We start from the raw sequence: 47,547 nt of genomic DNA on the forward strand, positions 1-47,547 counted from the left end.
CCTTCTCGGCCGAGCGTGCCGCGGCCATCGTCGCCTATCTGACCTCGATCCAGACTGAGCCCAACGCCCGCCCGCAGCGGCGGTGACGGCTGTACCGTCGCGGCAGCACGCCTTCGGCCTCGCCGGGGGTGACGGGCGGCGCGCGAGTCCGCCGCAACAGCCCAGTACTGGGAGACGCGGCACGTTCCACTGATCACGACTGCCCCAAAAGCAAGAGCCCGGCGCAATGGCCGGGCTCTGCGTCAGTCGAAAGACCGCCGGGGCTCAGAAGAAGGCCTGGATGCCGGTCATGGCGCGGCCGAGGATCAGCGCGTGCACGTCGTGGGCGCCCTCGTAGGTGTTGACCGTCTCGAGGTTCACCATGTGGCGGATGACGTGGTACTCGGCCGAGATGCCGTTGCCGCCGTGCATGTCGCGCGCCATGCGGGCGATGTCGAGCGCCTTGCCGCAATTGTTGCGCTTCATCAGCGAGATGGCCTGCGGCGCGAAGGAATGGTCCTCCATCAGCCGGCCGAGCCGCAGCGCGCCGTGCAGGCCAAGCGTGATCTCGGTCTGCATGTCCGCGAGCTTCTTCTGCACGAGCTGGGTGGCGGCGAGCGGCTTGCCGAACTGCTTGCGGTCGAGCGTGTACTGGCGGGCACGGTGCCAGCAGTCCTCGGCAGCGCCCATGGCGCCCCAGGCGATGCCGTAGCGGGCGCGGTTGAGGCAGCCGAAGGGACCCGACAGGCCCTTGGCGTTCGGCAGCATGTTCTCGGCCGGCACGAACACGTCGTCCAGCACGATTTCGCCGGTGATCGAGGCGCGCAGCGAGATCTTGCCCTCGATCTTCGGGGTGGAGAAACCCTTCATGCCGCGCTCGACGACGAAGCCGCGGATGGCCTCGTCCGTCTTGGCCCAGACCACCGCCAGATCCGAGATCGGCGAATTCGTGATCCACATCTTCGAGCCCTTGAGGATGTAGCCGCCGTCCACCTTCACGGCGCGCGTCTTCATGCCCGCCGGGTCGGAGCCGGCATCGGGCTCGGTCAGGCCGAAGCAGCCGACCCACTCGCCGGAGGCGAGCTTCGGCAGGTACTTCCGGCGTTGCTCCTCCGAGCCGTAGGCATAGATCGGGTACATGACGAGCGAGGACTGCACCGAGCAGGCCGACCGATAGCCCGAATCGACGCGTTCCACCTCGCGGGCGATGAGCCCGTAGGCGACGTAGCCGAGATCGGCACCGCCATATTCGGACGGCAGCGTCGACCCGAGGAGGCCGAGCTCGCCCATTTCCGTCATGATCTCGCGGTCGAACCGCTCGTCGAGGAAGGCGGAGGTGACGCGCGGCAGCAGCTTTTCCTGGCAATAGGTGCGGGCGGTCTCCTGGACCATCCGTTCCTCTTCCGTGAGGAGCCCGTCGAGGTTCAGCGGGTCTTCCCAGTTGAACTCCTCGTTGTCCTTCACGTAGGAGCCGGAGGCGGGGGTGAGCGCGGCGACGGCCATGGACATGATCCTCAAGCGAATGATGGCGGTGTCTTAGGGTATAGGGCAGGCACCGCCAAGCGCCAGATGGTCATAGCCCGCTTGCCGCCGACGCGCGAGCCGGCATGGTCGCAAGGCGGGCGAGCGGCGAGGCGAGCGAGACCAGCGCCGAGAGCGCGAAGGCCCCCGCCACCAGGCCGAGCGCCGCTTCCAGGCCGAAAAACTCCGCGACTCCGCCCCCTGCGAGCGCCCCGAGGGGCCTCACGCCGTAGATCGCCACCTGGATGGTGGCGGTGACGCGCCCCATCAGCGCAGGTGGCGTCACGATCTGGCGGACCGAGGTCTGCATCACCAGCCAGAGCATGGGGCCGAAGCCGATCAGGCCGAAGGCGATGGCGGCCGTGGCGAGGCCGCCGAGGGCCGGCGAAAGCGCCATCAGCACCGCCCCGAGCGCCGAGGAGAGCGGGCCGAACAGCAGCACGGCGCGCGGCTGGACCCGCGCGAAGACGTAGGGCGCGACCGCCGCGCCCGCGACCATCCCGAGCCCGTTGATCCCCTGGGCGAGACCGGCGCCGGCCGCATCGGTGCCGAGTCGGGTCAGCGCGAACGGTACAAAGACGGCGAGCAGCGCGATGAAGGCGAAGTTCCAGAAGATGGCGCAGAGGCCGATGGCGCGCAGCAGCGGATCGGCGGCGACGAAGCGGGCCCCCTCGGCGATGGCGGTAAGAACGGGGGGCCTTGCGGCAGGAGCCGGCCGCGCCTCGAAGCGCAGGGTCGCGGCGCAGAGAAGAGCGGCGAGGGCGAGGCACGCCGCCAGCGGATAGCCGGCGAGCGGCGACAGGCGCGTGGCGAGAAAGCCGACCATGAAGGGCGCGGCGGTGCTCGCCGTCGCCCGCATCAGCTCGATCCGCGCATTGGCCTTCGGCAGCCCCGCCGTGGTGACGATCTCCGGCACCAGCCCGATCTGCACGAGGACGAAGGTCACCGTGCCTGCCGCCGAGAGGAAGGCGGCGGCCCCAAGCAGCGGCACGTGGCCGAGAGCTGCGGCGGCGAGGGCTGCCAGCGCCCCGGCGAGGCTGAGGGCGAGCGCCGCGAGCAGCACGACCCGGCGCGGCAGCCGGTCGACGATCACGCCGGCGGGCAGCGAAACGAGCAGCCAGGCGGCGGTCTGCGCCGCCACCAGCGCGCCGACGAGGCCCGGACCCGCCCCGAGCACGAGGACGGCTGTGACGGGGAGGGCGGCGAGCGCGATCTGGTCGGCGGCCTGAACGAGGCCCGCCGTGGCGAGCAGGCGGGCGAAGGGGGAGGGCGAGGTGGTCTCGGTCATGGGGAGAGTCTCCATGACCTCTCGTGGCAGGGGCGGAGCCTGCCCGACACCCGATCTCTGCACCCGTTTCCTGCGATCACCCGATCAGTTCGAAGCGGTCGACGTCGACCAGGCCACGGTCGCTGATCTTCAGATGCGGGATGACCGGCAGCGGCAAAAAGGCGACCTGCAGGAAGGGTTCGGCCAGGACGACCCCGAGGCCGGTCGCCGCGGCGCGCAGGTCCCTGAGCGGCTGGATCAGCTCCTCGAAGGGGCGGTCGCTCATCAGCCCGGCGATGGGCAAGGCGAGTTCGGCGAGGACCCGGCCGCCCTCCACCACCACGAAGCCGCCGCGGATGGCGACCAGTCGGTTCACCGCTACCGCCATGTCTGCGTCGTCGACGCCGACGACGCAGATGTTGTGGCTGTCGTGGCCGACGGAGGAGGCGATGGCACCGCGCTTCAGGCCGAAGCCGTGGACGAAGCCGCGGCCAATATTGTCGTTGATGCCGTGGCGGGCGACGACCGCCACTTTCACCGCATCCTGGTCAAGATCGGGCTGCAGGGCGCCGCCCACGACTGGCAGGGTCATGGCGAGGTGCTGGGTAATGATCTTGCCGGGAATGACGCCGATGACGGGGGTGCTGCTCCCCCGCGCCGGCACGCGGAAATCCTCGGCGGTGACGCGCCGGGCTTTCATGCTGTCGAGCCCGACCGGGCCGACCGGCTGCCGGCCCGCATAGGCCTCGGGCCCGACCAGCACCCCGCCGGCGACGACGTCGGAGACGGCGCAGGCCTCGAGGTCGTCGAGGAGGACGATGTCGGCGCGCTTGCCGGGCGCGATCATGCCGCGATCCCTGAGGCCGAAGGCGTTGGCGGCGGTCAGCGAGGCGGAGCGGTAGGCGGCGAGCGGCGGCACGCCGAGGCTGATGGCGGTGCGGATCAGGAAGTCGAGATGGCCTTCCTCCGCGATGTCGAGCGGGTTGCGGTCGTCGGTGCAGAAAGCGAGGAAGGGTGAGGTCGCGACCGTCAGAAGGGGGGCGAGGGCATGCAGGTCCTTCGACACCGACCCTTCGCGGATGAGAACGGTCATGCCCTTCTGGATCTTCTCCAGCGCCTCGTCGGTCGTCGTCGTCTCGTGGTCGGTGCGGATACCGGCGGCGATGTAGCCGTTGAGGTCGGCCCCGACCAGCAGCGGCGCGTGGCCGTCGATGTGCCGGTCGGAAAAGGCGGCGATCTTGGCGAGGCATTCGCCGTCGCCGTGGATCACGCCGGGAAAGTTCATGAACTCGGCAAGGCCGATCACCTTCGGATGGTCGCGCCAGGCGACGAGATCCTCGACGCCGAGCCGCGCTCCGGCCGTTTCCAGATGCGTCGCCGGCACGCAGGACGAGAGCTGCACCCGCAGGTCCATCACCGTGTGGCCGGCGCCCTCCAGCATGTAGGCGATGGCGGCGGGTCCCAGCACGTTGGCGATCTCGTGAGGGTCGCAGATGGCGGTGGTGACGCCGTGGCGGGCGACGCAGCGGTCGAACTCCATCGGCGTGACGAGCGAGCTCTCCACATGGAGATGGGTGTCGATGAAGCCGGGCACGGCGATGCGGCCGCGGCCGTCGATCTCGCGCAGCCCCCGATAACCGCCATAGGTGCCGACGATGGTGTCGCCGCAGATGGCGATGTCGGTGACGAAGAGATTGCCGGTGACGAGGTCGAGGAGGCGGACGTTGCGGATGACGAGGTCGGCCTCGCCCGCGCCGCGGCCCTGGGCGATGCGCCGGGCGAGCGTCTCGGGGGTGAGGCGCGGGCCGTTCATGGCCGGCGCGCCCGTTCGAGGACGAGGGGGCGCCCGCCCTCCGCCGGATCCTTGGCGAAGCCGCCGGCCGTCAGCAGGAAGGAGAGGCTGTTGCCGTCGAGGCCGTAGAGCACCAGCTTCGGCGCCTCGATGCGCCAGGAGGCCAGCCTCAGCCGCGTCACCGCCGCCTGGCAGCCCTGGGACGTCACCCGCACCGCATAGCTCTCCTGGCCGCCGGGAGGCGGGCGGTCGGAGAGGTGCACCCGGCAGAGGATCTCGCCGCCTGGCCGGCGCATGACCCAGTCGCCGAAGGCGTCGCGGGCGCTCGGCACGCGGTCGATGCCATCGGGCGCGCGGACAAGGACGAAGCCCGGCTCGGGCTCCATGGCGGAGTAGCTGGCGTCCTCGTTCTCGCGGAATTTGAGCAGTGTCTGCCGCGTCGGCCCGATGAGGCTGATGCCTTCCATCGGGTGCCAGGCGGCCGCATCGGCGATGGCCGGCACGCGCCGGGCGCAGTCCGGCGCCGTGGTCAGGCTGTAGCCGCCGATGGAGGTGTCGGTCCCGAGTGTAATGCGGCAGCCGGGCTCGCCGTTCGCCGGCGCGACGAGCCAGGTTCCGGCAAGCGAACGCAGGATGGACGGGTCGATGCCCTGCGCCTGGACGGGCGCGGCCAGGGCGAGGATGAGGAGCGAGACGGCGGCGCGGATCATGCGGGATGATCCCACGCCGCCGCCCGTTTGTCAGGCCACCCGTGCGAACTGGAAGTTCCGGCCCGGCGCGGCGTCGAACAGCGCCCGCGTATACTCGTGCTGGGGAGCGGCGAAGATGTCGGCGGTCTTGCCGTGTTCGACCACCACGCCGTTCTGCATCACCGCGATGCGGTCGCAGATCTGCGCCGCCACCCTGAGGTCGTGGGTGATGAAGAGCACGGCGAGGTCGAACTTCTTGCGCACGTCGTCGAGAAGGTCGAGGACCTGCGCCTGTACCGACACGTCGAGAGCCGAGACCGCCTCGTCGGCGATCAGGATCTCCGGTTCCATGGCGAGCGCCCGGGCGATGCAGATGCGCTGGCGCTGCCCGCCCGAGAACTGGTGCGGATAGCGGTCGAGGGCATCGGGCGACAGGCCGACGAGCTTCATCAGGTCGCGGGACTTGGCGATGGCGTCGGCCTCGCTCATGCCGAAGTTCATCGGCCCCTCGATGATCGAGGCGCCCACCGAACGCCGCGGGTTGAGCGAGCGGTACGGGTCCTGGAAGACGATCTGGCAGTGCTTGCGATGCGGCCGGAGCTGTCGCTCGGGCAGGTTGGCGATGTCGATGTTGCTGACGACGATGCCTCCCGAAGTCGGCTGGATCAGCCGGGCGATACAGCGGGCGACGGTCGACTTCCCCGAGCCCGATTCCCCGACGATGCCGAGCGTCTCGCCGCGGCGGACGCGGATCTCGACGTCGGAGGCGGCGCGCACCTCGCGCTTCTTCTGGAAGAAGCCGCCGCCGCCATAGACCTTGCAGAGCTTCACCGTCTCCAGCGCCAGTTCGCCGGTCCGCTCCTCCCGCACCGGCGGGGTGAGCGTCGGCACGGCGTTGATCAGCATCTGGGTATAGGGATGCTGCGGCTTGGTCAGCACCTCTGTGGCCGTGCCGGTCTCCACCACCTTGCCGCGCTGCATGACGACGACGCGGTGGGCGATCTCGGCGACGACGCCGAAGTCGTGGGTGATGAAGAGGACACCGGTGCCGCGGCGCTCCTGCATCTCGGCGATGAGCTTGAGGATCTGCGCCTGGGTCGTCACGTCGAGGGCCGTGGTCGGCTCGTCGGCGATCAGCAGGACGGGGTCGAGCACCAGGGCCTGGGCGATCATGATGCGCTGGCGCTGGCCGCCCGAGAGCTGATGCGGATAGGCGTCATACATCTTGGAGGGATCGGGCAGGCGCACCGAATCCATCACCGCCAGCACCTTCTCCTTGCGCTCGCTGGCGCCGAGGCTGGTGTGGATGCGCAGCACCTCGTCGATCTGCTCGCCGCAGGTGACGACCGGGTTCAGCGCCGTCATCGGCTCCTGGAAGATCATCGACATGCGCGTGCCGCGCAGGTCGCGCAGCCGGCTGGCGCTGGCCTCGAGGACGTTCTCGCCCTCGAGGAGGATCTGCCCGCCGGTGGCCTTCAGCTGGCCCTTGGGCAGGAGCCCCATGACGGCGTGGGACGAGACGGACTTGCCCGAGCCGGATTCGCCCACCACGCAGACGATCTCGCCGGGGTAGACGGCGAAGGAAACGTCCTCCACCGCGTTCCGGCGGTCGGCGCCCTTGGGCAGTTCGACCGTGAGGTTCCTGATGTCGAGGATAGGGGCGCTCATCCGCGCTTCTCCATTTTCGGATCGAGCGTGTCACGCAGGCCGTCGCCGAGCATGTTCACGGCGAGGACCGTGAGGGCGAGGAAGATGCCCGGATAGAGGATGTTGTGGGGGAAGATGCGGAAGAGCTGGCGCCCCTCGGCCATGATGTTGCCCCAGGTCGGCACGTCCGGCGGAATACCGATACCGAGGAAGGACAGGATCGCCTCCACCAGGATCGCCGAGGCGCAGATGAACGTGCCCTGCACGATGAGCGGCGCCACCGTGTTGGGCAGGATGTGGCGGATGACGAGCTTGACCGTCGGTGTGCCGGAAACCACCGCCGCCTCGACATAGGGCTCCTCGCGCACAGAGAGGACCACCGACCGGACGAGGCGCACGACGCGTGGCACCTCCGGCACGACGATGGCGATGATGACCGAGACGATGCCGGCCCGTGACAGCGACACCACGGCGATGGCGAGCAGGATGGCGGGAATGGCCATCAGCCCGTCCATGATCCGCATGATCACGCCGTCCAGCCAGCGGATGTAGCCGGCGACCATACCGATGACGAGGCCGATGCTGACCGACAGCAGCGCCACGGCGACGCCGATGAAGATGGAGACGCGGGCGCCGTAAACGACGCGGGAGAACACGTCACGCCCGAGCGTGTCGGTGCCCATGTAGTGCTTCACCGTCGCCCGGGTGCCGTCGTCGAGGCGCATGGTGCTCTCGGCCATGGGGTGGCGGTTGCGTGCGCCGGGGTTGATGGCGGTGGGGTCGGACGTGGCGATCAGCGGCGCGATCAGGCCGATGAACACCATGACGAGCACGATGGAGAGGCCGATAACCACGCTCGGGCTGCGAAAGAGCTTGCGCCAGACCGTGGGTTTTGCGGGAGCCGCGACGGCGGGAGCGTCGCCGCTCGCGAGCGGCTCGGTGGATGCTGGGGCGGTCAATAGCGGATCCTCGGATCGAAGATCGTGTAGGACAGATCGACGAGCAGGTTGATCAGGACGTAGACGAGGGAAAAGGCGAGGATGATCGCCTGGATGACGGGGAAGTCACGGGCGAGCACGGCGTCGACGGTCAGGCGGCCGAGGCCGGGGATCGAATAGACGCTCTCGGTCACCACGACGCCGCCGATGAGCAGGGCGACGCCGATGCCGACCACCGTGACGATGGGCACCGCGGCGTTCTTCAGCGCGTGCTGGAACAGCACCATCATTTCGGTCTGACCCTTGGCGCGGGCGGTGCGGATGTAATCCTCCGACAGCACTTCCAGCACGCTGGTGCGGGTCATGCGCGCGATCAGCGCCACGTAGATCACCGACAGGGTGAAGGCGGGCAGCACGAGGCTGCGGAACCAGGGCCAGATCCCGCCGCCGATGCGCTGGTAGCCCTGGACCGGAAACCAGCCGAGCTTGATCGCGAAGATGTAGATCAGGAGATAGCCGATCACGAAGACCGGCACCGAGAAGCCGATGACCGAAAAGCCCATGACGATGCGGTCGATCCACGTGCCCTGCTTGTAGGCGGCGAGCACTCCCAACGGGATGGCGATGCAGACGGCGAGGACGATGGTCAGGAAGGCGAGCGAGAGGGTGGGCTCGATGCGCTCGGAGATGAGTTCGAACACCGTCTTGCGGAAGAAGAAGCTCTCGCCCAGTTCGCCGCGCAGAAGGCCGCCGAGCCAGATGAAGAACTGCTGCAGGATGGGCTGCTCGAGGCCGAGCTTGGTGCGGATGTCGAGGATCTGCTGCGTGGTGGCGTTGTCGCCGGCGATGATCGCGGCGGGGTCGCCCGGCGTCAGGCGCAGCATCAGGAACACCATCACGGCGACGGTGAACAATACGGGGATGGTCGCCGCAAGGCGTCGGAGAATATAGGACAACATTGGAATGTGAGGCCTGACTGAAGGGAAAGGCGGCGGCCGGGACGCACCCGGCCGCCGGTCATCATTTCCTTACGCGCCGCGGCCCTTCTCGATGTTCCAGAACACCGGAGCCGGGGCCTCGAGCCAGCCGGAAATGGTGTTGCGGTGGGCGCCGGGCGAATACCACTGGCCGAGATGCACGTGGGTCGGGGCTTCCGACACGCGGCGCTGGATCGCCTCGGCGAGCTGCTTCTGCTCGGCCGGGGTGTTGGCACGGGCGAAGCGGGCGCGCAGTGCCTCGATCTCCGGGTCCGTCGGCCAGCCGAAGGCCGCCTTGTCGCCGGAGGCGTTGAAGAAGCCGGCCATGACCGGGTTGAGGATGTCGGCCGCAACCCACGAGGTCAGCATGGCGCTCCAGCCGCCCTGGGTCGGCGGATCGCGCTTCACGCGGCGGGCGACGACCGTCTGCCAGTCCATGGACTGCATGTCGACGACGAAGCCGGCACGCTCGAGGAGCGACTTGGCGACCGGGGCGAGGTTGGTGAGAACCTGCAGGTCGGTGGAGTGCAGCAGCACAACCGGCTCGCGGTTGTAGCCGGCCTCCTGCAGGAGCTGACGCGCCTTGGCGAAGTTCGACTCCAGCTTGTCTTCCATGCCGGCCAGCGTCTCGAGCGGCGAGCCGCAGACGAACATGGCCTTGCAGACCTTGTAGTACTCGGGGTCGCCGATGGTCGCCTTCAGGAAGTCCTCCTGGTTCAGCGCGTAGAGCACAGCCTGACGGATCTTCGGGTTGTTGAACGGCGCCGTCGTGTGGTTGAAGCGCATGGTGTACTGGTTGCCCAGCACGTTCCAGTTGAACAGCTTGATCTTGTCGTCCGACTTCAGGATCGGCAGAAGGTCGTGGCTCGGCGCCTCGATCAGGTCGATCTCGCCGGCCTGCAGGGCGTTGATCGCCTGCTGCTGGTCGGTGATCACGCGCCACTCGACGCGGTCGACCTTGGCGACCTTGCCGCCGGCCAAGCCGTCGGCCGGCTCGGAGCGCGGCTTGTAGCCGGCGAACTTGGCGTAGACAGCCTTGTCGCCCGGCTTCCACTCGTCACGGACGAACATGAACGGGCCGGAGCCGATGAACTCGGTGATCTGCGTGTTCGGATCGGTCTCGGCGACCCGCTTCGGCATCATGAAGGGCACGTTCGAGGACGGCTTGCCGAGGGCGAAGAGGAGAAGGCCGGTCGCCTCCTTCAGCTTGATCTCGAAGGTCTTGGGGTCCTTGGCCTCCATCGACGCGATGAAGCCCATCACGGTCTGGCCGAGCGGATCGCGGGCGGCCCAGCGGCGGATGGAAGGGATGATGTCGGCGGTCGTGACCGGCTGGTTGTCGTGCCACATCAGGCCGTCGCGCAGCGTGAACGTGTAGGTCAGCTTGTCGTCGCTGACCGTGTACTTGTCGACCATCTGCGGCTGCACCTGACCCTTGGAGTCGAGGGCGAACAGCGTGTCGTAGATCATGTAGCCGTAGTTGCGGACGATGTAGGCGGTCGTCCAGATCGGGTCGATGATGCGCAGATCCGAGTGCATCACGACGCGCAGCACATTGGCCGCGCCTTGGGCCGAAGCCCCCTTGGAACTCGCCAGTGCGCCGGCCGCAGCGGCGCCGGCCATCACGGTGCGGCGAGACAGTTTGACGGATTTCATGATGACTCTCCCCTGGAACTCCGCAGCCGGGTTTGACCCCTGATCGACCCCTGGCCGCGAGAAGGTCGGATCAGACGACGCTTGGTCCGAGGGTGTCAATCCCGAAGCGCAGGCAACTGTCGCGCAAAATCCGTGCAGACGACTGAGACTTAGGCGCGGGCGTGCGACATCGGGACGCGCGCGAACGGCCGCTCCGATTCGAAGGCCCGCATGGCCCTCAGCACCGTCGCCTCCTGCCGCTTCCAGCCGACGATCTGCAGGCCGATCGGCAGACCGTCGCCGTCGAGGCCGCAGGGCACCGTCCCCGCCGGCTGCTGCGTGACGTTGAAGGGCGGCGTGTAGGGGCACCAGTCGGTCCACAGCGGCCCCCAGGACTCCTGGCCGGCGAAGCCCGCCGGCGGCAGGTCGGCCCCGAGCGGGATGGCCCCCGTCGGCATGGTCGGGGTGATGAGCAGGTCGTAGCGGGTGAAGAACTCGGCCATCGCGATGACGGTCTTCGTGCGCCGGTAGAGCAGGGCGTCGATGAGCTGGGCCGCCGAGAAGCGCGAGCCGGTCTCGGCGCAGGCGACGAGGCCGGGGTCCATGTCCCGGCGCTGCTCCGCGCTGAAGGAGGAGAGCGCCAGCGCCGCCCCGGCGTTCCAGATGTCCCAGGCGATGGGGGCGGGGTCCCCGATTGGGGGATCCACCTCCTCGACGATGGCTCCCATGGAGGCGAAGGTGGCGGCGGCAGCGGCCACCGCCCGCTCCACCTGCGGGTCGAGCTTCTTCACGAATCCGAGCCGCGGCGAATAGGCGATGCGCAGGCGCCTGACGCCCTCGTCGAGGCCGATGCGATAGTCCGGCGCCGGCGTGTTCCAGGCCATTGGATCGCGGGCATCGGGGCCCGACAGGATGGTCAGGAGAGCGGCCACCTCGCGCACGTCGCGGGCGATGGGGCCGAGATGGGCGAGCTCGCCCATCACCGAGATCGGATAGGCCGGCACCCGGCCATAGGTGGCCTTGATGCCGGCGACGCCGCAATAGGCGGCCGGAATGCGGATGGAGCCGAGCCCGTCCGATCCGAGATGAAAGCGGCCGATGCCGAGGGCCGCGGCCGCCGCGCCGCCCGAGGTCGACCCGCCGGCGGTGCGCTCGGCGTTCCACGGATTGCGGGTATGGCCGGTCAGCGGCGAGGAGGAGAGGCCGATCCAGCCGAATTCCGGCATGGTCGTGGTGCCGAGGATGACGAGGCCGGCCTCTTTGCAGCGCGCCGTGACCGGGGCGTCGAAGGTCACGGGGTCACGTGCGACGACCTTCGAGCCCTTGAGCGAGGGCCAGCCGGCCACCGCCATGTTGTCCTTCACCGTCACGCCGACGCCGTCCACCGGGCTGAGCGGCTCGCCCTTCGCCCAGCGCGCTTCCGATTCGCGGGCCCAGCCGAGGGTCCGCTCCCGGTCGATCAGCGCGAAAGCGTTGACGCTCTCCTGGCTCGCCTCGGCCCGGTCGAGGGCGTCCTTGGCCGCTTCGACGGGCGACAGGGTCCGCCGCCGGAAGGCGTCGGCGAGAGCAAAGGCGTCGAGTTCGGAGATGGCGGTGGAATAGATCGGCATGAGGGCACTCCCATCGCCGAGGCTGCCACGACAGGGCGTCCCGGCGTAAGGGGGTGTCGCGCCACCGTGTCATGCGGATCGCCGGCGCCTCCGCCGCCTCGCCTTGATCTCTGCGATGCGCTCCACGTCCTCGACCTGCAGGTATCGACCCCGCTCGAGGATTTCGAGCGTGTACTCCTCATAGGTCAGGCCCAGCCGGTCTGCCTTTTCCATGCGGAACCGCATTACGTCGGCCGAGACGCTCTTCCAGGCCGCGCGATGCGCCCGTTTCCAGTGGAGGAACAGGTGGGCGTCGCCCTTGCCCCAGGACGGCCCTTCGTAATCGTCGAGCGGCGGGCCGCCGTTGTGCCGCGGCGCAGCGACAGGCGGCGGCGGCGCTTCGACGGTGTGACGGTCGCGGGGAGGAGGAAGCCTGCGAAGCCGCATGCGGATCATCCATTCTCAGGTGGTGGACGATCATTCCATCATGATGGAACATGCGCAAGGCCGCTGTGGCGCCAGGGGGCCCCGGTGTAAGGGGTGGGAGCAAGACCTGCCCGGGGGACCTCATGAACGCTGTGGACAATTGGGGCGACCGCGCCCGCATCGGCCTCTTCGTCGTCGGACGCGAGGTCGTGCCGGAGGCGGAGTGGTGGGCGATGCGCCCGGCCGGCGTCTCGGTCCACGCCGCCCGCGTCACCGCCGCCTCGCCCTGGGCGCCCTGGACCGCCGACCGGAGCGGCGCCACCCTCGCCCCCGATCTCGCGCGCGGATGCCGCGACTTCGCGGCGATCGCGGTTGACGTCGCCGTCCTCGCCCATTCCTCGAGCAGCTTCATCGGCGGCCCCGGCTGGGACGAAGCGGCGGTCGCGGCACTTTCGGCCGAGCTTCCGGGAACCACCACGGCCACCACCAACGGCCTCGACATGCGAATGGCGCTCGCCGCCCTCGGTGCGAAGCGTCCGTTTCTCGTCATGCCGGCGTGGATGAGCGACGGCGTCATCGCCTCCGCCGTCGCCTATCTCGCCGCCGCCGGCCTCGGCGTGCCTGCCGCGTGGCGATATCGGCCGCTGGAGAAGTGGACCGGCATCGCGCCCGACGGTCTCTATCCCGCCGGCATGGCGACGGACCAGGACACCGGCTCGCTCTTCGACCAGGTCGTACGGGAATGCCCCCCGGACGCCGATTCCATCCTCCTGGCCGGCACAGGCCTGCGCTGCGTCGCCGTCATCGAGGTGCTGGAGAAGGCCCTCGGCCGTCCCGTCGTCACCGCCAACCAGGCGAGCCTCTGGCGGGCGCTGAAGGCAGCCGGCCTCGAGGCCTCCATCCAGGGCTACGGCGCGCTTCTCCGTGGCTGATCGGCTGCGGGACTGATCGCAAGGGCCGCCCGTGGCGTAAGTCGCCGCATGCGAACCGGCGGGGGATCTCGGACATGCAGGATCACTGGGCGATCGTCGGGGCGGGGATTGCCGGGATCGCGGCCGCGCGACGGCTCGTCGCTGCGGGGCGGCGGGTGACGCTCGTCGACAAGAGCCGCGGCATTGGCGGACGCATGGCGACGCGACGCTTCGGCGACCTGCAGTTCGACCATGGCGCCCAGTTCGTCACCGCCCGCGGTGAGATCTTCTCGGCGGCGCTCGCCGGGCTGGAAGCGGAGGGCCATGCGGCCCCGTGGGCCGGGCAGGGCCATGTCGGAACGCCCGGCATGAGCGCTCTGCCCAAGGGCCTTGCGGCGGGTCTCACCGTCCTCGGCAATCAGGAGATCCGGTTGCTTGGCCGCGGCCCGGCCGGCTGGACGCTGTCGACGGCCGATGGGCCGGCGGCAGTCGAGGGCAACGGTGGCTTCGCGGGCGTCGTCCTCGCGGTGCCGGCGCCGCAGGCCATGCCTCTCGCTACCAGCGCCGGGGTCGTCTGGCCGGGCCTCGCCGGCGTGCGATACGCTCCCTGTTGGGCGCTGATGCTGGCCTTCGATCAGGGCGCGCTGGACCTGGCGCAGAGCCTGCGCCCCTCCGGTGACGCCGCCATCGGCTGGATCGCCCGCGACGACAGCAAGCCCGGTCGGCAGGCCACCAGGGCGACGGTCGTGGTCCATGCGACGCCCGCGTGGTCGCGGGCCCATCTCGAGGAGACGCAGGAGGCCGTCGCGGCACACCTCCTCAGCGCCTTCCGAGCCGCCACCGGCGCGACCGCCGAGCCGGCCTATGCCGCCGCCCATCGCTGGCGGTACGCCCTCGTCGAGGAGGCGCTTGGAAAGCCCTTCCTGTGGGATCCGGCTCTGGGCATCGGGGCCTGCGGCGACTGGTGCATCGGCGCGCGCGTCGAGGCCGCCTTCGACAGCGGCGACGGCCTCGGCGCGGCCATCACGGGCTAGACGGCTTCCGGCGGCGGCAGGGCGGCCTTGCCACAGGCGCACTGTTCCTCGGCGCGGCGATCGGCATGATGCCCCCTTCGTTCACCGCAGGCTCCGCTCCCATGATCACCCACAATTCTGAAGCCGCGCTCGATCGTCTGATGCGCTTCCTCGCCGTCGAGGGCGTCACCGGCCAGGAAAAGGCCATCGCCGAGGACGTCGCAAAGGCCCTCGTGGAGGCCGGCGTCCCGGCCGAAGCCATCGCCTATGACGACGCCAACACACGCATTCCCGTCCCCACCGAGACCGGCAACCTCATCGTCAAGATCCCGGGCCGCGGCGCCCTCAGCAATGGCGAGCCGCTGCTGTTCTCCACCCATCTCGACACGGTGCCGCTCTGCGCCGGCGCCAAGGCGCGCATCGTCGGCGACAAGATCGTCTCCGGCGGTGACACGGCCCTCGGTGGCGACAATCGCACCGGCTGCGCCGTTCTCGTCTCGCTCGCGGCGGAGCTGGCGAGGCAGAACCTCGACCACCCGCCGCTGGTGCTCGTGTTCTGCGTGCGCGAGGAGAGCGGCCTCTGGGGCGCCCGCTATATCGATCTCGACATGGTGGGCCCCGTGGCGATGGGCTTCAACTACGACGGCTCCCGCCCCGCCGACGTGGTCACCGGCGCGGTGGGCGGCGACGGCTGGTCGGTGGAGATCTTCGGCCGTGCCTCCCATGCCGGTGTGGCGCCGGAGCGCGGCATCTCCGCCAGCATGATCGCCGCCATGGCGCTGGCCGACGCCCAGGCCGGCGGCTGGTTCGGCAAGGTGGTGAAGGGCGACAAGGCCGGCACCAGCAATGTCGGCACCGTGGCGGGTCGCGACGGCCGCGGGGCGGGCGATGCCACCAACGTCGTCACCGACTACTGCTATGTGGAAGGCGAGAGCCGCAGCCACGACATGGCTTTCGTCGACGCCATCACCGACGCCTTCGAGGCCGCCTTCAAGAAGGCCGCCGCAACCCTCGTCAGCAGCGAGGGAAAGACCGGTCGCGTCGAATTCAAGCGCCAGCGCAAGTACCACTCCTTCGCCATCGACCGGAGCGCGCCCGTCGTGCAGCGCGGCATCCAGGCGATCGAGGCCATCGGGCTCACCCCCAATCCGCGCCTCGTCAACGGTGGCCTCGACGCCAACTACCTGACGCTCCACGGCATCCAGACCGTCACCTTCGGCGCCGGCCAGAACGAGGCGCATACGGTCGACGAATGGGTCGACATCCCTGCCTTCCAGAACGCCTGCCGCCTCGCCATCGCCCTGGCGACGGCGCGCTGATCATCGACAGAGATGCCGCCGGTCCGCCGGCGGCATCTGCCGGAACCAGAACAGAGCCGCCGGACGCGCGGCCATCAGGGAGTTTCGTCCATGGCCTATCCGCGCCCCTATCGCGGCGTCTTTCCCGTCGCGCCCACCATCTTCCACGAGGACGGGACCCTCGATCTCGACGGCCAGCGCCGCTGCATCGACTTCATGATCGATGCCGGCTCGCAGGGCCTTTGCATCCTCGCCAATTTCTCCGAGCAGTTCGTGCTGACCGACGAGGAGCGCGAGACGGTGATGCAGGCAGTCCTCGCCCACGTGGCGGGGCGGGTGCCGGTCATCGTCACCACGACCCACTTCGCCAGCCACATCTGCGCCGAGCGCTCGCGCCGCGCGCAGGACCTCGGGGCGGCGATGGTGATGATCATGCCGCCCTATCACGGCGCGACCTTCCGGGTGGGCGAGCCGGCCATCGAGGTCTTCTTCCAGAAGGTGTCGCAGGCGATCTCCATCCCGATCATGATCCAGGACGCGCCGGTCGCCGGCACGCCGCTGTCGCCGGCCTTTCTGGCCAAGCTGGCGCGGGAGATCGAGAACGTCGCCTATTTCAAGATCGAGGTCGCCCAGGCCGCGGCGAAGCTACGGACGCTGCTCGAACTCGGCGGCGACGCCATCGAAGGGCCGTGGGACGGTGAGGAGGCGATCACGTTGATGGCCGATCTCGACGCCGGCGCGACCGGGTCCATGACCGGCGGCGGCTATCCCGACGGCATCCGCACGATCATCGACCCCTATCTCGCGGGGGACCGGGAAGCGGCAAAGACCGCCTACGAGCGCTGGCTGCCCCTCATCAACTACGAAAACCGCCAGTGTGGGCTGGCGGCGGCGAAAATCCTGATGAAGGAGGGGGGAGTGATCGCCTCGGCGGCTGTGCGCCATCCCCTGGCACTTCCGCATCCGGCGGCGCAGGCGGGGCTCGTCGAATTGGCGCGGGAGCGGGGTGCGATGGTGCTCAACTGGGGGCTGTGAGCACCATCGCTGACCGTCAGGCCGGTTAGGCCCTTCCGGTCATGTGCCGCCCGGTGGGGTTGGGGGTACGCGCATAGTCGATCAGTGCGCCGACCAGCGGCGTCACCAGAAGCCAGACGGGAAGCAGAACTCCGAGGTTCTCGAACATGATCGCCGTTCTCCTCATCGGTGGGATAGGCGTCTAACGTCCGTCCCCCTGCCGCGTTCCCAATCCGGCGGCAGTCCGCGTTTTTTTTGCCGCGACCTTCTGTCGCCCGGCCGAACGCACGCCTCGCGCGTTGACCCCCCGCGAGGCGATGGCGACGGAGGGCGAGTGGCGACAGCGCGGACGGAACGGCCGGGAGCGGGCCTGTGACGGGGGCAGCGTCCCCCATCCCCTATTGCGGGGTAGCCGCGGTCCCCGCAGACCTGTGGACACGCTGGAACCTCGATCCGCCCCTGCTCGCGGCCCTGCTGGTTCTCTTCTTCCTCGGGCTCCGGACCGGCCGGGCCGAGCACGGTCGCTTGCTCTTCCTGGCCGCGTGGCTCGGCCTCGTCGTCGCCTTCGTGTCGCCGCTCTGCGCCCTGACCTCGGCCCTCTTTTCCGCGCGCTCAGCCCACCATGTCCTGCTGACGGCACTGGTGGCCCCTCTCCTTGCTCTCGCGCTCCCGGCGCGACCGGGTGCGAAGGCCGGCGTCGCTCTCGTCGCGTCGAGCGCCGTTCTCTGGCTCTGGCATGTGCCCGCGGTCTATGAAGCGGCCCTGGCGAACTCTCTGCTCTTCTGGCTGCTGCAGCTTGCGCTGCTCGCCGCCTTCACCTGGTTCTGGCACGCGGTGTTGCGCGGCGCTGAGCCCGTCGGGGCCCTGCTCGCCATCGGTGCGGGGGCCGGCCAGATGGGCCTGCTCGCCGCGGTCCTGACGCTCGCGCCGGAGCCGCTCTACGAGGCCCATGCCGTCGCACCGGTCGCATGGGGACTCACCCCCCTCGGTGACCAGCAACTCGGCGGCCTCCTCATGTGGGTTCCCGCCTTCTTTCTCTACGGACTGTTCGCCCTGGCGCCCGCGCGCGGAGCCCTGCGCGAGGTGGAGGCATGATCGCCCTCCTGAAGTTCCTTCACATCGCGGCCCTCGCCATCTGGTGCGCCGGCCTGCTCATCCTGCCGCTGCTGCTCACCGGCTCCCACCGCGGAACGCCGGAGCCGAAGGCCGCGCGCATGCGGATTTTCGCCCATAACGCCTACAATCTCTGCGTCAGCCCGGCGGCGGTGGTCGCCACCATCGCCGGCGGCAGCCTGATCTTCGCCCGCGAATTGTTCCAGCCCTGGCTCTTCGCCAAGCTCGGCTTCGTCGGCGTGCTGGTGGTGATCCACACCTATCTCGGCCATTGCGTGGTCGAACTCGGCGAGAGGGGGCGGGTCAGCCCGCTCGTTCACCCCTATCTCGTCCTCGCTGCCGCCCTCGCGGTGATGACGGCCATCCTCGTCGTCGTGCTCGCCAAGCCCGTGATCTCACCCGACCTCGTGCCGGATTGGCTGCGTTCGCCGCTGAACCGTCAGTTGCCCTTCCCGACGGTGCCGAGTTGATAGTCGAAGACGAGTTTGCCGCCATGCCAGCCCGTCAGCCCGGTGAAGCCGAGGCACAGGACCGACAGCAGCAGCCCCCAGGGCAGCACCGCCTGCTCGTAGCCGGAAAGACGCAGGCCGAAATTGGCACCCATCATCGAGAGCAGCGCCACCGCGATGGTGAAATGGGTCCAGCTCGCCGCGCGGGCGCGGATGCCCGGCACCAGCAGCAGCTCCACCGTGCCGGAGACGCCGGCGGCGAGCCCCATCAGGAACCCCATGCCGATGGCCCACAGGCCGGCCCGCGCCCAGAAGACGTCCCCGCTCCACCAGTAGAACAGGTCGGCCCCGAGCGTGCAGACAGTCAGCGCGATGGGAAAGGCAACCAGCATGGCGTGGATCGGGTGACCCGAGATGGCGATGCGGGTCTCCTTGTCGTCGAGGGTCTGCCGCGTGTGCAGCGGATCGAGATCGGCCGCCCTGCTGTTTCCCTTCGATTGGCTGCTCGTCACGCGGTCCTCGCTCTCGTCGTTGCCGGAACGGGCGGCTGTGCCGGGCCTCTCTCCGCACTCGACCCCGCGGGACCCGCCGCGGGCGGCATCCTGCAGATCTTCGTCGTGCTGATGGCCATCGCCGTCCCGTCGTTCCTCGTCATCATCGGGCTCTTCGCCCTCTCCTTCAAAGACGTTCCGGGCCGCAGGGTTCCCGTCCGGCTGTTCCTGATCGGCGGCGGCCTCGTCTTTCCGCTCACCGCGCTGACCGCGGTCACGGTCTATGGGGTTTGGCTCGGCGAGCGGATCACTGCGGCCGGCGTCACCCCCACGCTGCGGGTTGAGGCGCAGGCGCAGCAGTGGCGCTGGCAGTTCACCCGTCCCGCCGCTGCGGGGGCCGTCACCCGCGCCGACGTGCTCGACATTCCCGCCGGACAGCCGGTGGAGGTGACGATCACGAGCACCGACGTGATCCACAGCTTCTGGGTGCCGCGCCTCGGCGGCAAGATGGACGCCATCCCCGGCTCGCGGAACCGGATCATCCTGCGGGCCGACCAGCCGGGCACCTATCGCGGCGTCTGCGCCGAGTTCTGCGGCACCGGCCACACCGCCATGGTCTTCTCGGTCGTCGCCCACGACGCCGCGGCCTGGGCTGCCCTCACCGCGGGACGGACGCCATGAACGCACTGCATCGCCACCAGGCGCTCGACGCCGTCTGGAGAACGCCGCCGGGCCTGCGCGGCATGCTCGTCAACGTCAATCACAGCGATCTCGGCAAGCGGTTCATGATGGCCGCCTTCGCCTATTTCGCCATCGGCGGCGTGCTCGCCATGATGATCCGCGCGCAGCTCTCCTCGCCGCGCTCCGCCTTCGTCGGCGCCGACATCTTCAACCAGCTGTTCACGATGCACGGCAGCCTGATGATGTTCATGTTCGCCATTCCCTTCTTCGAGGGCCTGGCGCTCTACATGCTGCCGAAGATGCTGGGGGCGCGCGATCTCGCCTTTCCACGCCTCTCGGCCTTCGGCTGGTGGTGCTACCTTTTCGGCGGCTTCATCCTGCTCACCGCCATGGCGCTGGGCCTCGCGCCCGACGGCGGCTGGTTCATGTACACGCCGCTCGCCTCGCGCGCCTTCACGCCCGGCATCAATGCCGACGTCTGGCTCCTCGGCATCACCTTCGTCGAGATATCGGCGGTCTGCGCCTCGGTCGAGCTCACCGTCAGCATCCTCAAGATGCGGGCCGACGGCATGCGCCTGTCGCGGATGCCCATCTTCGCCTGGTACATCCTCGTCACCGCGCTGATGATGGTGGTCGGTTTCCCCCCGCTGATCCTCGCCTCGACGCTCCTGGAGCTCGAGCGCGCCTTCGGCCTTCCCTTCTTCGACGTGGCCAAGGGCGGCCATCCGCTCCTCTGGCAGCACCTGTTCTGGCTGTTCGGCCACCCGGAGGTCTACATCATCTTCCTGCCCGGAGCCGGCGTCATCTCCATGGTGCTGCCGGTCATGGCCCGCCATCCGCTGATCGGCTACGGCTGGATCGTCGGCTCCATCCTCGCCCTCGGCTTCTTCAGCTTCGGGCTCTGGGTGCACCACATGTTTGCAACCGGCATCCCGCACCTGGCGCTGGCCTTCTTCTCCGCCGCCTCGACCCTCGTCGCGGTGCCGACGGTGGTGCAGATCTTCGCCTGGCTGGCGACGCTGTGGTCGGGGCGGCCGGTGCTGCGCCTGCCCATGCTCTACATCGCCGGCTTCTTCGCGATCTTCCTGATCGGCGGCCTCACCGGTGTCATGCTCGCCATCGTGCCGTTCAACTGGCAGGTCCACGACACCGCCTTCGTCACCGCGCATCTCCACTACGTGCTGATCGGTGGCTTCGTCTTCCCCATGATGGCCGGCATCTATTTCTGGCTGCCGCGCATCACCGGCCGGGTGACGAACCCGTCCCTCGGCGTGCTCGCCTTCTGCCTCATCTTCGTGGGCTTCAACGTCACCTTCCTCGTCATGCATCTGACAGGGCTGCTCGGCATGCCGCGGCGGGTCTTCACCTACGATGCAGGCCTCGGCTGGGACATTCCCAACTTCGTCTCCTCGCTCGGCAGCTTCGTCATGGCCTTCGGCTTCGCGGCGGTGCTCATCGACATCGTCCTCGCGGTGTGGTTCGGGCGCCGCGCGCCGCGCAATCCCTGGAAGGCGGACACGCTGGAATGGGCCATGCCGAGCCCCGTGCCATCCTACAATTTCGCCAGCCTGCCGACGGTCACCGGCCGCCGGCCGCTCGAGGACGACCCGCGGCTCGCCGCCCGTCTGGCGGCGGGGGAGGGGCATCTGCCAGCCCCGCGCGACGGGCTGCGCGAGAGCCTGGGCGTCCATATGCTGACAGGCCAGGTCACCGAGATCATCGTCCTGCCGGGCAATTCGGCGCTGCCCATCGTCACCGCCCTCGCCACCGGCTGCTTCTTCCTCGCCATGCTGTTCGGTCTTTACTGGCTGGCTCCCCTCCCGATCCTCGCGGTCGTCGCGCTCGTCTGGCTCTGGGCCTCGCAGATCGGGGCGCAGCGGGACATCGGCGCGCTGGACACCGGCGGCGGCGCGGTGGTCCCGACGCATCACGAGGCGGCAGAGGCACCGGGCTGGTGGGGCAGCGTCTTCACGCTCGTCGCCGACGCCAGCTTCTTCATGTCGCTGATCTTCGGCTACGCCTTCCTGGCGACGGTCGCCCCGGGCTGGCCGCCGCCGCGACTCATGACGCCCTCCGTCGTCGCCATCCTCGTCGCGCTCGCCGGCCTGGCCATTGCCTTCGCGGCCGGCCGATGGGCGCTCGCCGCACTCCGGAGCGGACGTACGGCGGCCGCCGCGCGCAGCGCCGCCGTCGCGGCAGCATCGACCGCGGCTGCCCTCGCCGGGATTCTCGCTCTCGGCTGGCGCGGCGGCCTCGCGCCCGGCGCCCACGCCTATGACGCCGTGACGACCGTCCTCCTCGCCTATGCGGTGGTCCACCTCGTCGTCGCCGGCCTCATGCTCGCCTTCGTCGCCACGCGGCTCGCCGGCGGCTGGGGCTCGGCCGCCCGCACGCTGGAACTGAGGGTTGCCGCCCTGTGGAGCGGCTATGCCGCCTTTGCAACCGTCGTGGTGATCATCGCCGTCGCGGGACCGGGAGTGATCTCATGGCGCTGGTGATGCGGGTCCTCGCCGGCCTCCTCCTGTGGGCGGCCGGCTTCACCATCCTTTACGGGCTCCACGGACTCGGCTGCGCGGTCGGCTGGGCGGATGTCCGGCTCGGCCCGGTCAGCCTCCTGTCGGTGGTCCTGGTGGGAACCTGGCTGGCCTTCTTGGCGCTCGCCCTCCTCAGTGCCCTGCTGCTGTGGCGCGGCGACGGGTTCGGCCAATCGGGATTCCTCCGCAGGGTCGGCCTCATATCGGCGCTGGCGGGCCTCGGCGGTCTCATCTTTACCGGAGCGCCGGTCCTGCTCCCCGCCCATTGCCTGTAGCGGGGAGGGCCGGAGGCGTCAGTGCGCCTCCGCCTCCTTGAGCGTCTGGCGCAGGCTGCGAACGGCGGATTCGCTCACCTCGGGCGCCGCATTGCCCCAGCTCGCGCGCACATAGCTCGCCACGGCGGCGATCTGCGCGTCGGTCAGCTTCCAGGCGTAGGAGGGCATGCTGAGCGGTGACGGCCGCGCATCGGTCGGCACCGAGCGGGCACCCTCCAGCAGGATGCGGATGACCGTGGTGGGGTTGGGATCGCGCACCTTGTTGGAGCCCGCCAGCGGGCCGAAGAAGCGCGGCACGCCCGTGCCGTCCGCCTTGTGGCAGGCGCTGCAATTGTCGGCATAGATTTCGCGGCCGGCGGTCATCACCGCCTCGGCCGGCGGGGATTCGGCACTGCGGGCCGGGCTGTCGAGGCTGCGCAGGTAGACGGCCATGGCGCTGAGGTCCGCCTCGGTCATCAACTGGGTCGAATAGGCGATCACCTCGGCCATGGTCGAGACGGCGGCGGTGTGGGGATTGCGACCGGACTTCAGGTATTCGACGATCTCGGCGTCCGACCAGTGGGAGATGCCGCCGTTGCGGCCGGCGCGGATGTCGGGCGCCGCCCAGTTGTCGAGCTCGCCGCCCTGGAGATGGCGGCTCCTGCGGTCCGCACCGACCAGGTTCTTGTCCGTGTGGCAGGCGCCGCAATGGCCGGGCCCCTCGACAAGATAGGCGCCGCGGTTCCATTCCGGCGACCGTGCAGGGTCTGGCTGGTAAACCCCCGGAGTGAAGAACAGCAGATTCCAGCCGGCCATCAGCCGCCGCCACGACAGCGGGAAGGGCAACGAGTTGGGCGGCGATTCCTTTTCCACCCGCGGCAGCGCGGCGAGATAGTCGTAGACCGCGTCTACGTCCGCCCGCGGCATCTTCGTGAAGTGCGGATAGGGGAAGGCGGGATAGAGGCGCTGCCCGTCCCGCCCGATGCCGCGGTGCACCGCCTGCCAGAAGTCGTCTTTGGTCCAGCGGCCGATGCCGCTGCGCTCGGCGAAGGTGATGTTGGGCGCGTGGATCGTGCCGAAGGGGGTGGGCATGGGCCGCCCGCCCGAATAGGGCGCTTCTCCCGGGACGGTGTGGCACCCCTGGCAGTTGCCGGTGGCGGCGATGTAGCGGCCCCGCTCCACCTGCGAATAGGTGGTCGTCTGGGCGAGCCCGGCTGTGGAGAGTGCCGCCAGCGCGGCCGTGGCGAGGAGGAACGCTCTCATGCCTGCACCAGGGGTCCGGGGTTGCGCAGGTACTGGCTGCGGATGGCCGCGGCGGCCCAGTAGGTGAGGGCGGCGACCGTCGCCGTCGGATTGTAGCCGGCGTTCTGCGGGAACACGCCCGCGCCCATGACGAAGAGGTTCGGCACGTCCCAGCTCTGCAGGTAGCGGTTGACCACGCTGTTGGCCGGGGTCGTGCCCATGATCGTGCCGCCCGTGTTGTGGGTCGTCTGGTAAGGCATGGAATCGTAGGGTCCGTCGCGCAGCACGACCTTGACCTCGCGTCCCCCCATCAGCCGGGCGATCTCGTTCGTGCGCTCCGACAGATAGCGGGCCATGGCCCGGTCGTTGGGCGTGAAGTCGTAGGTCATGCGCAGCAGCGGCTGCCCGTAGGCGTCCTTGTAGGTCGGGTCCAGGTCGAGCGCGTTGGTGGCGTAGGCCATGGAGGCGCCGTGAGCCCCGACCGTGGTGGAGGTGAGGAAGTTGTCGGCCACTGCCGCCTTCCACTGCGAGCCCCAGGTGGGCGTGCCCTCGGGCGTCCTGTGGGTCTCGATGGGGCGCGCGTTGGTCGTCCAGTTGGCGATGTAGCCGCCGCCGATGAAGCCGAGGCCGGTATGGTCGAAATTGTCGCCGTTGTAGTCGTCCACCACGGCGCCGAGCGCGCCGGCTCCGACGAAGCCGTTGGTGAACTTGTCGTCGTAGAAGACCTGCGCCGCCGACATCACCTGATAGCAGTAGTTCTTGCCCACCAGGCCCTCGCCGGTGGCGGGATTGTAGGTCTCGCCGATGCCCGAGAGCATCATCAGCCGCGCGTTGCTCAAGGGATAGGCGCACAGGATGACGAGGTCGGCCGGCTGCTCGTAGCGCCTGCCGTCCACGTCGATGTGGGTGACGCCCGTCGCCCGCCGCCCGGTGCTGTCACGGGTGATGGAGAGCACCTCGTTCTGCACCTTGAGGGTGAAGTTGGGTTTACGCATCAGGACGGGGAGGATCGTGGTCTGGGCGCTCGCCTTGGAATAGTTGCCGCAGCCGTACTTTTCGCAGAAGCCGCAATAGCTGCACGGCGCGAGCTGGCAGCCGAGCGGGTTCACATAGGCGCGGGTCAGGTTGGCCGAGGGACCGGGAAAAGGATGCAGGCCGAGTTCGCGCGAGGCACGGATGAACTGGTCCTGTGAGAAGGTCATGTGCATGGGCGGATTGGGATATTCCGCGCTGCGAGGCCCCTCGAAGGGATTGCCGCCCTCCACGATCTGCCCGCGCAGGTTGCCCGCCTTGCCGCCAATGCCGCAGAGCTTGTCGAAGCGGTCGAAATGCGGCTCCAGCTCGTCATAGGTGACGCCGTAGTCCTGCACGGTCATTCCCTCGGGCAGCGCGCCGTACCGGGCCGTGTTGTGGGAGGCCGCCACGAAGTCGCTGGGCAGGAACCGCCAGGTCTGGCCGTTCCAGTGCACGCCGCCACCCCCGACGCCCTCGCCGGGCAGGAATGATCCCCAGCGCCGCATCGGCCGCGCCACCTGGTCGCGGGTGTTGCGGAAGGTCAGGGTCTCCCGCGCATTGCCCTGGAACATCTCCTTGCGCCAGTACCAGCGCAACTCGTCCGGGGCCGTCGTCGGCGGGAAATGGGTCGGCGTGTCGCGCCAGGCGCCGCGCTCGATCGCGAGGACCTGCAGCCCCGCGTCGGTCAGCTCCTGGGCCATGATCGCGCCCGTCCAGCCGAAGCCGACGAGCACCACATCGACCGGTGGCAATTTCCTCATCCGATCCGTCCTTGCAGTCTGTGCGCGTCAGCGCGGGTTCCATGTGGGGCCGCCCTTGAGCCCCACGGGCTCGAGGGTGATGCGCTGGCCGTTGTGGTTGAGGTAGGGGCGATAGTCGTACCGGGCGCCGGGAAAGCCCACGAGGCGCCAGCCCACCATGTCGCGGTTGCCGCCATAGAACGGATCGCAGAAGAAGCCCTCGATGGCGTTCTCGCGCACCAGAGTGAAGAACGCCTTGGCAGGGATCCCGCCGGGAAGGTCGAACCCGCCCTTCTCCATTCCGCCCAGGGCGGAATCCTGCGTGGCGGCGTCGAGTGCGGCGAAGACGCGCCCCCCGTGCCGCTCGCGGCAGGCGGCATCCAGCGCCGCCACGCCGCGCCGGTAGAAGCCGGCCGGCGGCTCCTCGAACTGGTAGCCCTGCTCGGGCGTCGACGGGCCGAACGGGCCCTGCATGTACCAGCGCTCGCCGCGCCCGTAGAAGCCGGCCAGCTGGTTGTCGATGAAGTCGATGACGCCGGCCTCGCGCGCGCCGGGGCCGCGGGCGTCGCTCGGAATGAGCCGCTCGACGATCGCGCCGACGCAGCGCCGCTCGTCGGGGGTCAGGAACCGCGCGCCGTCGAAGGGGGAGGGGGCGTCCACCTGACCGGGCGTCCATGGCATCTCGCCACGGATCGTGCGTGCGAGGGCGGGGGCTGCGGAGGCCATCAGCGTGGCCTGGAGCGACATGGCCAGAACGCGCCGCCTTGACCATGCACCCGTCGTCATACTGCCCACCTCCGCCAGTCCGTGCGAGGGGAACGCCGGGTTGCGAAGGGGGGTTCCGGCCGGCAGGAGGCGCAAAACGCCGCAGGACGGCGGGGCTGGCGGCTACCGTGCGAGGAAGGGAAAGGTCACCGCGATGGCCCAGGCGAAGGCCACTGCATTGGCGCTTCCGGCGACGAAGGGATGCCCCGTCGCCCGGTAGGCCCATGCGCTGAAGAGCCCGTAGACGATGAAGAACACCACGATGACCGGGATGATGATGAGCAGGAAGAACAGGCGTTCGAAGTCGAGGGCGACGGCCATCCCGAGCGACATGAGGAAGGCGAGTTTCGATGCGAGATAGGCGCCGCGGGCGGCTCCGCCGCCGCGCGTCAGCCATTCGTCGCTGAGAAAGAAGCAGAGCGTTCCTGCGAGCATCGCCAGGAACAGGATGAGCCGGCTGGCATTGGGCACGAAGGACGTCACGTAGCTGTCGATGGGCCAGACGATCGCGATGAACCCGAAGGCGATCGATCCGGCTGCGGCGATGGCCAGCGACCGATCCGGCAGGCCCGGCCGGGGGAGGGCGCTCCGCCCCCCGAGGGCCGCCAGGGCGAGTGCTGTGATCATCCCGTAGACGGCGAAATGGACCGCCAGATAGTCTCCCACGATGACCGGCAGGAAGGTGGTCGGCACAAGGCGCAGCAGGAGAGGCGTGGCGATGGCGGGCGCCAGCATGGGCAGCCAGATGCGCCGCCAGCCGAGACCTGCGCCGGTCGGCGGGCTGGCGACGACCGGGAGAAGCCCGGCGAGCGGCCAGGCGAGCAGCACGACCCCGCCGAGGAGCAGAAGGATCAGGGGGCCCCGCCCGTCAAGGTCCGGCGCCGTGGCCGTCGGCCGGCCGAAGGTCAAGTCGAGCCAGATCAGGGCCTCTCGCAGGCTCGCCTCGCTGTAGAGAACGCCGACGTGCTCGGTGTGCGGGCTCACCGCGACTCGCCGCGCAGCGCCTGTCCTGGGCTCGCCATAGGTCACTCCGGCCTCGGGGGGCGCCGGCGCCGAGACGAGCCCGGTGACGCGCAGCGCCTCGGCCTTCAGCGCCCCCTCCCAGGCGCCGACGATGACCAGCAGGTTGCGCGGCGTCGTTGCAGTGACGGCAGGAGAGAACATCGACACGGCGATGGTCGCTGCAATGCTCGGATCATCCCGGGCTTGGCGGACGATAATGTCCGTCGCCATGGAATGGCCGAGCACCGCCAGCCGCCCGTCGCCGAGCGTCCTCGCCAGCGCAGCCACCCGCGCGGTCTCGGCGACGAGGGTGCGCGTCGCGCCGTCCTCGCGCGTGATGCTGCCCGTCAACGGCCTCGGGTTGCGGCCGTGGCCGGCGAAATCGAAGGTGACGGCGGTATAGCCCTGGCGCGCCAGCGTCACGGCGAAGGGCTGCATCAGCTGCTGCGAGCCGGCAAAACCATGGGCGATCAGGACGGCCGGTCCCGGCCCGCCCGACACCGGCCGGAAGATCGTCACCGGGGTCCCGTCGGTGCTGGTCGTTTCGGTCCGGACGCCGGCGCCGGTCGCCTGGAGCTGGAGGAGGGCGAAACCGATTGCGGCCAGGGCCGCGCCGCCGGCCGGCCAGCGCAGCCATCGCAGGCGGCCCAAGGTCAGAGCCCGCCCGGCAGACTGCGTACGGCCACCGCGGCCACCATCATTCCGAGGACGAAGAGCGGCACGCCGAAGCCGCTGTACCAGAGGGCTCTGCCGACCGGGTCCCTGAGAAAGCGGACCATCATCAGGGCCTGGCCAGCGATGAGCGCGGCGATGATGGCCGCGTGGATCGGCCTCTCCCACTGCAGGAGAAGCCATAAGACCGCCACCTGCGGCACGGCCATGACGAGGCAGGCGACCTGCGCCGCGGTCTGCGGGCCGAGGCGGACGGGGAGGGAACCGATGCCGGTCGCCCTGTCGCCGCGGATCGACTTGAAATCGTTGAGCGTCATGATGCCGTGGGCGCCGGCGCTGTAGAGCAGGGCGAGGACCAGCACCGGCCCGGGTGGCAGCGCGCCGCCCAGCATGACCGCCACCCCCGTCACCCAGGCCAGCCCCTCGTAGGAGAAGCCGCAGGCGGCGTTGCCGAGCCAGCCGTTGCGCTTGAGCCTGAAGGGCGGGGCGCTGTAGGCCCAGGCGAGGACGAGGCCGACCGCGGTCGCGATCAGGACCCAGGCGCCGAGCAGGCTCGCCACCGCCAGCGACAAGAGGCTCCAGATGCCGGCGATATAGAGCCCCCAGCGGCCGGGAATGCGGCCGGAGGGAATGGGCCTGTGGGGCTCGTTGATGGCGTCGACCTCGCGGTCGTGCCAATCGTTGATGGCCTGGCTCATGGCGCAGACGAGGGGGCCCGCCAGCAGCACGCCGGTCAGCGCCACAGGCCATTGCGCCGCCACCGGCACGCCCGACGACACGACCCCGCAGGCAAACGCCCACATCGGCGGAAACCAGGTGACCGGCTTGAGCAGTTCCAGGACGGCGGACGGGGCGGGATAGGACGCCGGCGACCCGATCGGCGCCTTCACGTCACGAAGAAGACCGCCAGCATCCGTCATCTCAGGCCGCCTCTTCGAGGCCGATGCCCTCGAGACGGTCCTCCAGCTCGTCGCCCGCCTGCTGCAGCGCCGCCAGCATGGCCGGGTCCGGCTGCCAGTACTGCCGCTGCTGGGCCTCGATCAGCCGGTTGGCGAGCCGTGCCGACGCGGTCGGATTGAGCGCCGCGAGGCGCTCCCGCATGGCGGGGTCGAGGAGATAGGTCTCGGTGAGCTTCTGGTAGACCCAGGGCTCGACCTGGCCCGTCGTCGCCGACCATCCCATGGTGTTGGTGACGTGGGTCTCGATCTGGCGCACGCCCTCGTAGCCGTGCTTGAGCATGCCCTCGTACCATTTGGGATTGAGCATGCGCGTCCGCGTCTCCAGCGAGACCTGTTCGGACAGGGTGCGGATCGTGCCGGCGCCGCGGGTCTGGTCGCCGATGTAGACGGGCGTGGCTTCGCCGCCCTTGGCCCGCCGGACGGCCCGGCTGATGCCGCCGAGCGTGTCGAAATAGTTGTCCACGGTGGTGACGCCGAGCTCGACCGAATCGAGGTTCTGGTAGGCGAGGTCGACCCCCCCGAGGACACTGCGCAGGAGATCCGGCTGCTCCAGCGCCCGGCCGGCGCGGCCATAGGCGAAGCCCTTGCGGCGGCTGTAGGTTTCGGCGAGTTCGTCCTCGTCCTGCCAGCGCCCGCTCTCGACGAGGTTGTTGACGTTGGAGCCGTAGGCGCCCTCGGCATTGCCGAAGACGCGCAGCGCTGCGGTCTCGAGGTCGCCGCCGTGCTCGGCCTGATAGGCCAGCGCGTGCTTGCGCACGAAATTCTGCTCGGGCGGCTCGTCCGCCGAGGCCGCGAGGAAGGCGGCCTCTGCCAGCAGCCTGATCTGCAGGGGAAGCAGGTCGCGGAAGATGCCCGAAAGCGAGACCACCACGTCGATGCGCGGCCGCGTCAGCTGGTCGAGCGGCACGAGCTGAGCCCCGGCCAGGCGTCCATAGCCGTCGAAGCGGGGCGCGGCGCCCATCAGCGCCAGCGCCTGGGCGATCGGCGCCCCCTCGGTCTTCAGGTTGTCGGTGCCCCAGAGCACCATGGCGACCGTCTCCGGCAGCGGGTGGCCGTCGGCGATGTGGCGGTCGAGGAGGCGCTGCGCCTGCTTCGCTCCGTCCTGCACCGCGAACGAACTGGGGATGCGGAAGGGGTCGAAGCCGTGGAGGTTGCGTCCCGTCGGCAGCACGGCCGGCGTGCGCAGCAGGTCGCCGCCCGGCGCCGGCCGGATGAAGCGCCCGTCGAGCGCCCTGAGGAGGCCTCCGATCTCGTGGTCCTCCGCGAGGAGGGCGTCGGCTGCGGCGAGTGTCTTCAGGGCGGCGAGAAGCGCCGGATCGTGAGCGGGCCCGTGGGTCTTCAGCGCCTGTTCCGGCGTCGATCCCGCCACCAGCGCGGCGACGAGCGGCCGCTCCGGTCGCGCGCCCTCGCCCGATTCCGCCATGGCCAGGAGCATGTCGATGCGCTCCTCCTGCGAGAGCGGCTCGCCGACGACGTGCAGCCCGTGCGGGATCAGCGTGTATTCGAGTTCGAGGACCGTCTCGCGCAGCCGGCTGATGCGGGCGTCCAGAGCGTCTGTCCAGGCGGGTTCCGCCGGCCCGAGATCGAGGGCCGCGGCCTGTGCCTGCACCAGCACCGCGAGTTCGCCGCGCTCCCTGATGTCCTCGGGCGGCAACTGGCGCCAGCGGTCGAGCGAGACCTTGAGGTCGAGGAGCCCGCGATAGAGACCGGCAGAGGCGACCGGCGGCGTCAGGTAGCTGACCGTGGTCGCCGCGCCGCGCCGCTTGGCGATGGCGCCTTCCGACGGGTTGTTGGAGGCGTAGAGATAGATGTTCGGCAGGTCGCCGATCAGCCTGTCAGGCCAGCAGCGGCCCGACAGGCCGCTCTGCTTGCCGGGCATGAATTCGAGCGCGCCGTGGGTGCCGAAATGCAGCACCGCCTGCGCACCGAAATCCTCGCGAATCCAGCGGTAGAAGGCGGAGAAGGCGTGGGTCGGCGCAAAGCCCTTCTCGAAGAGCAGGCGCATCGGATCGCCCTCGTAGCCGAAGCCCGGCTGGACCCCGACGAAGACGTTGCCGAACCGCTCTCCGAGCACGTGGATCGTCGCGCCGTCGCTCTGCTGACGGCCGGGCGCCGGGCCCCACTGCGCCTCGATCTCGGCGAGCCATGTCTCGCGGCGAATGTGGTCGCCGGTCGGGATGCGCGCATGGACGTTGGCCATGGCGCCGGTCTGCGCGGCATTGCCGGCGATGATCGCCTGCCGGAGGTCGTCGACGCTCGCCGGCAGGTCCACCGTATAGCCCTCGCGCTGCATGGCCGCGAGGGTGCGATGGAGCGATTCGAACACCGACAGGTAGGCGGCTGTGCCGGTATTGCCGGCATTGGGCGGGAAGTTGAACAGGACGACCGCGACCTTGCGCCGGGCGCGCTCGGACCGGCGCAGCGCGACGAGCTTCTCGGTGCGGGCGACGAGGACCTCGGCCCGCTCGGCGCAGACGTGCATGTCGCGGGCGGTCTCGATGGCCGGGAAGGTGCAGGCCCGCGCACAGCCCGTGCACGAACCGGCCTGTTCCGTGCGCCCGCCGAAGACGATCGGCCCGGTGGCGCCGTCGAGCTCCGGGATGGCGACCATGATGGTGGTTTCCACCGGCAAGAGGCCGCGGTCGGACGGGCCCCACTGATCGAGCGTCTGGAACTCGGCGGGATGGGCGGCGATATAGGGCACGTCGAGGCGCGCCAGCATGTCCTCGGCGGCCTTCGAGTCGTTGTAGGCCGGGCCGCCGACTAGCGAGAAGCCGGTGAGCGAGACGAGGGCGTCGATGACGGGCCGACCGTCGCGGATGTGGAAGGCCTCGATGGCCTCGCGCGCGTCGAGCCCGGTGGCGAAGACGGGGATGACGTTGAGGCCGCGCGCCTCGAAGGTGCGGATCACCCCGTCATAGTGGCCTGCATTGCCGGCCAGCACGTAGGAGCGCAGCACAAGGAGACCGACGGTCCCCCGGGCGCCCGGACGGGCGGGTAGGTGGCGCGCATCGGCCGAAACCCGGCCCGGCATGTCCGGGTGGTAGACACCGGTCTCGGGGTAGTCGACCGGCTTGCCGACGCAGAGGCTGCCGCGCAGGCCGCGCCGCTCGCCGTCGGCATAGCGGTCGACGAGGAAGCGCACGAGGTTGGCGATGTTCTCCTCGGACCCTGCCAGCCAGTATTGCATGGCGAGAAAATAGGCGCGGACGTCCTGCGCCGTGCCGGGGATGAAGCGCAGGATCTGCGGCAGGCGGCGCAGCATCTTCACCTGGCCCGCCCCGGCGCCGCCGGGCTTGCCCTTGTTGCCGCGCAGGCGCTTCAGCAGCGCCATCGGCCCGCTGGGCGGGCCGTCCATGCGGAAGCGGCCGAGACGGGTGAGCTTCGTCACCTCCCCCGCCGACATGATACCCACCATGGCGTCGCAGGCCTCCCGGCGCGCCTGCAGCGCGGGCAGCAGCGGCTGGAAGTGATCCTCCATGAAGAGCATCGTGTTGATGATGATGTCGGCGCCCGCGATCGCCGCGAGACATGCGGACAGGGCCTGCGGATGGGCGGACCACTCGGAGGCGGCGTGGACGGTCAGCTCGAGGCCTGGAAGGTCGCGCCGCAGCTGCGCCCGGGCCCGGTCGGTGGCGCTGGCCACATGGGTGTCCATGGTGACGATGACGACGCGGACCGGCGTGGGATCGTGGGGCGCGGCAGAGCGGGCCATATCAAGGTACCTCCCCGGTCATCCGTAGGAGACCCGACCCCGGCGCTCCCGGCCGGGTAGCTGCGGCGGTGATGTCGCGCAGCCAGCATCGCCGCGCCGGTTCCGCTGTCCGCCCATGATGGCCGGCTCCCGGTTCCGCCGACGGTTCCGCCCTGAAGCCGTCGGCACGGCCGAGGCCGTTGAACGCGCGGGGCTTTTCAAGATCTGTCCGAATGCTCACCGGACGCCTCCTGATCGCCGAGGCGTGCCGGACTGCGGCAGCGCTCGCGATGCCTAGAAACTGGCCGGGACGGAACGAAGTGTCAAGTCAGATTGACACTCATGTCTGTCTGAAAATGTAAAATCAGGATGACGGCGTGAGCGGGCATTGCCGCGCAATCGGACTCGTGTTTCACTCTCCCGACAGGGTGGGAGACAAGGTTTTCCGGGCAATCGGCAGCTATTCCGCCGCCGTTGACCACAAGGGCCTTCAGAACGCCTACGCCGGAGAGCTGCCTGCCTTGGGGAGGACCCCCCTATGGCGAGCTTGGGAAATGGCATCGCGGGGGACGCTCCCCGCCCACGGGACGACGGCGGAGACGGTAGACAGGTCGCAGGGCCTCTCTGGTATCCCAACGCCGACATGCTGACCGCGGCCATGCGCCGCAATCTTGCGCAGACCATCGAGGCCGAGGTCGTTCCCCGGCTGCTCATGCGGCACAGGACGGGCAGCCTCGCCATCGAGCCGTCCGGCGCGCCGTCGCCGGGCTCCGACACCGTGTCCTATGCCGATGTCGAGGCCTTCTGCGACCTCTTGGTTCGCGAATCCCTGCCGGCCGCCCGTCGGCACATTGACCAGCTGATCGCCGCGGGCATGTCGCTGGACGGCGTCATCACCTCCATCCTGTGCAGCGCGGCGCGGCACCTCGGCCTCCTCTGGGACGGCGACCGCCTCAGCTTCGTCGACGTCACGGTCGGACTTTCCCGCATCCAGCAATTGCTCCGGAGCTATGGACCCGCCTTTTCCGCGGATGCGGTGCCGCGCGGTCCCGGCTACCGGATCCTGCTCGCCATGGTGCCGGGCGGCCAGCACACCCTGGGGCTGGCGGTCGTCGAGGAATATTTCCGCCGGGCGGGCTGGGACGTCGAGAACGAGGGGGCGGCGCCCATGCGCCAGATCCTCGACCGGGTCCACGGGGAATGGTTCGACGCGGTGGGCCTGTCGGCGAGCGGCGAGACCTCCCGCGACGAGATCGCCGCCACCATCGCCCTGGTCCGTGACGCCGCCGCCAATCCGCGGCTCCGCGTCGTGGTCGGCGGCTTCCACTTCGTCGAGCAGCCGCAACTCGCCGTCGACCTTGGCGCCGACATCGGCGCGCGCGACCCGGACCACGCGCTCGAGGCCCTGGCCCGCGGGCCCGAGCATCCCGCGATCGCGGGCTGAACGAACCCTCCTGACATGCGCCGAGGGGCGGGTGGTGCCCGCCCCTCGTGTTGTCTTGCGCGCCCGCTGAGGGCCGCCCGGGACGTCCGGCCGCTCAGGGAGCGGGCCGCACCGCCCCCAGTTCGGGATAGTTCTGCAGCATCGGCGCGCCGCCCATGGGCTTCGGCTGGCCGTTGTGGCAGGTCGTGCAGAACACCTTGGCATTGTCGCCCTCCGGCCCCAGCCGCTCCGGCGGCAGGATGGCCGCCAGGGGCTGGACGTGGCGGACGTTGATGTCCCGCACCATCCGGATGCCATGGAACGCGGTGGCGCGCTGGGGCGGGCTGTCGCCCCACTGACCGAAGTTCCGCGAGTTGTGGCAGAAGGTGCAGTTGACCCCGAGGCCCTCGGACATGTGGATCATCAGGCCGTAGGTCATCTCCGTGTCCTGGATCGTGCGCGGATTGCCCGTCGCCAGCGCGGTCGGCGTCGACACCCGGATCTCGCCGGCATAGGCGAGCAGTCGGGAGAAGGGGTCGTTCGGCAGCGACGTCGATCCCACCGCCATGGCGGCGAAATTCTGTCCCTGCCGGCTGGCGGTGAAGCCGCCGGCGCCACGCGGACCCGGATCCTGCCGGAAGGTTGCCTGCGGCTGGGCATTGCCCCGGTGGCAGGTGTAGCAGGTCACCCCGGTCTCGCCGACATGCGACTTCCAGTCGGTGTTGAGCGAGCGCGTCATGATCAGCATCTGGCGCGCCACGCGGTACTGGTACTTCGACTCGTCGGCGAGGTTGTCGAGGTTGTGGCAATAGCCGCAGCTCTGGTCGGCCGGCGCCATCCATTCGGTCATCGAGGCCATCAGCCGGATGAACTCGCCCTCGCTGAGATCGCCCAGGACCTTGACGTTCTGGTAGAGCGTCGAGGCCCGGGGGCCCGAGGGATCGGCCGCCGGCTGGGCTTCGGGCGGCTGGTTGGCCGCCTCCCGCATCTCCAGCGTCCGCGGATTGGCGACGGAGCCCATGGACTGGCCGCGATAGCCGGTCTGGTCGGCCGCCGGCGGCGGTCGCTCGCAGCCGGAGAGGAGCAGCGCCGACGTGAGGACCAGGGCTGTCAGGCAGGTGCTGGCGGTTCTCATCGGGTGGCTCCCGGCAGTGTCAGAGGATCGACGGCAGGCGTGTAGGGCGGCGGCGGATAGACCGGAGCGAAGTCGTGCTTCACCGCCCAGAGGTACCAGTTGTCCACCACCGTGCCGGTGAGGAGGATGCCGATGCCGCCGGTGAGCGGCGTCAGCACCGCGAACCACCAGGCCCAGCGATGGATCGATTCCATCGTGGCGTTGAAGCCCATGGTCCAGCGCCAGAACAGGGCGGCGCGTTCCGAGGCGGTGCCGCGGTCGACGATCTGCTCGATCTCGCGCTCACCGCCATATTGCGACACCGCCAGGATGGTGGCGCCGTGCATGGCGAAGAGCACCGCCGACCCGTAGAGGAAGGTGATCGAGAGCGCGTGGAACGGGTTGTAGAAGAGGTTGCCGTAGCGGATCGAGAAGGCTGCGGTCCAGTCGAGGTGCGGGAAGATCCCGAAGGGCACGCCCTCGCTCCACGATCCCATCAGCAGGGGCCGGAGAAAGCCGAGGACCAGCACCAGCCAGATCGCCGCAGCGAAGGCCCAGGCGACGTGCGTGCCGAGCCCGAGGGCACGGGCGCGCCGGTAGGTTCGCACCCACCACAGCAGCAGCGAGAGGGTCATGAAGAAGCCCGCCAGCAGCCACCATCCGCCCTCCGCCAGCGGCGGGAAGGACAGGCCGTACTGCGGCGCCGGCGGCTCGAGGGCCAGCCAGAAGAGCTGGCGCACGAACTGCACGGGGTCCCAGTTCACCGAAGCCCACATGTTGAGCCCGATGATCTCGAAGGCGACGATGCCGCAGAGCAGCGAGGCGCTGCCGAACCAGCCGAGATAGATGGGTCCGATCTGCGCGTCGCCGATCTTGCCGGCCCAGTAGCTGTGCCGGATCGTCTTGCTCCGGCTGTAGATGCCGGTGTCGATCGGAGGTCCGACCTCGTCGGGTCCGCGGACCTGAACGCGGGTGAAGATGTTCTGGTAATCGATGACGAAAGCCACGGTCCCCTCCTCAGCGCCAGATCGGCAGTTCGAGCCACCAGTTCCACCATTCCGGCCAGCCGCGGGTCCAGAACGGGCCGGACAGCAACATGCAGACGGCGCTCCAGAAGGCGGCGGACAGGGCGAGGAACAGGCCCAGGCGATGGATTCCGATCGTGCCGATCGAGTAGCCGATCAGATCACGGAAGAAGGCGTTCTCGTGCTCCGGCGTCTTCACGTCCTCGCCCTTCGGCGGGTTGGTCGCGGAGAGGACGAGTGCGCCGTGCAGCGAGAGGGCCATGGTCGTGGTGAAGAAGAACGTCACCGCGATCATGTGGGCCGGATTGTAGTGGAAGTGCAGGTACTGGTAGCCGACGTTGGACACCCAATCGAGGTGACTGAAGATGCCGTAGGGAAAGCCGTGGCCCCAGGCGCCCATCAGGAAGGGCCGGATCACGACCAGCGACACATAGGCGAAGACGGCGAAGCCGAAGGCCACGGGAATGTGCAGCCCCATGCCCAGCTTGCGGGAGATCTCCGCCTGGCGCAGGGCCCAGGAGACGAAGGCGCCGATGGCGCAGATTGTGATGATCTGCCAAAGCCCGCCCTCGGCGAGCGGCGCCAGGCCCAGGCCGTATTTCAGGTCGGGCGGCGCGATGCTGATCTTCCATACGTTCCAGGTCTCGCCGAGAGCGGCGCCCCAGACGATGAGTCCGGTTCCCAGAAGGCTGAAGAAGATCGTCGTTACGCCGAAGAAGCCGACATAGAAGGGGCCGACCCAGAAGTCGAAGAGATCGCCCCCGACCAGCGTGCCTCCGCGGACACGGTATTTCGCCTCGAAGCTCAGCATGGCCATGTTCGGCCTCCCCCATCGACTGTGCACGTCGAATTCACGTATGCGAGGTGACCGGGGTCACCGGCTGCCCATGCGGGCGTCGGTGGCCCCGGGTCTTTCGCGTCAGCTGCCGGTGATCGTGACGGTCAGGCCGGCGACGGTGGTCGTCGGCACGGAGATCACGTCTGCACGCGGCGCGGGGCGGGCGCGCGGTCCCTCGATCCAGTTGAAGCGATCGGTGCTGAGCAGGATGAAGTGAATCAGCAGAGCGAGCGCGAACAGGAAGGTGAACAGCGCGACGAGGACCCGCCGTGGATCGAAGATGAGCCAGATTTTCCACATGAGTTCGTCCTCCGTCAGCCGATGAGCGTCTGGACCGCGACCGTCGCGCCGTCGATCATCGACTGCGCGTAGCCACGGGGTCCCGGGAGCCACGGACGCCACTGCCACGCCAGGAAATGGGCGATGATCGCGACGACGGTGAATCCAGCAAAACCCTGGATGAAGTACCTGTGGAACTCCTGAGCCTCCTCTTCGGTGAGGCCCGAGAGGGTCTCTTTGTCAGCCATGATGGACTACTCCTCGTTTCGGCCTTTGCGGCCGTCGCCGTGCCTTCCGGCACGGCAAGGTTGACGCCGGCGCCGGAGCGTCGGCGGCTTCTCGCCCGGTTGCCCGGGCGATCCGGACCGTCAGCCCATGAAGGCGAACGGAATGGCTGAGGCCGCGGCCGCACGGGCCTCGGCGAAGACGGAGCCGCCAGCCTCTCCGCCCGACGGGGCAGAGCGGTCGCGCAGCAGTCGCGCGGCGCAGGTGGCGACGAGGAAGAAGGGGAAGGACAGGACCATCAGCAGCCGGAACTCGATCCGGTCCGTCCGGCGCGACCGGGGATGGGCGTGGTGGCGAATGACATCGGTCATGATCGTCTCTCCTGACGGGGCGGCGCTGAGCCGCCCTTCTGCCTTCGGCTGCACTGGTTCCGGGGCCGCCAGGGCGGCCGCCGCTGCGTCGTTTCAGGCCGGTGGACGGCCGAGATTTCCGGCTGCCCGGGTCACCGAATCCGGCTTCACCTCGCCGTTGCCGGCGCTGCGCGCATCGCGCTCGGCGACGTCGCGCAGGCGCTTGGCGGCGGAGATCCGGACGAGAACGGGATGGGACTCCACCACCGCGTCGAGCAGGGCCTTGGCCTCCTCGCTCCACGGCAGCTCGTCCTCGATGCGCGAGGGGGTCGCCTCGATCTGGTCGAGATCCGTGCCCAGCGGCAGGATGTGGAAGAGCGCGTCGAACAGCGCGTTGCAGACCTCCTGCAGGAGGTAGGTCGCGCCCGCGTAGCCCATGAAGGGCGTGCCGGTGTGGCGGCGGATGATCGCCCCGGGGAACGAGGCCGGGACATAGACCGCCCGCGCCCCGATCTCGGCGAGGTACATGCGCTCGTTGTAGCTGCCGAACAGGATCAGGGGGGTCTTGTCGCGGATGGCCTGGCGGACCGCCTGGTTGTCCGGTTTGACGCCTGCCTTGCGCGAGAAGGCGAAGGCGCAGGGCAGGCCGAGTTCCTCGCCGAGGAAATGGGTGAGGCCCCGCGCATAGGTGTCGGTGGCGACGACGCCGAAGCTGGCGGTGCCGAAGAAGTCCTGGGTCACCGAACGCCACAGGTCCCACAGCGGCTTGATGGTCGTGTGCTTCTCGCGCTCGATGAAGGGCTGCGGGTCGACGCCGGTCAGTTCGCCGAGCTTCGTGAGGAAGCGCGTGGTCGAATGCAGGCCGATCGGCGCCTGGAGATAGGGCCGCTCGAGCTGTTCGCAGAGCAGCCGGCCGAACTCGCGATAGAGGCAGATGTTGACGTCGGCATCGGCCAGCTTCGCGATGTCGGCGAGGTGGCTGCCGAGCGGGAACACCATGTTCACCTCGCAGCCGATGCCCTCCACCAGGCGGCGGATCTCGGTGGTGTCCGAGGGCATGTTGAAGGTGCCGTAGGCCGGGCCGATGATGTTGACGCGGGGCTTCGATCCCGCCTCGCGCTTGCGCGCCGGCACCTTGCGCGGGCCGAACTCGGTCCACAGCCAGTTCAGCGCCCGGTCGGCGCTCTGCCACTGGTCCTCGTCGATGGTGCGCGGCAGGAAGCGCTTGATGTTGGTGCCTTCCGGCGTCACGCCGCCGCCGATCATCTCGGCAATCGACCCCGTCACCACCACCGCCGGCAGGTCCGGATCGAGCGAGCGATAGGCGCGGCGCATCGCCTCCTCGGTGCCCTTCTGGCCGAGTTCCTCCTCGGCGAGGCCCGTGACGACGATGGGCAGCTCGTGCGGCGGCAGCGCATCCGTGTAATGGAGCACCGAGGTCACCGGCAGGTTCTCGCAGCCCACAGGTCCGTCGATCACGACCTGCATGCCCTTCACTGCGGTGAAGACATAGACGGCGCCCCAGTAGCCGCCGGCTCGGTCGTGGTCGAGGACGAGCATCAGATCATCTCCTCGGACTTGCGCTTCTTGGCGAGGGCTTCGGCCTGCCGGCGGAAGCGGGCGCGGAATTCCGGCCGCGGCGCGGGGGTCTCGCCCCAGATGCCGGCAGCGTCGCCCGTGCCCACGCCGTCGAAGAAGGCGGACATCCGGTCGAAGCGGGCCTTGTTGCCGAGCGCCGCATTGACCACGGTGGCGAGCGAGCCGGCTCCGGCGATGCCGAAGAGCGGGCGCGCGGAGATGAGATTGGTGAAGTAGAGGGCCGGAATGCGCCGCTCCTTCGCCTTCTGCACCACCGGGGTCGTGCCGATGGCGAGGTCGGGTTCGAAGGCGTCGAGCGCGGCGAGATCCTGCTCCAGCGAGGCGCGGTACTGCACCTCGACGCCGCGTGCGGCGAGCCAGGCGCGGTCCGGCTCCGACCAGGACGTCCGGGGGCAGGCCGTGCCGACATATTTGAGGTCGGCACCGCTCTCCACCAGCAGGCGCGCCACCAGGAGCTCCGAACCCTCGTAGCCCGACAGGGTGATGCGGCCGCGGATGGGATTGCGCTCGAGCGCCGCCGTGATCAGCGGCAGGAAGCGGTTCTGCGCCTCGCCGATCCTGGCAGCATCCACGCCGGCGGCACGCCCGATGGCTGTGAGCCAGTCGGCGGTGCCGTCGCGGCCGACGGGTCCGGAGGCGACCACGGGCCGTCCGGCCGCCTCGAACTCGCGGATCGAGGCCGTGTAGAAGGGATGGACGGCGGCGACCGCCACGCAGTCGAGGGCGCCGTAGAGCTCGCGCCATTCGCGCGTCGGCACCACCGGTCCCGCGGCGAGGCCGAGCGGCTCGAGCAGCGCGCCGATGCCGATGGGATCGGCCGGGAACATCTCGCCGAGCAGGGCGATGGTCGGGCGCGGCGCCCTGGCGACGCGCGGCGCCTGGACGGGGCCTTTTTCCGCCTCGGTGCGGGCATAGCGCAGCATGGCGCCGGCCAGCACGTCCTTGGCCTCGGCATGGGTCGGCACGCCGAAGCCCGGCACGTCGATGCCGATGATGCGCACGCCGTTGATCGCCTTCGGCAGCAGCTTCAGCGGCACGCCCGAGGCCGTGGGAACGCAGAGGTTGATGATGACGATCGTGTCGTAGAGCTGCGGATCGGCGAGGTCGTGGACCGCGTCGCGGATGTCCTCGAACAGCTTGCCGGTAACGAGCGATTCCGAGTTGAACGGCACGTAGCCGACCGTCCGCCGGGCCCCGTAGAAGTGGGAGGTGAAGGTGAGGCCGTAGACGCAGCAGGCCGAGCCCGAGAGCACCGTCGCCGTTCGCCGCATCCTGAGGCCGACCCTCAGCGAGCCGAAGGCCGGGCACATGCTCTGCGGCTGGTCGTGCGGACCCTTGGGATAATCGGCCGCGTACTGGTCGAGCGTCTCGCTCTTTCCGGCCGCGCGGGCAGCCTTGTCCATCTCGTCGCGGCCGGCATGGCAGCCCGTGCCGCCGGCCGAAGCCGGCGGGCTCGTCGCGGCCCCACCCGATGCCAGCTTGTCGATGAGCGTGACCATGGCCTCAGACCGTCTCGTAGATCACTTCGAGCGAGGTGCGCTCGACGAGCACGCCGCCGCGCAGATCCGCCTGACTCGCCGGTTGCAGCACCACGCCGCGGCCGACCGCGTCGCCCTTGAACAGGCCGAGGAGGCCATCCTGCGAGAGCGGCTTCGGGCGCACCGGCGGCGCAGCGCCGACGTTCAGCGCCAGGGCCTCGAACAGCGGGGCCCACTGGCTGTCGGGATGGCCGACGATCTCGTAGTTGGCGCTCTTGCGCCGGAGGTCGTCGTCCTGGGGAATGGCGGCGAGGATCGGGATGCCCGCTTCGGCCGCGAAGGCCGAGGCCTCACCCGTGCCGTCGTCCTTGTTGATGACCATGCCGGCGACACCGACATTGCCGCCGAGCTTGCGGAAATACTCCACCGCCGAGCAGACGTTGTTCGCCACGTAGAGCGACTGCAGGTCGTTGGAGCCGACGACGATGACCTTCTGGCACATGTCCCGGGCGATCGGCAGGCCGAAGCCGCCGCAGACCACGTCGCCGAGGAAGTCGAGCAGCACGTAGTCGAAGTCCCACTCGTGGAAGCCGAGCTTCTCGAGGAGTTCGAAGCCGTGGATGATGCCGCGTCCGCCGCAGCCGCGCCCGACCTCCGGGCCGCCGAGCTCCATGGCGAAGACGCCGTCCCGCTTGAAGCAGACGTCCTCGATCCTGACCTCCTCGCCGGCCAGCTTCTTGCGCGACGAGGTCTCGATGATGGTGGGGCAGGCACGCCCGCCGAAGAGAAGCGAGGTCGTGTCGCTCTTCGGGTCGCAGCCGATCAGCAGTACCCGCTGGCCCTGCTGGGCCATCATGTAGGAGAGGTTGGCGAGGGTGAAGCTCTTGCCGATGCCGCCCTTGCCGTAGATCGCGATGATCTGCGTGTTGCGCGTGCCGGGGGCCGCGGCGGTTGCTTCCGCGTCCTGGATCATGGCGCCGAGGCCGGGGCCGAAGCTGTCGCGCGAGGCGACAGCGGAGACGAGCGAGGTCATGCGGGGGCCCTCCATGTGATCAATGCCTTGACGCAGTCCGGGTCTTCGAAGGCCGTGCGATAGGCCTCGTTGGCCGCCTGCGGCGGGAAACGGTGGGTGATGAGCCCGTCGAGGGAGAGAAGCCCCCCCGCCACCAGGGCGCGTGCCCTGGCGAGGTCGGCCTCGCGGAACTCGGCCGCGATGCGGATCGAGGCTTCCCGCATGAAGGCGGGAGGAAAGGCGAAGGAGAGCGGCTTCTCGTAGAAGCCGGCGAGCACGATCTCACCGCTGCGGCCGAGCCTGGCGACCAGCGTGTCGAGAAGGCCGGCGTCGCCGCTGGCATCGGTGATCGCCTGGTAGTCGCAGCGGGGATCCGTGGCGGGGTCGATGACCGGATAGTCGAAGGCGCCGCTGCGCCGCTCCCGCCGGGTTTCCCAGACCACCGGAGGCGGTCCGCCGTCGGTCATGGCGATGCGGGCGATCAGCCGGCCGAGAACGCCATGGCCGACGATGAGGTCGGGCCGCCGTCCCACTGCGAGTGCCCGGCATGCCGTGGCGGCGAGGGCGAAGAGGACGGCCGTCTCGCCGAGGGCCGCGTCGACGGCGAGAGCCTTTTCTGCGGGGACGATCAGCCGGTGGGCCGCGCCGCCGAACAGGCCGCGCACGTCCTTGAAGCCGCGCGAGCCCGGCACGAAAACCTGCTCGCCGATGCGGTGCGTGGCCAGGGCGCCGGCGCCGCTGATGCGGCCGACGGTCTCGTAGCCGGGAACGAGGGGATAGCCGAGGCCGGGGAACGGGGGCATCCGCCCCGACCAGAGCAGGCGCTCGGTGCCGCTGCTGATGCCGGACCACAGAACGTCCACGATGACATCGGTGTCGGTCAGCGAAACAAGATCGACGTGATCGAGGTCCAGATGATGCGGCTCGCGCAGGATGACTGCCAGCGTCTTCACGTCGACCTCCAGGGTCGCTGCTCACCTCGGGGGGGAACGACTGTCACTTTAGAATGACGTTTTAAAGTGTCAAATTCTTTTTACGTCTTTCCAGGCTTACGTGCGGTGACGAGCCCTGCGAACAGCGGACGACGGGTCGCGCGCCGCCTCACGTCGCTGAAGCCGGCATCGTGGAGCATGGCCTCGAGGGCCTCCGGAGACCGTGCTTCGCCGCTGCCCATCGCCATGAGATAGAAGCCGAAATAGGCGTCGGCCATCGGCGCCACCTCCGCCGACTGGGCCATGGGCTCGGCGATCATTAGCGTGCCCCCGGGGGGCAGCGCCCGATGAATCCGCGCGAGCAGAAGGCGGACGAGCTCGTCGTCATGGTCGTGCACGACCCGGACGAGCGTGATCAGGTCGGCGCCCTCCGGGAGGTCGTCGGTCCGGAAACTGCCGGGATGAATGGTCAGGGAATCGGGCCGGCCGGGTTTGGTCGCGGCGAGGGCCGCCACCGCCGGCAGGTCGAACAGCATCAGCCGGGCGTCCGGCGCACGTCGGTGGACGGCCGCGAGGAAGGTGCCGTCCCCGCCGCCGACGTCGAGGATGACGCGATGCCGGGAGACCGGATAGGCGTCGAGGATGTCCTCGGCGACGAGGGACTGCGACGAGGCCATCAGCGCGGTGTAGGCGGCGGCGTCGGCGGTCGCCGCCGGATCGGCGGCCTCGCCATAGGCCCAGAACCGGCTGAGCTGCGCGGGAGCCGATTCGCCGCGCAGCAGGGCGACGGGATCGGCGAGGTCGCGATAGAGCATGGCGTGATGGTCGATCATCGCGAGGGCGCCGGGATTGCCGCGCAGGGCGGCGCCCCGCATGCCGAGGCCGACGCGCGCGCCCCGCCATTCGACCAGATCGAGCGCGGCGGCAGCCCTGATCAGTCTCAGGCCGGCGTCGGGCGCAAGGCCCATCTGCCGCGCCAGGGCGTCGGGCGTCAGCGGGCCGGCGGCGAGGTGGTCGAGCAGGCGCAGCCTGACGCAGGCGAACAAGACCTGGGAATAGACGAAGCCCGCGCAGAGATCGAACAGGGCGGCGGCCTGCCGGCGGGCCACGGGCCGGGTCGGCGGGAAGGCGGCGGCGAAGCGCTGGAAGCGGGGATCGCCCACCAGGCGGTTGCGCAGGTCGCGCCAGCGATCGCGCCAGCGGACGGTCCAGGCCTCCCGCCGGTCACGCTCGTCGGGCGCGAGCACCGTCACGCTGCACGGCGGACCAGCCCCGCCGGCAGGAAGCGCTTCGTCTCGAGCAGGATGGCCGCGCGCAGCTGCGCCTGCCCGGGGCAGGGCGGCACCGCGGCGATGGCCTCGACGATCGTCCGCTCGAGAAGGGCGATGGCCCCGTCGAGCCCGAGCTGGCGCGCCGCATTGGGCCGGCCGAGCGCAACGTCGCGGCCGCAGGGCTTGCCGATCTCCTCCGGCGAGGCGGCGACGTCGCTGATGTCGTCGGCCACCTGGTAGGCTTCGCCCAGCCTCTCGCCGAGATCACGCCACTGCAGCGGCTCGGCTCCTGCGGCGAGGGCGCCCGCGGCGGTGGCGCCTGCAAAGAGGGAAGCGGTCTTGGCGCGGTGATAGGCCGCGATGGCGACGGTGGCCTCACTCTCCCAGGCCTGGCCGGCGCAGATGCCGCCGGGGGCACCCACCGCCTGGCCCGCCAGCCGGATCAGGCCGCCGAGCTTCAGCGGATCGGCCAGGACCCCACGCGCCAGCGTCTCGAAGGCGAGGACGATGAGGGCATCGCCAGCGAGGACGGCGACGGGCTCGCCGAAGGCCTTGTGGACCGAGGCCTTGCCGCGCCGCTCGTCGGCATTGTCGAAGCAGGGCAGATCGTCGTGGATCAGGGAGGCGCAGTGGAGGAACTCGATGGCAGCGGCCGCGGCGTCTGCCGCGTCCGGATCGCCGCCACCGCAGGCTTCCGACACGGCGACCACCAGGCGGGGCCTGATCCTATGACCGGCGGGAAAGACCGCGTAGCGCAGCGCGGCTGCGAGCTTCGGCGGGCAGTCTGTTCCCTCGGCCTTGGCGAGGGCGACGTCGAGGGCCTTTTCGATCCGCATGCCGAGATCCATGGCGCGCTCCCAATGTCAAATAAGGTTGACACATTTGACTGTCATGTAAACTGTAACTGACAGGCTTTGGTGTCAACGCCAATTTCGCGAGGAGTTCGGGTGAGGACGGAACCGGTCGTCATCGTCGGCGCGGGGATCGGCGGTCTGGTGGCCGCGCTCGAGCTCGCCCATCGCGGGATCGCCGTGACGGTTCTCGAGGCGGCGGCGGAGCCGGGTGGGAAGATGCGCCGGGTCGACACCGCGGCGGGTCCGCTGGACGCCGGCCCCACGGTCTTCACTTTGCGGGGCATCTTCGACGGGCTCTTCGACGCGGTGGGGGAGAGTTTGAACGAGCAGGTGACGCTCACCCGTCTCGACATCCTCGCTCGCCACGCCTGGCGCGAGGGCGAGGTCCTCGACCTCCACGCTGATGCGGCCCGCAGCGCCGAAGCGATCGGCGCCTTCGCGGGCGCCGCCGCCGCCGACGGCTTCCGCCGCTTTGCCGCGGACTCCCGGCGCATCTTCGGCCTTCTCGATGCGTCCTTCATGCAGGCGCCGCGTCCCAGCCTCGTCGGTCTCGCGGCGGGGCTCGGCCTGTCCGGCCTCGCGATCCGGCCCTTCGAGACCCTCTGGCAGGCGCTCGGCGGCTATTTCGACGATCCCCGCCTGCGCCAGCTCTTCGGTCGCTACGCCACCTATTGCGGCTCCTCGCCCTTCCAGGCCCCCGCCACGCTCATGCTCGTCGCCCATGCCGAACAGGCCGGGGTCTGGACCATCCGGGGTGGCATGCAGCAGCTCGCCCGGGTGGTGGAGAGGCTCGCTGCGGCGCGCGGCGCGCGGTTCCGCTACGGGGCCGCCGTCGAGTCCATCCTGATGGCCGGCGGGGAGGCCGCCGGCGTGAGGCTCGTCGGCGGTGAGGAGATCGCGGCCGACGTCGTCGTCTGGAACGGCGACGCCGGGGCGCTCCGCCGTGGTCTCGCGGGTTCTGCCGCCACGCGCGCCGTGCCACCCGCCGATCCTGGAGCGCGTTCGCTCTCCGCCGTCACCTGGGGCCTTGCGGCGACTGCGACCGGCTTTCCGCTCACCCACCACACCGTCTTCTTCTCGGCCGACTACCGCGCCGAGTTCGATGCGATCATGGCCGAGGGGCGCCTTCCGGACGCGCCGACCGTCTATCTCTGTGCCCAGGACCGGGCGGAGGGCGAGGCCCCCCCGATCGGTCCAGAGCGCATCCTCTGCCTGGTGAATGCACCTCCCGCTGCCGAGACCGGCCGACCGGACGACGAGGAGATCGCGCGATGCGAAGCCGCCATGATGGAGCGCCTGCGCCGCTCGGGTCTCACACTCGACACGGCGAGCCGGACGGTGACGGGACCGCGGGACTTCGGCCGGCTGTTCCCGGGCACGGGGGGCGCGCTCTATGGCCTGGCGACGCACGGGGCGATGGCCTCCTTCCGCCGGCCGGGGTCGCGCACGGCGATCCCGCGTCTGGTGCTGGCGGGGGGGAGCGTCCATCCGGGGCCGGGGGTGCCGATGGCGGCGATCTCCGGTCGCCTCGCAGCGCGCACCGTGATGGAGGACCTGACTTCGCGGCGCGTGTCGGGCCGGACGGCTATGCGTGGTGGTATGTCGACGCGCTGAGCGACGACGGGCGGTACGGGCTGGTCGTCATCGCCTTCATCGGGAGCGTCTTCTCCCCATATTATGCGTGGCGCCGGCGTTCCGGCCCGGCCGCGCCGGAGAACTTCTGCGCCGTCAACGTCGCGCTCTACGGGCCGGGCGTGAGCCGGTGGGCGATGACCGAGCGGGACGCGGGCGCGCTCGCGCGCACGCGCGACAACATCGCCGTCGGTCCCAGCAGCCTCGCCTGGGAGAACGGCGTCCTCACCATCACCCTCGACGAGGTCGCCGTGCCCTGGCCGCGACGCGTCAGGGGAAAGATCGTCCTCCACGCCGGGCCGCAGCCGAACCGCGGCTTTGCCCTCGACGCCGCCGGCCGCCACCGCTGGCAGCCCATTTCGCCCTTCGCGCGGGTCGAGGCGCGCTTTTCGGCCCCCGATATCGCCTGGTCCGGCCACGGATATTGCGACACCAACGACGGCGACCGGCCGCTGGCCGACGACTTCCTCTTCTGGGACTGGGCGCGCGAGAACGGCGGCGCCCGCACGCGCCTCCTCTACGACGCCGTGCGCCGCGACGGCGGCACCACGGCCCTCGCTCTGGCCCTTGATCGGGACGGGCGCCTCCGGGACATCGATGCGCCTCCGCTCGCCGCCCTGCCGCGCGGGCTCTGGGGCGTCGGCGGGCGGGCGCGGAGCGACCCCGGCCGGCCGCCGCGCCTCCTCCGGCGGCTGGAGGACGCGCCCTTCTACAGGCGGTCCGTCGTCGCGACGGCCTGGGACGGCGCGCCCGCGACCCTCGTCCACGAAAGCCTGTCGCTGACCCGCTTCACCCATCCCGTCGTGCAGGCCATGCTGCCCTTCCGCATGCCGCGACGGGGGAGGGGCTAGCCCTCGGGGGGCTTCTCCTCCGCCTTCTTCCGCGCGGCGCGTTCCCGCGCCAGCCTGTTCAGCGACCGGAGCTGGTAGGCGCAGAAGCCGAGCACGAGGACGGCGGTCAGCACGAATTCGGCGACGAAGAGCGACGTGCTGCTCATCGCGCGCGCCTCACGCCGGCAGGCCGGCGCGGCCGGCGGACGTGGTCCTTACGCACCGGCGCCGCACCTCGCGCACCGGCCGCGGGGCGGGTGGGCTGCGGCCGAGCTTGTCGAACATGTCGAGCACGCGGGCCATCTTGGCGTCGAGGTCGAGCGGCGAGACCGGCAGCGGCAGGCGTCCCGCCGGCCCTCCGGCCGGTGCAACGGCGTCG

The 47,547-nt window shown here is 69.8% G+C and carries 44 protein-coding genes; 12 read left to right on the forward strand and 32 right to left on the reverse strand.

Annotated elements, in window-relative coordinates:
* Window positions 1-264: 264 nt before the first annotated feature.
* The 10 genes from ACT6XY_RS09075 to ACT6XY_RS09120 form a co-directional block, all read right to left on the reverse strand.
* A complete protein-coding gene (locus ACT6XY_RS09075; RefSeq protein WP_444748010.1) occupies window positions 265-1,482 on the reverse strand; it encodes an acyl-CoA dehydrogenase in 1,218 nt (405 codons plus the stop codon).
* 70 nt (window positions 1,483-1,552) lie between these two features.
* Window positions 1,553-2,788, reverse strand: coding sequence for an MFS transporter (locus tag ACT6XY_RS09080; protein WP_444748011.1), 1,236 nt, complete (start codon window positions 2,786-2,788; stop codon window positions 1,553-1,555).
* A 76-nt stretch (window positions 2,789-2,864) separates the two neighbouring features.
* Window positions 2,865-4,580 (reverse strand): adenine deaminase, encoded by a 1,716-nt coding sequence (gene ade / locus ACT6XY_RS09085; RefSeq protein WP_444748012.1) that lies wholly within the window; start codon window positions 4,578-4,580, stop codon window positions 2,865-2,867.
* The gene (locus tag ACT6XY_RS09090) at window positions 4,577-5,269 is read right to left on the reverse strand and encodes an AprI/Inh family metalloprotease inhibitor (protein WP_444748013.1); all 693 of its coding nucleotides are present in this window, start codon (window positions 5,267-5,269) and stop codon (window positions 4,577-4,579) included. Before ACT6XY_RS09090 ends, ade begins: the two co-directional genes overlap by 4 nt.
* 30 nt (window positions 5,270-5,299) lie before the next feature.
* Entirely contained in the window at window positions 5,300-6,916 is a 1,617-nt protein-coding gene (locus ACT6XY_RS09095) for an ABC transporter ATP-binding protein (RefSeq protein WP_444748014.1), read from the reverse strand.
* On the reverse strand, window positions 6,913-7,854 hold the full coding sequence (locus ACT6XY_RS09100) for an ABC transporter permease (RefSeq protein ID WP_444748015.1): 942 nt from the start codon (window positions 7,852-7,854) through the stop codon (window positions 6,913-6,915). Before ACT6XY_RS09100 ends, ACT6XY_RS09095 begins: the two co-directional genes overlap by 4 nt.
* Complete coding sequence (locus tag ACT6XY_RS09105; RefSeq protein WP_444748016.1) at window positions 7,851-8,792, reverse strand: ABC transporter permease; 942 nt, start codon at window positions 8,790-8,792, stop codon at window positions 7,851-7,853. Before ACT6XY_RS09105 ends, ACT6XY_RS09100 begins: the two co-directional genes overlap by 4 nt.
* A gap of 69 nt (window positions 8,793-8,861) precedes the next feature.
* Window positions 8,862-10,466: an ABC transporter substrate-binding protein gene (locus ACT6XY_RS09110; RefSeq protein WP_444748017.1), complete on the reverse strand. Its 1,605-nt coding sequence runs from the start codon at window positions 10,464-10,466 to the stop codon at window positions 8,862-8,864.
* A gap of 149 nt (window positions 10,467-10,615) precedes the next feature.
* On the reverse strand, window positions 10,616-12,055 hold the full coding sequence (locus ACT6XY_RS09115) for an amidase (RefSeq protein ID WP_444748018.1): 1,440 nt from the start codon (window positions 12,053-12,055) through the stop codon (window positions 10,616-10,618).
* Window positions 12,056-12,124: 69 nt separating this feature from the next.
* Window positions 12,125-12,490 (reverse strand): hypothetical protein, encoded by a 366-nt coding sequence (locus ACT6XY_RS09120; protein WP_444748019.1) that lies wholly within the window; start codon window positions 12,488-12,490, stop codon window positions 12,125-12,127.
* 113 nt (window positions 12,491-12,603) lie between these two features.
* Here ACT6XY_RS09120 and ACT6XY_RS09125 point away from each other — a divergent pair, with 113 nt between their 5' ends.
* From ACT6XY_RS09125 to ACT6XY_RS09140, 4 genes are all read left to right on the forward strand, one after another.
* On the forward strand, window positions 12,604-13,392 hold the full coding sequence (locus tag ACT6XY_RS09125; protein WP_444748020.1) for a maleate cis-trans isomerase family protein: 789 nt from the start codon (window positions 12,604-12,606) through the stop codon (window positions 13,390-13,392).
* A 74-nt stretch (window positions 13,393-13,466) separates the two neighbouring features.
* Window positions 13,467-14,405, forward strand: coding sequence for an NAD(P)/FAD-dependent oxidoreductase (locus tag ACT6XY_RS09130; protein ID WP_444748021.1), 939 nt, complete (start codon window positions 13,467-13,469; stop codon window positions 14,403-14,405).
* A 101-nt stretch (window positions 14,406-14,506) separates the two neighbouring features.
* Window positions 14,507-15,703, forward strand: coding sequence for a M20/M25/M40 family metallo-hydrolase (locus ACT6XY_RS09135; RefSeq protein WP_444748022.1), 1,197 nt, complete (start codon window positions 14,507-14,509; stop codon window positions 15,701-15,703).
* A gap of 90 nt (window positions 15,704-15,793) precedes the next feature.
* Complete coding sequence (locus tag ACT6XY_RS09140; RefSeq protein ID WP_444748023.1) at window positions 15,794-16,717, forward strand: dihydrodipicolinate synthase family protein; 924 nt, start codon at window positions 15,794-15,796, stop codon at window positions 16,715-16,717.
* 25 nt (window positions 16,718-16,742) lie between these two features.
* Here ACT6XY_RS09140 and ACT6XY_RS09145 read toward each other — a convergent pair whose 3' ends face one another.
* Window positions 16,743-16,865 (reverse strand): hypothetical protein, encoded by a 123-nt coding sequence (locus tag ACT6XY_RS09145; protein ID WP_444748024.1) that lies wholly within the window; start codon window positions 16,863-16,865, stop codon window positions 16,743-16,745.
* A gap of 203 nt (window positions 16,866-17,068) precedes the next feature.
* Between ACT6XY_RS09145 and ACT6XY_RS09150 the strand changes: the two genes are divergently transcribed.
* On the forward strand, window positions 17,069-17,791 hold the full coding sequence (locus ACT6XY_RS09150; RefSeq protein WP_444748025.1) for a cytochrome c oxidase assembly protein: 723 nt from the start codon (window positions 17,069-17,071) through the stop codon (window positions 17,789-17,791).
* Window positions 17,788-18,279: a CopD family protein gene (locus ACT6XY_RS09155; protein ID WP_444748026.1), complete on the forward strand. Its 492-nt coding sequence runs from the start codon at window positions 17,788-17,790 to the stop codon at window positions 18,277-18,279. The genes ACT6XY_RS09150 and ACT6XY_RS09155 overlap by 4 nt, the downstream gene beginning before the upstream one ends.
* On the opposite strand, the gene ACT6XY_RS09160 is transcribed toward ACT6XY_RS09155, so the two are convergent.
* Window positions 18,249-18,770: a DUF2231 domain-containing protein gene (locus tag ACT6XY_RS09160; protein WP_444748027.1), complete on the reverse strand. Its 522-nt coding sequence runs from the start codon at window positions 18,768-18,770 to the stop codon at window positions 18,249-18,251. The two genes, ACT6XY_RS09155 and ACT6XY_RS09160, sit on opposite strands and share 31 nt — an antisense overlap.
* Between ACT6XY_RS09160 and ACT6XY_RS09165 the strand changes: the two genes are divergently transcribed.
* From ACT6XY_RS09165 to ACT6XY_RS09175, 3 genes are read left to right on the forward strand one after another with little or no spacing between them, the layout of a single operon-like run.
* Entirely contained in the window at window positions 18,756-19,430 is a 675-nt protein-coding gene (locus ACT6XY_RS09165; protein WP_444748028.1) for a cytochrome c oxidase subunit II, read from the forward strand. The genes ACT6XY_RS09160 and ACT6XY_RS09165 overlap by 15 nt on opposite strands.
* Window positions 19,427-21,928, forward strand: a complete 2,502-nt coding sequence (gene ctaD, locus ACT6XY_RS09170) for a cytochrome c oxidase subunit I (protein WP_444748029.1) — start codon at window positions 19,427-19,429, stop codon at window positions 21,926-21,928. The genes ACT6XY_RS09165 and ctaD overlap by 4 nt, the downstream gene beginning before the upstream one ends.
* A complete protein-coding gene (locus ACT6XY_RS09175) occupies window positions 21,916-22,239 on the forward strand; it encodes a hypothetical protein (protein WP_444748030.1) in 324 nt (107 codons plus the stop codon). The genes ctaD and ACT6XY_RS09175 overlap by 13 nt, the downstream gene beginning before the upstream one ends.
* An 18-nt stretch (window positions 22,240-22,257) precedes the next feature.
* On the opposite strand, the gene ACT6XY_RS09180 is transcribed toward ACT6XY_RS09175, so the two are convergent.
* The 6 genes from ACT6XY_RS09180 to ACT6XY_RS09205 all read right to left on the reverse strand — a co-directional run bounded on the left by ACT6XY_RS09180 (window position 22,258) and on the right by ACT6XY_RS09205 (window position 32,327).
* Window positions 22,258-23,481 (reverse strand): c-type cytochrome, encoded by a 1,224-nt coding sequence (locus ACT6XY_RS09180; RefSeq protein WP_444748031.1) that lies wholly within the window; start codon window positions 23,479-23,481, stop codon window positions 22,258-22,260.
* Entirely contained in the window at window positions 23,478-25,235 is a 1,758-nt protein-coding gene (locus ACT6XY_RS09185; protein ID WP_444748032.1) for a GMC family oxidoreductase, read from the reverse strand. The genes ACT6XY_RS09180 and ACT6XY_RS09185 overlap by 4 nt, the downstream gene beginning before the upstream one ends.
* A 27-nt stretch (window positions 25,236-25,262) precedes the next feature.
* Complete coding sequence (locus ACT6XY_RS09190) at window positions 25,263-26,000, reverse strand: gluconate 2-dehydrogenase subunit 3 family protein (RefSeq protein ID WP_444748033.1); 738 nt, start codon at window positions 25,998-26,000, stop codon at window positions 25,263-25,265.
* 102 nt (window positions 26,001-26,102) lie between these two features.
* On the reverse strand, window positions 26,103-27,632 hold the full coding sequence (locus ACT6XY_RS09195; RefSeq protein WP_444748034.1) for an alpha/beta hydrolase: 1,530 nt from the start codon (window positions 27,630-27,632) through the stop codon (window positions 26,103-26,105).
* A gap of 2 nt (window positions 27,633-27,634) precedes the next feature.
* Window positions 27,635-28,573, reverse strand: coding sequence for a chlorophyll synthase ChlG (chlG, locus tag ACT6XY_RS09200; RefSeq protein ID WP_444748035.1), 939 nt, complete (start codon window positions 28,571-28,573; stop codon window positions 27,635-27,637).
* Window position 28,574: 1 nt separating this feature from the next.
* Window positions 28,575-32,327 (reverse strand): magnesium chelatase subunit H, encoded by a 3,753-nt coding sequence (locus ACT6XY_RS09205; RefSeq protein WP_444748036.1) that lies wholly within the window; start codon window positions 32,325-32,327, stop codon window positions 28,575-28,577.
* A gap of 637 nt (window positions 32,328-32,964) precedes the next feature.
* On the opposite strand from ACT6XY_RS09205, the gene ACT6XY_RS09210 reads away from it, so the two are divergent.
* Window positions 32,965-33,750 carry a cobalamin B12-binding domain-containing protein gene (locus tag ACT6XY_RS09210; RefSeq protein ID WP_444748037.1) on the forward strand — a complete coding sequence of 262 codons (786 nt, stop codon included), beginning with the start codon at window positions 32,965-32,967 and terminating at the stop codon, window positions 33,748-33,750.
* Window positions 33,751-33,844: 94 nt separating this feature from the next.
* Here ACT6XY_RS09210 and pufC read toward each other — a convergent pair whose 3' ends face one another.
* The 12 genes from pufC to ACT6XY_RS09270 all read right to left on the reverse strand — a co-directional run bounded on the left by pufC (window position 33,845) and on the right by ACT6XY_RS09270 (window position 44,700).
* Window positions 33,845-34,864 (reverse strand): photosynthetic reaction center cytochrome PufC, encoded by a 1,020-nt coding sequence (pufC, locus tag ACT6XY_RS09215; protein WP_444748038.1) that lies wholly within the window; start codon window positions 34,862-34,864, stop codon window positions 33,845-33,847.
* A complete protein-coding gene (pufM, locus tag ACT6XY_RS09220) occupies window positions 34,861-35,850 on the reverse strand; it encodes a photosynthetic reaction center subunit M (protein WP_444748039.1) in 990 nt (329 codons plus the stop codon). The genes pufC and pufM overlap by 4 nt, the downstream gene beginning before the upstream one ends.
* A 10-nt stretch (window positions 35,851-35,860) precedes the next feature.
* On the reverse strand, window positions 35,861-36,685 hold the full coding sequence (gene pufL / locus ACT6XY_RS09225) for a photosynthetic reaction center subunit L (RefSeq protein ID WP_444748040.1): 825 nt from the start codon (window positions 36,683-36,685) through the stop codon (window positions 35,861-35,863).
* Between the two features lie 102 nt (window positions 36,686-36,787).
* Window positions 36,788-37,006 (reverse strand): light-harvesting antenna LH1, alpha subunit, encoded by a 219-nt coding sequence (gene pufA / locus ACT6XY_RS09230; protein ID WP_444748041.1) that lies wholly within the window; start codon window positions 37,004-37,006, stop codon window positions 36,788-36,790.
* Window positions 37,007-37,020: 14 nt separating this feature from the next.
* Complete coding sequence (pufB, locus tag ACT6XY_RS09235) at window positions 37,021-37,233, reverse strand: light-harvesting antenna LH1, beta subunit (RefSeq protein ID WP_444748042.1); 213 nt, start codon at window positions 37,231-37,233, stop codon at window positions 37,021-37,023.
* 120 nt (window positions 37,234-37,353) lie between these two features.
* On the reverse strand, window positions 37,354-37,581 hold the full coding sequence (locus tag ACT6XY_RS09240; protein WP_444748043.1) for a hypothetical protein: 228 nt from the start codon (window positions 37,579-37,581) through the stop codon (window positions 37,354-37,356).
* Between the two features lie 93 nt (window positions 37,582-37,674).
* Complete coding sequence (bchZ, locus tag ACT6XY_RS09245; RefSeq protein WP_444748044.1) at window positions 37,675-39,120, reverse strand: chlorophyllide a reductase subunit Z; 1,446 nt, start codon at window positions 39,118-39,120, stop codon at window positions 37,675-37,677.
* A complete protein-coding gene (bchY, locus tag ACT6XY_RS09250) occupies window positions 39,120-40,658 on the reverse strand; it encodes a chlorophyllide a reductase subunit Y (protein ID WP_444748045.1) in 1,539 nt (512 codons plus the stop codon). The genes bchZ and bchY overlap by 1 nt, the downstream gene beginning before the upstream one ends.
* Window positions 40,659-40,662: 4 nt before the next feature.
* A complete protein-coding gene (locus ACT6XY_RS09255; RefSeq protein ID WP_444748053.1) occupies window positions 40,663-41,610 on the reverse strand; it encodes a chlorophyllide a reductase iron protein subunit X in 948 nt (315 codons plus the stop codon).
* 56 nt (window positions 41,611-41,666) lie between these two features.
* Complete coding sequence (gene bchC, locus ACT6XY_RS09260; protein WP_444748046.1) at window positions 41,667-42,602, reverse strand: chlorophyll synthesis pathway protein BchC; 936 nt, start codon at window positions 42,600-42,602, stop codon at window positions 41,667-41,669.
* Between the two features lie 80 nt (window positions 42,603-42,682).
* Window positions 42,683-43,828: a methyltransferase gene (locus tag ACT6XY_RS09265; protein ID WP_444748047.1), complete on the reverse strand. Its 1,146-nt coding sequence runs from the start codon at window positions 43,826-43,828 to the stop codon at window positions 42,683-42,685.
* 2 nt (window positions 43,829-43,830) lie between these two features.
* Window positions 43,831-44,700, reverse strand: a complete 870-nt coding sequence (locus ACT6XY_RS09270; RefSeq protein WP_444748048.1) for a polyprenyl synthetase family protein — start codon at window positions 44,698-44,700, stop codon at window positions 43,831-43,833.
* 99 nt (window positions 44,701-44,799) lie between these two features.
* On the opposite strand from ACT6XY_RS09270, the gene crtD reads away from it, so the two are divergent.
* Together crtD and ACT6XY_RS09280 are read left to right on the forward strand one after the other, a co-directional pair.
* Window positions 44,800-46,320, forward strand: coding sequence for a 1-hydroxycarotenoid 3,4-desaturase CrtD (crtD, locus tag ACT6XY_RS09275; RefSeq protein WP_444748049.1), 1,521 nt, complete (start codon window positions 44,800-44,802; stop codon window positions 46,318-46,320).
* A gap of 155 nt (window positions 46,321-46,475) precedes the next feature.
* Window positions 46,476-47,189, forward strand: coding sequence for a hydratase (locus ACT6XY_RS09280; protein ID WP_444748050.1), 714 nt, complete (start codon window positions 46,476-46,478; stop codon window positions 47,187-47,189).
* On the opposite strand, the gene ACT6XY_RS09285 is transcribed toward ACT6XY_RS09280, so the two are convergent.
* Complete coding sequence (locus ACT6XY_RS09285; protein WP_444748051.1) at window positions 47,186-47,335, reverse strand: hypothetical protein; 150 nt, start codon at window positions 47,333-47,335, stop codon at window positions 47,186-47,188. The two genes, ACT6XY_RS09280 and ACT6XY_RS09285, sit on opposite strands and share 4 nt — an antisense overlap.
* Window positions 47,336-47,345: 10 nt before the next feature.
* Window positions 47,346-47,547: hypothetical protein (locus tag ACT6XY_RS09290; RefSeq protein WP_444748052.1), on the reverse strand; the 202-nt coding region annotated here is incomplete at its 5' end.

The organism is Phreatobacter sp. (assembly GCF_052440005.1).
Lineage (GTDB): Bacteria > Pseudomonadota > Alphaproteobacteria > Rhizobiales > Phreatobacteraceae > Phreatobacter.

Excerpts from the sequence above, each read along its gene's own strand:
- ACT6XY_RS09075 (WP_444748010.1), bottom strand. The coding sequence starts at position 1,482 with ATGGCCGTCGCCGCGCTCACCCCCGCCTCCGGCTCCTACGTGAAGGAC.
- ACT6XY_RS09080 (WP_444748011.1), bottom strand. The coding sequence starts at position 2,788 with ATGACCGAGACCACCTCGCCCTCCCCCTTCGCCCGCCTGCTCGCCACG.
- ade (WP_444748012.1), bottom strand. The coding sequence starts at position 4,580 with ATGAACGGCCCGCGCCTCACCCCCGAGACGCTCGCCCGGCGCATCGCC.
- ACT6XY_RS09090 (WP_444748013.1), bottom strand. The coding sequence starts at position 5,269 with ATGATCCGCGCCGCCGTCTCGCTCCTCATCCTCGCCCTGGCCGCGCCC.
- ACT6XY_RS09095 (WP_444748014.1), bottom strand. The coding sequence starts at position 6,916 with ATGAGCGCCCCTATCCTCGACATCAGGAACCTCACGGTCGAACTGCCC.
- ACT6XY_RS09105 (WP_444748016.1), bottom strand. The coding sequence starts at position 8,792 with ATGTTGTCCTATATTCTCCGACGCCTTGCGGCGACCATCCCCGTATTG.
- ACT6XY_RS09110 (WP_444748017.1), bottom strand. The coding sequence starts at position 10,466 with ATGAAATCCGTCAAACTGTCTCGCCGCACCGTGATGGCCGGCGCCGCT.
- ACT6XY_RS09115 (WP_444748018.1), bottom strand. The coding sequence starts at position 12,055 with ATGCCGATCTATTCCACCGCCATCTCCGAACTCGACGCCTTTGCTCTC.
- ACT6XY_RS09120 (WP_444748019.1), bottom strand. The coding sequence starts at position 12,490 with ATGATCCGCATGCGGCTTCGCAGGCTTCCTCCTCCCCGCGACCGTCAC.
- ACT6XY_RS09125 (WP_444748020.1), top strand. The coding sequence starts at position 12,604 with ATGAACGCTGTGGACAATTGGGGCGACCGCGCCCGCATCGGCCTCTTC.
- ACT6XY_RS09130 (WP_444748021.1), top strand. The coding sequence starts at position 13,467 with ATGCAGGATCACTGGGCGATCGTCGGGGCGGGGATTGCCGGGATCGCG.
- ACT6XY_RS09135 (WP_444748022.1), top strand. The coding sequence starts at position 14,507 with ATGATCACCCACAATTCTGAAGCCGCGCTCGATCGTCTGATGCGCTTC.
- ACT6XY_RS09140 (WP_444748023.1), top strand. The coding sequence starts at position 15,794 with ATGGCCTATCCGCGCCCCTATCGCGGCGTCTTTCCCGTCGCGCCCACC.
- ACT6XY_RS09145 (WP_444748024.1), bottom strand. The coding sequence starts at position 16,865 with ATGTTCGAGAACCTCGGAGTTCTGCTTCCCGTCTGGCTTCTGGTGACG.
- ACT6XY_RS09155 (WP_444748026.1), top strand. The coding sequence starts at position 17,788 with ATGATCGCCCTCCTGAAGTTCCTTCACATCGCGGCCCTCGCCATCTGG.
- ctaD (WP_444748029.1), top strand. The coding sequence starts at position 19,427 with ATGAACGCACTGCATCGCCACCAGGCGCTCGACGCCGTCTGGAGAACG.
- ACT6XY_RS09175 (WP_444748030.1), top strand. The coding sequence starts at position 21,916 with ATGGCGCTGGTGATGCGGGTCCTCGCCGGCCTCCTCCTGTGGGCGGCC.
- ACT6XY_RS09180 (WP_444748031.1), bottom strand. The coding sequence starts at position 23,481 with ATGAGAGCGTTCCTCCTCGCCACGGCCGCGCTGGCGGCACTCTCCACA.
- ACT6XY_RS09185 (WP_444748032.1), bottom strand. The coding sequence starts at position 25,235 with ATGAGGAAATTGCCACCGGTCGATGTGGTGCTCGTCGGCTTCGGCTGG.
- ACT6XY_RS09190 (WP_444748033.1), bottom strand. The coding sequence starts at position 26,000 with ATGACGACGGGTGCATGGTCAAGGCGGCGCGTTCTGGCCATGTCGCTC.
- chlG (WP_444748035.1), bottom strand. The coding sequence starts at position 28,573 with ATGACGGATGCTGGCGGTCTTCTTCGTGACGTGAAGGCGCCGATCGGG.
- ACT6XY_RS09205 (WP_444748036.1), bottom strand. The coding sequence starts at position 32,327 with ATGGCCCGCTCTGCCGCGCCCCACGATCCCACGCCGGTCCGCGTCGTC.
- ACT6XY_RS09210 (WP_444748037.1), top strand. The coding sequence starts at position 32,965 with ATGCGCCGCAATCTTGCGCAGACCATCGAGGCCGAGGTCGTTCCCCGG.
- pufC (WP_444748038.1), bottom strand. The coding sequence starts at position 34,864 with ATGAGAACCGCCAGCACCTGCCTGACAGCCCTGGTCCTCACGTCGGCG.
- pufL (WP_444748040.1), bottom strand. The coding sequence starts at position 36,685 with ATGGCCATGCTGAGCTTCGAGGCGAAATACCGTGTCCGCGGAGGCACG.
- pufA (WP_444748041.1), bottom strand. The coding sequence starts at position 37,006 with ATGTGGAAAATCTGGCTCATCTTCGATCCACGGCGGGTCCTCGTCGCG.
- pufB (WP_444748042.1), bottom strand. The coding sequence starts at position 37,233 with ATGGCTGACAAAGAGACCCTCTCGGGCCTCACCGAAGAGGAGGCTCAG.
- ACT6XY_RS09240 (WP_444748043.1), bottom strand. The coding sequence starts at position 37,581 with ATGACCGATGTCATTCGCCACCACGCCCATCCCCGGTCGCGCCGGACG.
- bchZ (WP_444748044.1), bottom strand. The coding sequence starts at position 39,120 with ATGCTCGTCCTCGACCACGACCGAGCCGGCGGCTACTGGGGCGCCGTC.
- bchY (WP_444748045.1), bottom strand. The coding sequence starts at position 40,658 with ATGGTCACGCTCATCGACAAGCTGGCATCGGGTGGGGCCGCGACGAGC.
- ACT6XY_RS09255 (WP_444748053.1), bottom strand. The coding sequence starts at position 41,610 with ATGATCCAGGACGCGGAAGCAACCGCCGCGGCCCCCGGCACGCGCAAC.
- ACT6XY_RS09270 (WP_444748048.1), bottom strand. The coding sequence starts at position 44,700 with ATGGATCTCGGCATGCGGATCGAAAAGGCCCTCGACGTCGCCCTCGCC.
- ACT6XY_RS09280 (WP_444748050.1), top strand. The coding sequence starts at position 46,476 with ATGACCGAGCGGGACGCGGGCGCGCTCGCGCGCACGCGCGACAACATC.
- ACT6XY_RS09285 (WP_444748051.1), bottom strand. The coding sequence starts at position 47,335 with ATGAGCAGCACGTCGCTCTTCGTCGCCGAATTCGTGCTGACCGCCGTC.